Origin of the sequence: Lacinutrix sp. C3R15 (assembly GCF_018860825.1) — a bacterium.
Taxonomy (GTDB): domain Bacteria; phylum Bacteroidota; class Bacteroidia; order Flavobacteriales; family Flavobacteriaceae; genus Oceanihabitans.
Genome location: NZ_JAHKPZ010000030.1, coordinates 163,695 through 221,365 on the forward strand (window position 1 = coordinate 163,695; position 57,671 = coordinate 221,365).

At 32.6% G+C, this 57,671-nt stretch carries 47 protein-coding genes (1 of these 47 only partly in view); 27 read left to right on the plus strand and 20 right to left on the minus strand.

Annotation, left to right across the window (positions count from 1 at the left end; translation table 11 throughout):
- The 9 genes from KO494_RS09455 to KO494_RS09495 all read right to left on the minus strand — a co-directional run.
- Positions 1–1,731: hypothetical protein (locus KO494_RS09455; RefSeq protein WP_215967358.1), on the minus strand; the 1,731-nt coding region annotated here is incomplete at its 3' end.
- A 570-nt stretch (positions 1,732–2,301) separates the two neighbouring features.
- Complete coding sequence (locus KO494_RS09460) at positions 2,302–2,757, minus strand: hypothetical protein (protein ID WP_215967359.1); 456 nt, start codon at positions 2,755–2,757, stop codon at positions 2,302–2,304.
- Positions 2,758–2,823: 66 nt separating this feature from the next.
- Positions 2,824–3,273 (minus strand): Hsp20/alpha crystallin family protein, encoded by a 450-nt coding sequence (locus KO494_RS09465; protein WP_215967360.1) that lies wholly within the window; start codon positions 3,271–3,273, stop codon positions 2,824–2,826.
- 110 nt (positions 3,274–3,383) lie between these two features.
- Positions 3,384–4,757 (minus strand): MBL fold metallo-hydrolase RNA specificity domain-containing protein, encoded by a 1,374-nt coding sequence (locus KO494_RS09470; protein WP_215967361.1) that lies wholly within the window; start codon positions 4,755–4,757, stop codon positions 3,384–3,386.
- 12 nt (positions 4,758–4,769) lie between these two features.
- On the minus strand, positions 4,770–5,612 hold the full coding sequence (locus tag KO494_RS09475; RefSeq protein WP_215967362.1) for an ATP cone domain-containing protein: 843 nt from the start codon (positions 5,610–5,612) through the stop codon (positions 4,770–4,772).
- A 14-nt stretch (positions 5,613–5,626) separates the two neighbouring features.
- Positions 5,627–6,457 carry a universal stress protein gene (locus KO494_RS09480; protein WP_215967363.1) on the minus strand — a complete coding sequence of 277 codons (831 nt, stop codon included), beginning with the start codon at positions 6,455–6,457 and terminating at the stop codon, positions 5,627–5,629.
- 27 nt (positions 6,458–6,484) lie between these two features.
- Positions 6,485–7,318, minus strand: a complete 834-nt coding sequence (locus tag KO494_RS09485; protein WP_215967364.1) for a universal stress protein — start codon at positions 7,316–7,318, stop codon at positions 6,485–6,487.
- An 11-nt stretch (positions 7,319–7,329) separates the two neighbouring features.
- Positions 7,330–8,172, minus strand: a complete 843-nt coding sequence (locus KO494_RS09490; RefSeq protein WP_215967365.1) for a universal stress protein — start codon at positions 8,170–8,172, stop codon at positions 7,330–7,332.
- 18 nt (positions 8,173–8,190) lie between these two features.
- The gene (locus KO494_RS09495; protein WP_215967366.1) at positions 8,191–9,036 is read right to left on the minus strand and encodes a universal stress protein; all 846 of its coding nucleotides are present in this window, start codon (positions 9,034–9,036) and stop codon (positions 8,191–8,193) included.
- A 379-nt stretch (positions 9,037–9,415) separates the two neighbouring features.
- On the opposite strand from KO494_RS09495, the gene KO494_RS09500 reads away from it, so the two are divergent.
- From KO494_RS09500 to KO494_RS09540, 9 genes are all read left to right on the plus strand, one after another.
- Complete coding sequence (locus KO494_RS09500; RefSeq protein ID WP_215967367.1) at positions 9,416–9,814, plus strand: hypothetical protein; 399 nt, start codon at positions 9,416–9,418, stop codon at positions 9,812–9,814.
- Entirely contained in the window at positions 9,811–10,890 is a 1,080-nt protein-coding gene (locus KO494_RS09505) for an efflux RND transporter periplasmic adaptor subunit (RefSeq protein ID WP_215967368.1), read from the plus strand. The genes KO494_RS09500 and KO494_RS09505 overlap by 4 nt, the downstream gene beginning before the upstream one ends.
- The gene (locus KO494_RS09510) at positions 10,890–12,152 is read left to right on the plus strand and encodes an FtsX-like permease family protein (protein WP_215967369.1); all 1,263 of its coding nucleotides are present in this window, start codon (positions 10,890–10,892) and stop codon (positions 12,150–12,152) included. Before KO494_RS09505 ends, KO494_RS09510 begins: the two co-directional genes overlap by 1 nt.
- Positions 12,152–12,826 (plus strand): ABC transporter ATP-binding protein, encoded by a 675-nt coding sequence (locus KO494_RS09515; RefSeq protein ID WP_215967370.1) that lies wholly within the window; start codon positions 12,152–12,154, stop codon positions 12,824–12,826. Before KO494_RS09510 ends, KO494_RS09515 begins: the two co-directional genes overlap by 1 nt.
- 83 nt (positions 12,827–12,909) lie before the next feature.
- Positions 12,910–13,122, plus strand: coding sequence for a hypothetical protein (locus tag KO494_RS09520; RefSeq protein ID WP_215967371.1), 213 nt, complete (start codon positions 12,910–12,912; stop codon positions 13,120–13,122).
- Positions 13,123–14,010: a DnaJ C-terminal domain-containing protein gene (locus KO494_RS09525; RefSeq protein ID WP_215967372.1), complete on the plus strand. Its 888-nt coding sequence runs from the start codon at positions 13,123–13,125 to the stop codon at positions 14,008–14,010.
- A gap of 2 nt (positions 14,011–14,012) precedes the next feature.
- A complete protein-coding gene (locus tag KO494_RS09530) occupies positions 14,013–14,309 on the plus strand; it encodes a chaperone modulator CbpM (RefSeq protein WP_215967373.1) in 297 nt (98 codons plus the stop codon).
- Positions 14,310–14,319: 10 nt separating this feature from the next.
- Positions 14,320–15,228 (plus strand): mechanosensitive ion channel family protein, encoded by a 909-nt coding sequence (locus KO494_RS09535; protein WP_215967374.1) that lies wholly within the window; start codon positions 14,320–14,322, stop codon positions 15,226–15,228.
- Positions 15,229–15,537: 309 nt separating this feature from the next.
- Positions 15,538–16,002, plus strand: a complete 465-nt coding sequence (locus KO494_RS09540; RefSeq protein ID WP_215967375.1) for a pyridoxamine 5'-phosphate oxidase family protein — start codon at positions 15,538–15,540, stop codon at positions 16,000–16,002.
- Positions 16,003–16,058: 56 nt separating this feature from the next.
- Here KO494_RS09540 and KO494_RS09545 read toward each other — a convergent pair whose 3' ends face one another.
- The 4 genes from KO494_RS09545 to KO494_RS09560 form a co-directional block, all read right to left on the minus strand.
- Positions 16,059–16,826 (minus strand): RNA polymerase sigma factor, encoded by a 768-nt coding sequence (locus KO494_RS09545; RefSeq protein WP_215967376.1) that lies wholly within the window; start codon positions 16,824–16,826, stop codon positions 16,059–16,061.
- Positions 16,827–16,924: 98 nt separating this feature from the next.
- Positions 16,925–17,896 (minus strand): MlaD family protein, encoded by a 972-nt coding sequence (locus KO494_RS09550; RefSeq protein WP_215967377.1) that lies wholly within the window; start codon positions 17,894–17,896, stop codon positions 16,925–16,927.
- Between the two features lie 17 nt (positions 17,897–17,913).
- Positions 17,914–18,693, minus strand: a complete 780-nt coding sequence (locus KO494_RS09555; protein WP_215967378.1) for an ABC transporter ATP-binding protein — start codon at positions 18,691–18,693, stop codon at positions 17,914–17,916.
- A gap of 3 nt (positions 18,694–18,696) precedes the next feature.
- Positions 18,697–19,467 carry an ABC transporter permease gene (locus tag KO494_RS09560; RefSeq protein WP_215967379.1) on the minus strand — a complete coding sequence of 257 codons (771 nt, stop codon included), beginning with the start codon at positions 19,465–19,467 and terminating at the stop codon, positions 18,697–18,699.
- A gap of 421 nt (positions 19,468–19,888) precedes the next feature.
- Between KO494_RS09560 and KO494_RS09565 the strand changes: the two genes are divergently transcribed.
- Positions 19,889–20,992 (plus strand): formylglycine-generating enzyme family protein, encoded by a 1,104-nt coding sequence (locus tag KO494_RS09565; RefSeq protein WP_215967380.1) that lies wholly within the window; start codon positions 19,889–19,891, stop codon positions 20,990–20,992.
- A 155-nt stretch (positions 20,993–21,147) separates the two neighbouring features.
- On the opposite strand, the gene KO494_RS09570 is transcribed toward KO494_RS09565, so the two are convergent.
- The 7 genes from KO494_RS09570 to KO494_RS09600 all read right to left on the minus strand — a co-directional run bounded on the left by KO494_RS09570 (position 21,148) and on the right by KO494_RS09600 (position 33,505).
- Positions 21,148–22,308, minus strand: coding sequence for a carboxypeptidase-like regulatory domain-containing protein (locus KO494_RS09570; RefSeq protein ID WP_215967381.1), 1,161 nt, complete (start codon positions 22,306–22,308; stop codon positions 21,148–21,150).
- Positions 22,309–22,416: 108 nt separating this feature from the next.
- Positions 22,417–24,258, minus strand: coding sequence for an arylsulfatase (locus KO494_RS09575; RefSeq protein WP_252730363.1), 1,842 nt, complete (start codon positions 24,256–24,258; stop codon positions 22,417–22,419).
- Positions 24,259–24,317: 59 nt separating this feature from the next.
- On the minus strand, positions 24,318–25,706 hold the full coding sequence (locus KO494_RS09580; RefSeq protein ID WP_215967382.1) for a sulfatase: 1,389 nt from the start codon (positions 25,704–25,706) through the stop codon (positions 24,318–24,320).
- 7 nt (positions 25,707–25,713) lie between these two features.
- A complete protein-coding gene (locus KO494_RS09585; protein WP_215967383.1) occupies positions 25,714–27,264 on the minus strand; it encodes an arylsulfatase in 1,551 nt (516 codons plus the stop codon).
- Between the two features lie 22 nt (positions 27,265–27,286).
- Positions 27,287–28,435 carry a putative glycoside hydrolase gene (locus KO494_RS09590; protein ID WP_215967384.1) on the minus strand — a complete coding sequence of 383 codons (1,149 nt, stop codon included), beginning with the start codon at positions 28,433–28,435 and terminating at the stop codon, positions 27,287–27,289.
- Between the two features lie 11 nt (positions 28,436–28,446).
- Positions 28,447–30,216: an alpha-L-fucosidase gene (locus KO494_RS09595; RefSeq protein WP_215967385.1), complete on the minus strand. Its 1,770-nt coding sequence runs from the start codon at positions 30,214–30,216 to the stop codon at positions 28,447–28,449.
- Between the two features lie 163 nt (positions 30,217–30,379).
- On the minus strand, positions 30,380–33,505 hold the full coding sequence (locus KO494_RS09600) for a TonB-dependent receptor (protein WP_215967386.1): 3,126 nt from the start codon (positions 33,503–33,505) through the stop codon (positions 30,380–30,382).
- 216 nt (positions 33,506–33,721) lie between these two features.
- Here KO494_RS09600 and KO494_RS09605 point away from each other — a divergent pair, with 216 nt between their 5' ends.
- The 17 genes from KO494_RS09605 to KO494_RS09680 all read left to right on the plus strand — a co-directional run.
- Positions 33,722–35,245, plus strand: a complete 1,524-nt coding sequence (locus KO494_RS09605; RefSeq protein WP_256447836.1) for an alpha-L-fucosidase — start codon at positions 33,722–33,724, stop codon at positions 35,243–35,245.
- Between the two features lie 45 nt (positions 35,246–35,290).
- The gene (locus KO494_RS09610) at positions 35,291–36,475 is read left to right on the plus strand and encodes a putative glycoside hydrolase (protein WP_215967388.1); all 1,185 of its coding nucleotides are present in this window, start codon (positions 35,291–35,293) and stop codon (positions 36,473–36,475) included.
- A gap of 33 nt (positions 36,476–36,508) precedes the next feature.
- The gene (locus KO494_RS09615) at positions 36,509–38,401 is read left to right on the plus strand and encodes a sulfatase (RefSeq protein WP_215967389.1); all 1,893 of its coding nucleotides are present in this window, start codon (positions 36,509–36,511) and stop codon (positions 38,399–38,401) included.
- Between the two features lie 68 nt (positions 38,402–38,469).
- A complete protein-coding gene (locus KO494_RS09620) occupies positions 38,470–40,353 on the plus strand; it encodes a sulfatase (RefSeq protein ID WP_215967390.1) in 1,884 nt (627 codons plus the stop codon).
- A 27-nt stretch (positions 40,354–40,380) separates the two neighbouring features.
- Entirely contained in the window at positions 40,381–41,874 is a 1,494-nt protein-coding gene (locus tag KO494_RS09625; RefSeq protein WP_215967391.1) for an arylsulfatase, read from the plus strand.
- 192 nt (positions 41,875–42,066) lie between these two features.
- Entirely contained in the window at positions 42,067–43,251 is a 1,185-nt protein-coding gene (locus KO494_RS09630; protein WP_215967392.1) for a DUF6786 family protein, read from the plus strand.
- Between the two features lie 59 nt (positions 43,252–43,310).
- Entirely contained in the window at positions 43,311–44,849 is a 1,539-nt protein-coding gene (locus KO494_RS09635) for an arylsulfatase (RefSeq protein ID WP_215967393.1), read from the plus strand.
- Positions 44,850–44,877: 28 nt separating this feature from the next.
- Complete coding sequence (locus KO494_RS09640; protein WP_215967394.1) at positions 44,878–46,464, plus strand: arylsulfatase; 1,587 nt, start codon at positions 44,878–44,880, stop codon at positions 46,462–46,464.
- A gap of 91 nt (positions 46,465–46,555) precedes the next feature.
- On the plus strand, positions 46,556–46,762 hold the full coding sequence (locus tag KO494_RS09645; protein ID WP_215967395.1) for a hypothetical protein: 207 nt from the start codon (positions 46,556–46,558) through the stop codon (positions 46,760–46,762).
- 33 nt (positions 46,763–46,795) lie between these two features.
- Positions 46,796–47,929, plus strand: coding sequence for an alpha/beta hydrolase (locus tag KO494_RS09650; RefSeq protein ID WP_215967396.1), 1,134 nt, complete (start codon positions 46,796–46,798; stop codon positions 47,927–47,929).
- 61 nt (positions 47,930–47,990) lie between these two features.
- A complete protein-coding gene (locus KO494_RS09655; protein ID WP_215967397.1) occupies positions 47,991–49,496 on the plus strand; it encodes an arylsulfatase in 1,506 nt (501 codons plus the stop codon).
- 8 nt (positions 49,497–49,504) lie between these two features.
- Positions 49,505–50,368, plus strand: a complete 864-nt coding sequence (locus tag KO494_RS09660; protein WP_215967398.1) for an alpha/beta hydrolase — start codon at positions 49,505–49,507, stop codon at positions 50,366–50,368.
- Between the two features lie 109 nt (positions 50,369–50,477).
- On the plus strand, positions 50,478–52,850 hold the full coding sequence (locus tag KO494_RS09665) for a glycoside hydrolase family 95-like protein (RefSeq protein ID WP_215967399.1): 2,373 nt from the start codon (positions 50,478–50,480) through the stop codon (positions 52,848–52,850).
- Between the two features lie 10 nt (positions 52,851–52,860).
- The gene (locus KO494_RS09670) at positions 52,861–54,384 is read left to right on the plus strand and encodes a sulfatase-like hydrolase/transferase (RefSeq protein WP_215967400.1); all 1,524 of its coding nucleotides are present in this window, start codon (positions 52,861–52,863) and stop codon (positions 54,382–54,384) included.
- Positions 54,385–54,618: 234 nt separating this feature from the next.
- Positions 54,619–54,744 (plus strand): hypothetical protein, encoded by a 126-nt coding sequence (locus tag KO494_RS16055; protein ID WP_256447837.1) that lies wholly within the window; start codon positions 54,619–54,621, stop codon positions 54,742–54,744.
- A 271-nt stretch (positions 54,745–55,015) separates the two neighbouring features.
- Positions 55,016–56,695, plus strand: a complete 1,680-nt coding sequence (locus tag KO494_RS09675) for a hypothetical protein (protein WP_215967401.1) — start codon at positions 55,016–55,018, stop codon at positions 56,693–56,695.
- 429 nt (positions 56,696–57,124) lie between these two features.
- A protein-coding gene (locus tag KO494_RS09680) for a T9SS type A sorting domain-containing protein (RefSeq protein WP_215967402.1) crosses the window boundary here: on the plus strand, positions 57,125–57,671 show its start. 1,418 nt of this gene lie beyond the right edge of the window; only the first 547 of its 1,965 coding nucleotides appear in the window; it begins with the start codon at positions 57,125–57,127; its stop codon lies off the right edge, out of view.

Sequence of the window (57,671 nt, forward strand, 5' to 3'; positions counted from 1 at the left end):
AGATAGCTCTAAGTTTTTTTCTAGTTTATTACCATTATCATAAATAGTATAGGTACCATCACCATTATCTGTTACTGTGCCTGAATTTGATACTAAAGCTGCACCTGGTCCTCCACTATACGAGACAATTAATTGTTCTAATCCTCCTTTACATTCACAATCTCCAGGAACTTCAACAGAAGAACAACCTTCAACTAAATCGGAACTATTACCTTCTGTATCTGTATAGTGAACTACTTGCATTCCACCAGAAAAAGTAACACCTAGAATATTTTGAGAACAAGAAGTATGAATTTCTGCAGTTGTTGTTCCGTTAGATATATCTAAGTTGCTATCTAATTTTTCTCCATTATCGGTAATGGTATACGTCCCATCTCCATTATCTGTAATTATTCCAGAACTTGATGTTAAAATAGCTCCTGGTCCTCCACTGTAAGCAATGGTTATTTCTGTTAAACCACCTTTACATTCACATTCTTCCACATAAGGACATAAGGCTCCTCCATTTCTACTAGCTCCTGAAATTATTTCGAAATCTCCAATTTCTAATCCAGGACCAACAGGTTGTGAACAACTAACATGTAAATCATTTACTTCTACTTCATTAATAAAGAAATAAATAGTATTAGTCATTCTATTTTCATCTCCATTACCTACAAATGTAAATTGATCAGTAGCAGAATGCACCCCTTGGTACAATACTTCATCATCATTATTTAGCACCACAATGGTAGCATTTGACATACCATTGTATTGCATGGTTAATTCTACCAGTCCACCATCACATTCGTCGCAAGCGCCTTCTGGAGGTGTAACAGGGTCACATGGTAAAGTCACTAAATCTTGTGTCCAGGTAACATAACCTTCGCCTTTAATTTCTTTTGCCACAAAAATACCATTCATATTGGTTACCTCACCTCTTTCTCCTTTTACCTCAATTTTTTTATCTCTAACATAGATACGAGCGGTTAGGTTTGTACCCTCTTTAATTTTAACCTTATCATCTGCATAGATTGTAACATTTCTATGTCTTGGATTAAAAGTATTATTTTCACCTAACTCCATTCCTTTTTGCAAATACACATTACCACATTTATTAATAAAAATAATTGTTGCATTTTCTTCTGTTTTAATTTCTTCAATAAAAACATCAGGGCTTGTAAAAGATAAAGTACCCCCTTCTTTCACTTCAATTTTACCATAAACATCTCCTGGCAACACAAGGTCTTCTCCTTCTTCAACTACAACATCTACGCTATCATCATTTGTTGTATTGTTAGTTATAAAAGGAGGTAAGGTTATTACTGCTTGGGCAAAGATTGAAGCTCCTACAGAGCTATCTGCATCTACCTCAATTTCGGGAGATTTGACAAAACTATACACAATACTTTCGTCTTTTATTTTGGCCCTTCCATTAGATTGAGTAACACCTAAAGCTCCAGAAACTACTAAGTTATTGTCTTTAAGTTCTATTTTTTCTTTTGCAATCAATACAAATGATGCAATGTCATCTGCCGAACTAAATACATTATTGGCATTATCAGGACACTCGATACTTGGTGAATTTAACGAGCTTTGCTTTGTACTGGGTTTATTGTTTTTAGATTTATCTCCTGTTGGAGTGGTTTTAATAACTAAATCTAAATTAAGGTTCTTCTTTTTAAGGGTGGTTAAACCATTAGAAAAGACATTAGCTGTTAAGAAAAAAAATAGGATTGAAAATATTTTCATCCTATTTAATCCTTTGTTTACTATAGACACATACTTGCCTATACTTGAAAAAAAATTCGAATTGATTGGTTTCATGTTAAAAAGATTTAAATTAATAGCACATCTAACTTAAATGTAGAACTATTTAATTTATCATTTTAAAAAACTCGACATGCAGTAAAATAAAACGATTAAAAGGAAAAACCAAAACAACATAAGTGACTAATAAACAGATGTTTACTAGTATTTTTTTTTAAAATTTTAAATATACTAGGTATACTAATAAAATTAAAAAAAGGGATGCTTTGACAGAAGCTAATAATATTGTTTTAAGTGTTTTTTTTGCAGAAACTATAAAACCTTCTAAAAAAAATCTATTAGAGTTGTAAATGCAAATAGGTTGCATATTGCTATAGCCTATATTAAAACAATAATTACCTTTTAAGGTATTAATAAATTTTATTAATAGAAATGCCTCTGTACAAGATTATACTAATTAACCTATTTTCTAGTTATTTTTATATTTTAAAACGTTTTAAATGTATTTATATACTAATGAAACATAAAAAGATGTTGATTTTTTAATAAAACCTATTTTGAGTCTCTATCTAACAAACGTATTTGTTTTTCGTTTTTTAAAATGTCTTTAAAAATTTGAAACAATTGTGTTTTAAGGTTTTTATATTCTATAAAAAACTCACTAATTACTTTTACAAGTTCTTGGTGTTCTTTTTTATAACCTGCTTCTTCTTTTGGCTGTTTCATATTATCTACCAAAACCTCAAGATCATTAGTATGTGTTTTCACAATATTTAAAAGTTCGTCATTTCTTTTTTGTGATCTATTTAAGGCATCTACAATTTCTGTATTGTCATTAAATTCTTTTGTATTTATTAGTTGCATGGTATAGGTGGTTACTAAATCATCTAAAAACAACTGTTCGTCTTGTATAAAACTTAATTCGGAATACCATTTTTTTGAAGCTTGATGCATTTCTGTTGCATTCATTAATTCTAAGTATTTTTCTTGTGTTTTTGTAGTTATCATAGTATTTGTTTTAGAGTAAAAGCAGAATACAATCTGTACAATTATATTCTGCCTTTATTATGTTTACTAAAGAATTTCTATTTTCTTTTTTGCTCCTCCTTTTTCTGCTTCTTTTTTTAAAATATTAAGTTTTAATATTCCGTCATCATAGGTAGCTTTTACTTTTTCTTCTGTATTTACCGTTTTTGGCAATTGTAAAGATCTTTTAAAAGAACTATAACTAAACTCTTTACGTGTATAGTTTTCTTCTTTTTCTTCTTGTTTTGTGTTTTTTTCGGCACAAACATTAAGTACATCTCCATCAATGGTAACATCAAAATCTTTTTTATTAAATCCTGGTGCTGCAAATTCTATTTCAAAATCTTTGTCATGCTCTTTTACGTTCATTGCTGGCATAAGACTTTCATCATCTAAAAAATCATTATCAAAAAAATTTTCTGAGTTTAAAAATGATTTTAAATTATCATTATTCCATGGGAATAATCTGTTTCTGTTGTTAAATTTAATAAGTGACATAGTTTTATTTATTTATAAATTAAACAATTAATTATACTATGAAGGTACAAAACAACAAAAACACACAACATGATAAATATCAGTTAGTTATGTTAAATATTTATTAAATTTTAAAGGCTATTATTTTCTACATCTAAAAGTTTAGGAATAGTTGCATTCCAATTAAAAGTATCTTTTATTTTTACTCTAAAAGCATCTAATGCTGTAAGTTCTCCATGAATTAAATATACTTTTTCAGGTACATTTTTAATAGCACGCATCCAGTTTATCAGGTCGTTTTGGTCTGCATGGGCAGAAAGGCTATCTATATTTTTAATGGCTGCTTTTACAGGATAATATTTTCCGAAGAATTTAATTTCATGTGCTCCTTCTTGCAATTGTCTTCCTCTGGTACCTTCGGCCTGATAGCCAACCAATAAAACGGTTGTAGAAGGCACATCTATTAATTGTTGCAAATAGGTTAAAACGCGTCCGCCTGTAACCATACCACTTCCTGCAATAACAATTTTGGAGCGCTTATCATCAATGGTTTGCCAGGTTTCTTTGTAAGATTGAATAATATTTACATGGTTACACATAGCATTAAAATCTGAAGGAGATAGTTTGTGCCATTTAGGAAATCTATTAAAAACTTCTAATACATTATTTCCCATTGGGCTATCAACAAAAACTGGAATATTAGGTATTTTGTTTTCTTTGTAAAGTTTCCAGAGCATATACACAAGTGTTTGCAAGCGCTCTACCGCAAAACTTGGTATTATTAGGTTTCCTTTTTTATGTAAGGTTTGGTTTATTATGTCTGCTAATTTTTTTTCTACATCTTCTTCTGAATGCAATTTATTTCCGTAGGTACTTTCTATAAACAAAAAGTCTGCCCATTCTGGTTTTTTAGGATCATTGAGTAAATAATCATCTGTTCTACCAATATCACCTGAAAAAACAAATCTTTTTCCGTGAATATCTAACTCAATAAAAGTAGCGCCAATAATATGACCATTGTACTGAAAGCGATAGGAAATATTTTGTGTAAATAAAATCCATTTATCTTGTACCTCTACTTGAAAATGCAGGATGGTTTTTTCTGCATCTTTAACAGTGTAAAAAGGAAGCGCTGGGTGGTGTTTAGAAAATTGTTCTTTATTAGCTTTTTCTGCTTCTTCTTCATGAATTTTTGCGCTATCTTTTAATATAATTTCTGCAATAGCTAAGGTTGGTGCTGTGCCAATTATTTTTCCTTTAAAACCCTGTTGTATTAATCTAGGTAAATAACCAACATGATCTAGATGCCCATGAGTTAGCAAAACAATATCTATGTTTTCTACGGTAACTGGCAGATTATCCCAATTGCGTTCACGCAGCTCTTTTACCCCTTGAAACATACCACAATCTATAAGGATATTTTTACCAAAAGCCTCTAATAAAAATTTAGAACCTGTAACGGTTCCTGCTGCTCCTAAGAATCTTACTTTAGCATAATCTGACATCCTTTTCTGGTTTTAATTATTACATAAGGCTTTTATCTCTTTTAAAATTTTCACTTTTCTTACTTCAGACACACCTAAATGATCTAAAAAGAAAACATCGTTTATTAAATCTCTGCACAACACAACATCACGACTTAGCAAAAACTGTTTTTCTCTGTTTGTTAGCAAAGTAGACACTGTAACAGGATACAACCCTAAGCGATCTATTTTATCTTTTAAGGCTTCATTTTTTGGATAATCCCAACTTAACAAATGTAATCCTACACAGGTACCAAACTGTATTGCATCTTCTGTAAAACGTGTATTGGTAACTACCCAACCAGTAGTGAGTTGGGTGGTATTATTTTTATTTTTGTTCCAATGTGACTTAACATCTATGTATCTTGAATTTATATACAATGGCACTTTTACATTACATTTAAGTCCTTGCTCACCATGAAACTTGCACTCTACAATAGTGGTTGTATTATTTTTATGTGCTAACACATCTATTTCGTGTTTTACGCAATCGCCTTGCACAGTCTCTCCTATACTTGTTTTATACCCAGAATATGTTAAAATAGCACCTATAAATTTTTCAAAAGGATATCCTGTTGGACCAAGTTCATATATTGCTTTTTTAAGTTTGTATTTAGAAGCAAAGTGACCATGTTCTTTTTTTAACAATGCAAATGCTCTGTTATAAATTTCTTTGGTAGATATACCTTGGTATAATTCATCTCTAACTACATTTAAAATCTTATTTACCGAATTTTTACTTGCTCCTGTACGCTGTAAGGAGTTGCGTAATTTTTCTAAAGAGAACTTTACTTTTTCTCCCGAAGATTTTATAATATGTATATCTAAATCACCCATTGTATAGCTTTACATTATTCTGGTATTACTAAAAACGGAATTATAGGGCTGAAACCAATTTTCTTTACAACAGGTTCATTAATAATATTTTCAATAAAACTATGTTTATTATTTACCAGCACTAGAATATTAATTTCTAACTCTTTAATAAAGTCTACTATTACAGAAGTCTTTTGATCATAACCTGGCACCCAATGAAAACTGCAATCAAAACCTGATAAATCATTTTCTAACTTTTTAATGTTTGTGTTTTGTGTTTCAGATAATTCTTTTTCCTCTTCAATGTGTAATATTCTAATTTTAGAATGATACAACGCACTTAAAGCTTTTATAGGACTTAAAATTTTGTCTGTATATTGTTTGTTATAATCTGTTGGAAAAGCAATTTGACTAGGAGTAACAAAGCTATAACCATCTGGAACCGCTAAAACCGGACATGATTTAATTTTATTTAAGACATTTACGGTGTTGCTACCAAAAAATATTTCTTTAGTTTTTGAAGCTCCTTTTGTACCCATTACCACCATATCTATTTTATGAGTTGTGGTTACTGTATGAATAGCTTCTAATAAACTTTCTGAACTTAAAATAGTTTCAAAGTTGTGTTTTTCATTAGCATCTACAATTCTAGCTTTTCTTTTTAATTCTTGCATATCTTTATTAGCAGACTCTTTCATTACACGCGATAATTTGTTAGACAAACTAGACATAGATCCTGATCCTGACTTAAAAGAATTTATAAAATAAAAAGTACAGCTTTCATTTTCATAAAGTTTTAATGCATACGTAATTGCGCTCCATGCGTTATCTGAAAAATCTGTAGGAAGTAAAATATTTTTGCTCATAGTTTTTTTTATTTATAAGATATGAAATTATTCTGGTATTACTAAAAAAGGAATTATAGGATGATACCCTATTTTTTTAATTATTGGTTCTTTAATTATATTTTCTACAAAACTGTGTTTGTAATTTACAATTGCTAGTATATTAATATCTAACTCTTTAATAAAATCGTTTATTACTGTTGTTTTTTTAGCATAATTAGGCATCCAATGAAAGCTGTGTTCAACCTCTTGCAGGTATACATCAAGCTTACTAATATTATATTGCTGCACCTCACTTAATTCTTTTTTTTCTTCAATATGAACCACTTTAATAGAAGAATTATACAACTCTGCCAAATCTCTTAGTACTTCAAGCTCTTTATCTTTGTAAAAACGATTGTAATCTGTAGGAAAAGCCACGTGCTTTGGTTCTACAAAATCAAACTCATCTGGCACAACTAAAACAGGGCAAGAATGTATGTTTTTTAAAACAGATACGGTATTGCTACCAAAAAAAACATTATCTTTTTTAGAGTCTCCTCGTGTTCCCATTACTATAGTATGAACAGCAAATTCTGCAACACTTTTAGCTATAGCTTTGGTTAATTTTTCTGCACTAACAATTATTTCAAAATCATGATTAACATTAGCATTTGCCTCTAAAGCTTGTTCTTTTAAAGCTAGTAACTCTTTGGTTGCCTTGTTTTCTAGGTCTTCTAAAAAATGACCTGTAATATGTGTTCTTTTTTCTAATCTATTATTATCTGTGCTATTCAGAAAATAAAATGTACAAGAAGCATTAGTATATAATTTTAAAGCATATACTATAGCACTCCAAGAATTATCAGAAAAATCTGTAGGTAATAAAATGTTTAATTTCATTTATTTTTTAATTATAATTTTGAAGGAATGACCAAAAAAGGAATATTTAAATGAAACCCAATCTGGTTAATTTTAGATTGAAAAAATAAGTTTTCAAAAAAGGAATGTTTATTATTAATCATCACCAATAGATTAACATTCGTTTTTTTCTGAAAATCATTTATTGCATCTACTACATTATTGTTTTTTATATCATGAAACAAATGAGAAACATGCTTAAAATACGTTTCTAACTTTTGTTTATTCTTTTGTTGCTTTTCTGAAAGTGTTTCACCATAATTAACATGCAAAACATTTACACTTGCATGATAACTATCTGCTAATGCTACCAATGGCATTATTTGCTCATCTTGAAAATCTACCTCATAATCTGATGGAAATAAAATTTGATGTAGTGGTTCAAATTCAAATGCACTTGGTACTGCTAACACTGGCGATTTTACATTTTTAAATACATGTACTGTATTAGAACCAAACAATACACCTTGCACATTAGATGCTCCTTGGGTTCCCATAATTACCAGATCTATATTTTCTCGCTCTATAAGCGTTTTCATTTCTGGTATTAAATTATTAAAAACTGAAATAGTTTTAATAGTGTGCTTTGGGTTTGTAAACTTTTTATCAATAGTTTCTTTTACAGTAGATAGTCCTTTTAAAGAAATATCTTTTGCTGTATCTAACAAACCAAACTGTGCTGTACTAAGTTGCAAATATTCTGCTTGATATATCACTGGAGTATATGTATTTAAAATATAAAATGTACACTCCTCTTTTTTAAACAACCTTAATGCATATGTAATAGCATTCATTGCGTTCTCTGAAAAATCTGTGGGTAATAGTATTTTTTTCATGCTATATATTTTTATTTATTAACGTCTTAGATTTTGTAAAACCAATAATGGTATTGCTATTTTTAAACTAATTTTATCTATTGTAGATTGAAATATGATATTTTCTAAATAAGAGTGTTGTGTATTTACCATGATAAGAAAATCTACCTTATTATCAACAACATAAGTATTAATTGCACTATCAATTTTCTTATTGTTTGTAGTATAAAAACTTAATTTATTTTTACAAACGGTTTCTTCTATAAAGGCTTTATTATCTTCTTGTCTAAAGGATAAAGAATTACTTTTAGACACATATAACATGTCTATTTTTGTTCGGTAAGGCGTAAGTAAATCACATACTAGTTTTAATTCTCTTCTTTTGTAAGGTATTAAGTAATTGGTAGGAAACAATGCATGTTTGGGCTGTTGGTACTTGTAATTTTCTGGAATAGCCAACACAGGGCATTGCACATATTTTAAAACTTGTAAGGTATTACTACCAAAGGTTAAATGACTACTATTAGATTTTCCTTTGGTTCCCATAACCACAAGATCTATATTTTTACCATCTACTAATAAATCTGTTTCATCTAATAACGAGTTATATGCCGATACTGTAAAGTATTGAAAATTTGGATTTGGAGAAATTGCTTTAACACTAACTAATAGGCTTTCTAAATTTTCTTCAGATTGCTTTTTAACACGTTCTACAATATGTTTAAAATCTTTTCTATTTAATAAATCTTCATGATTATACACTTCTGCTTCATAAGCATGCATGAAATAAATTTCTGCTCTTTGATATTTAAAAAACTCTAATGCATATTTAATTGCATTCATTGCATTATCTGAAAAATCTGTTGGAATCAATATTTTAACCATAATTAAAGTTTTTATTTACATTTACACTAACTCACTTATTTTAAGCGAGTTAAAAATACAGCGGTTTCCTTTAAAAAAATATGACAAATATCATTAAAGCAAAAAACAGTATCTATTTTATGTATAAGAAAGCCAAACTTTCATTTGGCTTTCTATTGACTAATAGCACGTAATTTAATTAATGCCTTTCAACATATACTCCTTAAATTACATAATAAATATACCTGATTACAAAAGCATTAACTATGACATTTGTCAGTTTTTACTTATTAGCCCCAAAAACTTATTTTTTTTTAAACAAACATTTTAGAACTGATTTTTATCATGATTTATTAAACAACAAATCATTAACTTGTACTAAATAAACTAGAATGCAATTATGGAAAAGAATAAAAACTTTACTTCTTTATTTTTTAAAAACGTAGGAAGCCTATTTTATGCAATTGCTGCTGCTGATAAAAAAGTAGAAAAAAAGGAAATTCTAGTATTAAAAAATAGTATTAAATCACAATGGCAAGCGGTTTCCTTTTTAGATATAAATGCCTTACAAGAAATTATACTTACTTTTAATAGGCTACACAAAGAAAACAACCAAGACCCAGAAGTACTGTATCAAGATTTTGTTCGCTACAAAAACAAAGAAGCACATTTATTTACCAGTACCATTACAAACTTAATTTTACAAACAGCCAATGCTATTGCTAGTAGTTTTTCAGACAAAAACAAATCAGAATTAATTATGCTAGCAAAACTAGAAATAGAATTAAAAAAAGCATGAAAAAACACTATCTACTTATTCTTTTAACACTAGTCTTATCTTGTAATAAAACAAGTGACAAAATTTTACCTACCGAGCAAAACGTAACCGAGTCTGTATATTCTTCTGTAACCATACAACCAGATAGTTTGTATCAAGCTTATGCTACTGTTGCAGGTATTTTAGAAAAAAACTTTACTGAAGAAGGTGATGTCATTAAAAAGAATCAAGCCATCTCACAAATTATAAACAACACACCCATTTTAAATACCCAAAATGCAAAACTTGCTTTAGATTTGGCTAAAGAAAACTACAATGGTAGTGCAGCTATTTTAGCTGGAATAAAAGACGAAATTGAAGCTGCTAATTTAAAATACAAAAACGATTCCATTCATTTTTTTAGACAACAAAATCTTTGGAAACAAAACATAGGATCTAAAGCAGATTTTGACGCAAAAGAGTTAAACTACCAACTGTCACAAAACAATTTAACTTTACTTAAAAACAAATATAACCAAACAAAAAACCAATTAAAAACAAGCGTAAAACAAGCACAAAACAATTACCAAACCTCATTAATTAGCACTAAAGATTTTACAGTAAAAAGTGCTATAAATGGAAAAGTATATGCCCTTTACAAAGCATCTGGCGAGTTGGTTAACACCATGGAACCTGTTGCAGCTATTGGTAGCGCTTCTACTTTTATTATTGAAATGCTGGTAGACGAAGTAGATATTGTAAAAATAACAAAAAATCAAGAAGTGTTAATAACTCTTGATGCATATACAGGCAAAGTGTTGCAAGGCAAAGTGTCTAAAATTTACCCTAAAAAAGATGAGCGTAATCAAACTTTTAAAGTAGAAGCTGTTTTTGTAAATCCTCCAGAAGTATTATATCCAGGACTTTCTGGTGAAGCTAACATTATTATATCTAAAAAGGAAAAGGTTTTAACCATTCCGAAAAGCTATCTTATAAACAATAATCAAGTAAAAACAGAAAACGGTATAGTAAGCATTACCACAGGATTAGAAAATATGGAGTTTATTGAAGTTTTAAGTGGCATTACTAAAGACACCTATATATACAAACCAGAATAATGGTAAACTGGACCATCATATTAAACATTGCAAAAACACACTTGCTAACTAAATTTAAGCAAACAGCAATTGCTGCCTTAGGTGTTACTTTTGGTATTGGCGCCTACATTACTTTGGTGAGTTTCATGACAGGGTTAAACGCCATGTTAGATGATTTAATTTTAAATCAAACACCACATATACATATCTACAATGAAATAGAACCTTCTAAACAACAACCCATTTCTCTATATGATGATTTTAAAAACAGTTTTAATGTAGTACATTCTATCAAACCAAAATTAAGCCAAAAAAAAATACATAACGCCTTACCTATTATTCATTTTTTAAATAAAAAGGAAGAAGTAAAAGGCGCCATACCACAAATAAAAACACAAATTTTTTATATAGCAGGCTCCATTGAAATTGCAGGTAACTTAACAGGAATACAACCTATAGAAGAAGCCAGTTTATTTAACCTTAAAGATTATATAGTTGAAGGCTCTGCTGAGAAACTTAAAAATACAGAAAACGGTATTTTATTAGGTTCTGGAATTGCAAAAAAAATGGCATTAACATTAGGAGACAGAATACAGATTAGCACCATAAAAGGAGATGTATTCCCTTTAAAAATTGTTGGTATTTATCAAAGTGGCGTAGCAGATATTGATGCTATTCAAAGTTTTGTAAACCTAAAAACAGTACAGCGTATTTTAGGAGAAGCCGATAATTATATAACAGATATTAACGTTAAGCTTTTTAATATTGACAATGCATTCTTGTTATCTAAAAAAATAGAAAAACAATTTAATTTAACTGCTATAGATATTAATACCGCAAATGCGCAATTTGAAACAGGAACAACCATTAGAAACCTTATTACTTACGCAGTTTCTATAACCTTGTTAATAGTTGCTGGTTTTGGTATTTACAACATATTAAACATGCTTATTTATGAAAAAATGAATGACATAGCTATCTTAAAAGCCATCGGGTTTTCAGGCAAAGATGTACAATATATTTTTATGAGCCAAGCCATGATAATTGGTATAATTGGAGGTGTTCTAGGACTATTAATAGGATTAATTCTCACCAATATAATAAGCACAATTCCCTTTAAAACAGAAGCTTTACCAAACGTAGAAACCTACCCTATTAATTTTGATACCTGGTTTTATGTTATAGGAATTGTATTTGCCATAATCTCCACTTTTTTTGCTGGTTATTTACCATCGCAAAAAGCTAAAAAAATAGATCCCGTAAAAATAATAAGAGGCCAATAATGGAAATTGTTTTAGAAGCAAAAAATATAAACAAATACTTTAAAAAACCTGTACTTTTTCATGTACTTAAGGATATTAATTTTAAAATTAATAAAGGCGAATTTGTCTCTATAATGGGGAAATCTGGCTGTGGAAAATCTACACTCTTGTATATTTTATCAACCATGGATACAGACTATAAAGGCAATTTGTATTTAAATAACCAATTACTTTCTGGTGATAGCAGAGAAAAATTATCCTATACCCGAAACAAGCATATTGGCTTTGTATTTCAGTTTCATTATTTACTATCTGAATTTAGTGTTTTAGAAAACGTGATGCTTCCTGCTAAAAAATTAGGAGAAAAAAGCTTAAAAGAAATTGAAGAAAATGCACTTCAAAAACTTAAAATATTAAACATAGAACAGCTAGCACAAAAAAAAGCCTCACAAATTTCTGGTGGCGAAAAACAACGTGTTGCAATTGCTAGAGCACTAATAAATAACCCATCTATAATTATGGGTGATGAACCTACAGGAAATTTAGATAGCCATAACGCAGACAATGTCTTTAATATTTTTAAAAAACTAAGTGTAGAACAAAATTTATCCTTACTCATTGTAACACACGATGAAGATTTTGCAAAACGTACAGACCGAATTATCACCATGGAAGACGGCAGAATAATCAACTAACAATTAACCACTTAAAACTAACATTTATCATATCATTCCTGTATTTTTATTTGTAAATTTATAGATAACAAAAAAATTAAAGCATGAAAACAACGCAAGAGTTACTCACGCAAATTACGCAGCTAACTAGTAATATAGAAACAAATTATCCTGAACTATATACTTTTTTACAAGAAGAGCCCATAACTATTCCTTCTAAAAAACATCCTGAAATAAACCTTGCTGTTTTACAAGATTATTTAGAAACTTTAAAACAAGAATTACAGCATCATATAAAAACACATAAATCAAAATAAATGGCTTTTATAGATTATTATAAAGTGTTAGGCATTGCCAAAACGGCTTCAGAAAAAGACATTAAAAAGGCGTACAGAAAATTAGCGCGAAAGTACCATCCAGACTTAAACCCAAATGATAAAGTAGCCGAAAAAAAATTTAAAGAAATCAACGAGGCGAATGAGGTTTTAAGCAATGCTGAAAATCGTAAAAAATACGACACGTATGGAGAGCATTGGCAAAATTCCGAAGCTTACGAACAAGCAAAACACCAACAACAGCAACAACAAAGAACCTATCAAGGACAATCTGGAACCTATAGTGAAAAAGATTTTGAAGATATATTTGGAAACATGTTTGGTGGTCAAGATTTTAGTCGTGGCCAAAGAAGTGCAAGGTTTAAAGGACAGGATTTTAATGCAGAGCTACAACTAGAATTAAAAGATGTGTATGAAGACCATAAACGCACACTTACTGTTAATAATAAAAACATACGTATTACTATTCCTGCAGGCGTAGAAAACGGACAAACCATTAAAATTAAAGGCCATGGAGGAAAAGGCGTTAATGGTGGCCCAAATGGTGACCTGTACATACAGTTTGCTATTAAAAACCACTCTAAGTTTAAAAGAGACAAAGACAACTTGTATACCAATGTAGATTTAGATTTGTATACAGCAATGCTTGGTGGTGACTTAATGGTAGATACTTTTAATGGCAAAGTAAAACTAACTATTAAACCAGAAACACAAAACGGAACAAAAGTAAAGCTAAAAGGAAAAGGATTTCCTAAATATAAAAAAGAAGGCCAATTTGGCGATTTATACATAACCTATCAAATAAAAACACCTACAAAGCTTACAGATAAAGAGAAAGAATTATTTACGCAACTTCAAAAACTAAGATAATCATGGAAGTAACAGATTTAATTTCTATAAAAACTTTTTGTACTCATTACAACGTACCACCAACTTTTATTAATGAATTACAAGAGTACGAATTAATAGAAATTGTGGTTTCTAATAATGTAAATTATATAAAAACAACACAAATTACCGAAGTAGAAAAAATGATACGACTGCATTTTGATTTAAATATAAATTTAGAAGGTTTAGATGCTGTATATAATTTATTACAACGTGTTGAAAACCTGCAAAACGAAATAACAACACTTCATAATAAATTAAGGCTTTATGAAGATTTATAAATAAACAATAATGGACAAAATACTACAATGGCTTCAAGAATATCCGCTGATACAAAGTATTATTAAATACCTTGTTATAGTAGTTTTTATATTGTTATGTCTTCAGTTTATTAGAAAATTTTTAAAACGAAAAATAAACAATACTTCCATAAGATATAAGTCGCAAAAAGGAATTGAAATACTAGGCTATTTTACTATTGCAGCTATCACTATTTTGTATTTTACAGGTAGCATTAAAGACTTTACAATAACACTTGGCTTACTTTCTGCAGGATTAGCATTTACACTACAAGAGTTAATTTTAAGTATTGCTGGCTCTGTATATATTTTTATTGTTAAAGTCTATGAACCAGGAGACAGAATAGAAATTAACGGAATAAAAGGAGATGTTATTGATGTAGATAGTATTTACACCACCATGATGGAGATTGGTCAATGGGTAGAAACCGACAATTATACTGGTAGAATTGTAAAGCTTAGTAATGCATTTGTTTTTAAAGGCCCTGTTTACAATTACTCACAAGATTTCCCGTTTATTTGGGATGAGTTTAATTTACCAATAAGATATGGCTCAGACATAGAACTTGCCAAATCCATAATTATAAATGCTGCTAAAAATACGCTTGCAGATTACACTAAAAATTCTAAAGAGCAATGGGAATCTGTGGTAAATAAATATTATATTGAAGACGCAATAGTAGATCCTACCTTAGCAACCACACTAACCGATAATTGGATTAAATTTAATTTAAGATATATAGTAGATTATAAAAAAAGACGATATACTAAACACATATTAAACGATTTAATTAGAAAAGAAATTGAAGCTACAAATGGCAAAGTTATTTTAGCTTCTGAAACCATAGAGCTAATAAAAATACCTGAAATACAGATAAATACAAAAAACAAGACCACATAATTAGTTGATAATTATCATTGTTTTAATCATTAATTAGTACTACTTTAATATAAGTTATAAAGAAAGCTATTTTAATTTAAAGATATTGATTTACCAAAAGCTGTTGTAGATGCAGTTTCAAAAAAAATTCTGCAATGGAGTATTACAAAAGATTTATATTTAGTAAATTATCATGAAAGTGGAAACAGCACAAAAAAGCACAAACGTATCTTAACCAATGGAGACAAGTGTATTAAAGTGAGTTTAGATGATGCTGGTAATTTTTTATAAAATAAGAATAAACCCAACTAATAATTAACACAAAAGGCTATGTTTAAAAATTTAGAAAAAAAAGAAATCGATTACATTTTAGAGAATAACTACATAGGGCAACTTGGTTATATCTTTAACAACAAGCCTTTTGTAGTACCTATTACGTATTTTTTTGACAAAGAATCTAACACTATAATATGCTATTCTGGAGATGGACATAAAATGAATGCCATGCGCAAAAACCCAACTATTTCTTTACTTGTTTCTGATGTAGATAGTGTTACCAATTGGAAATCTATTTTAGTTCATGGTACTTTTGAACAACATTTTGCTAGTAATGCTAAAGCATACTTACATAAATTTTCTTTAGGTATTAAAGATATTATTATGGAGAAAGAGCAAAACAAAGCTAATTTTATAAGTGATTTTTCTAGTAAAATATATAAAGATGATATACCTGCTGTTTTTGTTATAAAAATTGAAGAAATAACAGGTAAAAAGCGATTAGATTTCAAAGCTTAAAAACAAAAAAAAGAGCTAAACCATTAGCTCCTTTTTTATTTTACTATCTCAATATGTTAATTGAGGTATCTATTAAACAAACTAACCTGTAAGGCTTGTTTTGCATCATGCAATAACTCTTTAACTTCTGTTAGTGAATATTTTTTAATGAATGCTATTTCTTGTAAAGACAAATGTTCATTAGTAAATAACTCAAAAACATGACGCATAGCGTAAGGTAAATTATGAAGCACTAATGCGGTATGTTTATTTACTATTTCTTGATTTAAGTTTTTATCTATAGCATTTATAAATGCTACTTCGTTATCTTCAATAAATACAGCATTTAAATCATAGTCGTTATGATTATAAGAAATATCATCTAATTCTTCTATTAACATTAAATCACCATCTCCATCTGTACTATACTTTTCTTGCATTTCATCCCATTCTGGTTTCGAATAAGCATCTATATTCTTAAAAAAGAAATCGTTAAATTCTTCTTCTACTTGAATATCATCCATTAATGCATCTATTTTTAAATATAACCAAGCATAAAATGCATCTGCTTTTTCTACCTCTTCAATGTGGTCAAAAATTTCAATAAAAAGCTGATCTATAATATCATCTGCTTTATACTTTCCTTTAGAAAAATTCCCTTTACTAATAAAAACACGTAAACCTCTATTTATGTAATTTCTTAAGGTTGGTAATATTTTTAAAACTAAATCATTAAAGGCTTTTTTATCTCCTTCATTTTTAAGTTTAATTAAACTGGAGTAAGATTGCTTTACTAATAAGCGATACTCATTTTTGTTTTGATAAAAGTTAATATCTGTTTTCATGATTTTTATATTTGCATTAAAATTAACAAACAGATATCACAATAAAAATGACATAAGTCATATTAAAACACTAATTATCAGTTTTTAACCTTCGTTTTTTATTTCTTTTTTTCTTGACGTTCTAATTTCCTGAAATACCCTCGCGTTAAAAAATTATGTTTTAATGCTTCCATATTTTGATTAAACTTATCTGTACCTTGATTTATATTTTTAATAGATTCTTTCAAACTTTCTACAAGCTCTTCATCTTTGGTTATATAATTTAATGCGCCTTCTCCTTCTTTAAAACCAGTTATTGTTTCGTTTAAATTATTTACAACCTTTTTTATATCTTCACTTGACTGATTTAAATTAGCAATCATTTCTGTTACTTTTTGAGCCTGAATAGAATCGTTAAGCAAAACACCTGCAACACTATTTTCTACATCTAAAGCACCAACAATACTGTTAATTTCCTGCATGGTTTTATTGGCTTCTAAACTTGTTAATTTTAAATAATGTATGGTTTGTTTTAACTCGTTAGAAGCAATAGTATCATTAATAAGCATACCCAATGTACCTTTACCACTTGTTATAGCATTGGTTATATTTAACAACTTAGAGGTAAGTAATGCTGCATTTTCATTAGTTGTACTTAAGGTATTCAGCATTTCATTAGTTCCTATTTTAGAGTAAGATTTAATAGTATCTCCTGAAGAAACAACAGCTGCATTGCCTGCTCCTGGAGTAATATTCACTATCATATTACCTACCAATCCATCAGATCCTATGGTTGCAATAGCATTCTTTTTTATATGACTCATCATTTTTTCTTCAATAAGCATACTTACATTTATGGTAGAATCATTAATCATTGAAATAGATTTAACTGTACCTACATTAATACCAGAATAACGCACGTTATTACCTTGCATTAAACCATTTACATTATTAAAGTCTGAATTAATAGTAAAGGTTTTTGCAAATAGATTTTTGCGTTCACCAATAAAATAAATGGCAGCAATAAAAAGCAGAGACCCTAGAATAACAAAGATTCCTAATCTTAATTTTTGATTTTTTGTTTTATCCATAATATGCTACATTTAAACTACTTAAAAAATGCTTTTACTTGTGCATCTTTTGATGTTGCTAATTCATTAAAGGTACCTTCGGCATAATTAATACCATCTACTAACAATATAATACGTTCTGAAACTACACGAGCGCAATCTACATCATGCGTAATAATTAACGAAGAGGTTTTGTATTGTTTTTGTACGTTTCGCATAAGCTCAATAATTTCTTTAGAGGTAATAGGATCTAAACCACTTGTTGGCTCATCATATAAAATTATTTTTGGTTTTAGTATTAAGGTTCTTGCTAATGCAATACGTCTTTTCATGCCGCCAGAAAGTTCTGCTGGCATTAGGTCTATGGCGTGTAACAAACCTACATTTTCTAGTGCCTCCTTTATTAACTCATCTATATTTGCTGCATTGCCTAATTTGCTTTTATGTCTTCGTAAAGGGAATTCTAAATTTTCTCTAACAGTCATAGAATCATACAAAGCACTACCTTGAAATAAAAAACCTATTTCTGTTCTTAGAGTATCTAAATCGGTTTGATTTAAAGTATTAATCTCATGATCCATTATTTTAATCGTTCCTGAGTCTGCTTGTAGTAAGCCTACCAAACATTTTATCATCACCGATTTACCAGAACCTGATTTACCCATAATCACCAGATTTTCTCCTTCAAACAATTCTAAATTAAATCCATTTAAAACATGATTATCTCCAAAGCTTTTTCTTAAGTCCTTAATTTCTAAGATTACCGACTTCTTGTTACTGGTACCCGAAAGTGTTTGTATGTTTTGTTTTGTGTGCATAACTTAAAGATCAAAAAATATATCGGTTACAAAAACTGCTATAAAATCTATTACAAACAATAACATAGAAGAAAACACCACTGCAGAATTAGCAGCAGCTCCTACGCCAACCGTTCCTTTTTTACAGGTATAGCCTTTAAAACAACCAACTAATGCAATTGCAAATCCGAAAAAAAAGGTTTTAATAGTTGCAGGTAAAAGATCACTAAACTCTAAAACTTTAATCACTTTATTAAAATAAAGCACAAAGGAAACTTCTCCTTTAATATTTTCTACAATATAAGAACCTAAAAGAGCAATAGCATCGCCAAGAAGTACTAAAAGTGGCAGCATAAGAGTGGCAGCAACAATTCTAGTAACTACTAAAAACTTAAACGGATTTGTACCAGAAACTTCCATAGCATCAATTTGCTCTGTTACACGCATAGAGCCTAGTTCTGCACCAATGCCTGAAGCGATTCTGCCTGCAAAAGTTAAAGCAATAATTACTGGTCCTATTTCTCTTATAATAGAAAGACTTACCATAGAAGGCATCCATGATTCTGCACCAAAACCTTCTAAGGTTGGTCTGGTTTGTATAGTCATTACTAAACCAATAATAAACCCTGTAACTGCAACTAACAAAATAGAACGATTACCTATATGATAACATTGCTTCAGGAGTTCTTTTACTTCAAAAGGTCTGGAAAATACTTCTTTAAAAAATCGGCTTGCAAATAGCGTGAGTTCTCCAATTTCTACAAAAAAAGACTTTAAACCACTTGAACTACTCATTATTAAATATTTAAATCTAAATATAGTAAGAAAATAGCACTTTAATAATGATTTAAATCATAGAATATTTTTTTATACAAAGATAATAAGGGAAGGAAGCATGATTTACTTGTAGATTTAAACACCTTAAATAAAGAGTTTTAAAACATAGCTTTTATCATACGTTCTTTTATTAGATACGTTATAAAAATCATCATTAAAAAGGATGCTTTTTGCATTTTTTAAACTTTTAAAAATTGGTTTAGAAAAGTTCATTTATTTCACAGTTTATTTTTTAAATTACATCCTAATTATTAAACAATAAAACTTTTGTTAAATAGATGTATTTACAAAGAAAACAATAGGGTCTTTAAAGAATTTATCTTCAACAAAATCATTATAAAACTAGCATAAGATTACAACTAATTATATTTAAAATAAAATGTATTATCAAAACATAAAAAAAAATTTAGCTTATTTCTCACTCGCTTTGGTACTGTTTTCATCAGTTTCTAGCTGTAAAAAGGAAGAACATAAAAAAGCACCTGAAGCTAAAGCGGATCTAACGTCAAAAATCGAAACCCCAGAAGGCATGGTTTGGGTAGAGGAGAAAACTTTTTTACAAGGCGCTAAAGAATCTGATAATTATGCCATGTCAAGAGAAAAGCCTGCACATTGGGTTACTGTGGATGGTTTTTTTATGGATATAACAGAAGTTACCAACAAACAATTCAAAGCATTTGTTGAAGCTACAAACTATATAACCATAGCAGAACGTGAGATTGATTGGGAAGAAATGAAAAAAGAATTACCTCCCAATACACCAAAACCTCATGATTCTATTTTACAACCTGGCAGTTTAATTTTCAATAAAAGTGTTAATGCTGTTGTAAACATGGAAAACTATGGCCAATGGTGGACATGGAGAACTGGTGCAGACTGGAAACACCCTGAAGGACCAGAATCTTCTATTGAAGGAAAAGACAATTACCCAGTAGTTCATGTGGCATATCAAGATGCTTTAGCATATTGTGAATGGGCTAATAGACGTTTACCAACTGAAGCAGAATGGGAATCTGCAGCCCAAGGTAAAAACACAAATACCATCTTTACTTGGGGCAATGATGCTGCAAAACTAGATGCGCATGCTAATACTTGGCAAGGGGTGTTTCCTACAAGAAATGAGCCTCAAGACGGTTTTGAATTTATTTCTCCGGTAAAATCCTATCCTGCAAATAGTATTGGTTTATACGATATGGCTGGAAATGTATGGGAAATCACTAGTGATTTCTTTAATGTAAAACATTATAGTGAATTAGACTCCTCTAAACCTATTGTAAATCCTAAAGGAGCTGAAACTCATTTTAACCCTAATAATCCGTATCAAGTAGAACACGTGATGAAAGGTGGTTCGTTTTTATGTCATGCGTCTTATTGTGCTAGTTTTAGAATTTCGGCAAAAATGGGTGTTTCTGTAGATTCAGGATCCGATCATATGGGCTTTAGAACAGTGGCTACACCACAAATGTTAGCTTCTAATGAATAACTAGTTTATTTCTTATACATAACTAAAAAAGCAGCAATATTTATTAAATATTGCTGCTTTTTTATATGGAACAATCGACAAATGCCCTTGCGTGAAATTATATTGTAAATGAAAAATTTGGCACTAGTATATGGTCAAAATTCAGGTCGTTTTAATTAGTTGTTAGCCAAATTAAATTGAGTTTCCAATGGCACACCGTCAATGGATTCCAAGTCTTTAACCTTTTGTTTGTAGAATTCTGTTGGCGGTGGAAAATTGAAGGTCTTCCAAAAAATCGAGTTGTATTCCACTTTAATATCTTCTATGTTTTTTTGGTAAACGTTAGAACTTTTAGTCTTAATTTTATTTTTATCAGTTTCTATACCTAAAACGACAACTTCATTTCTCACAGATATTTTAAATTTGTCATCTGTTGTTTTTAAAATTGACTGTTGCGCTTTGTTTAGTTCGTGATACTGTCTTGTAAAGTAATTATGATAGCTTAAATACATTTTTCCGTCCTTGTTCTTTTTATACAGATACACAAGTGTAGCAGATTCGTTGGTCGTTTTATATACCTTATAAGTATCCATCCCAATGTATAAAATTGGATCTTGGTAAGGGCGTCGTTTATTGCTATCCTTTTGGCCTTGAATGATAATAATATCTTCACCATCGTACGATGTGTCTCCTATTTTAGACCATTTATAATTTTTATAAGGAATACCATTTCTTAGTGGGTCCATTTGGGTCATAAGATGAATAGGATACGTGCGTTTTAATTTGACATTAGGAAAATACCTGTAATCTACCGATTTTCTTCCTTCTACAATTTCTATACGATTAACATCACCACTACTTGGACCTTTATCTTTCACTTTTATGTAATGCTCAATAAGAAATTTAGCCTTTTCTTTTTCAACAGTAAAAAAACGATTTAAAACCTTTAGTTCGTGCGTTGCGCTTACGGTATTATTTTTTAAGTTTTTAAAGGCCAACTGCACATAATGAGATGGGTTCATTATGTTAACTCCATCAAGCGATACAATATCTTCTTTTAAGGTTATTACTTTTTCGTTTAATGCCAAAAAGTCTTCAACTAAAATTTTAGAGGTTATATAACCTATGCTTGAAACCTCTAGAGTATCTAATAAGTTTTTTTTTGAGAGTTCTAATAAAAACTCCCCATCTTCATTACTTGACGTTCCAATCCATTTAGATGGAATACCTATGGCAGCATAGGAAACTCCAAGACTAGTTTCATCTAAAACAACACCTTCTATTTTCAATATGTCTTGCGAATAGAGTGTAGTTACAGATAAAGTTATAATGAACAATAAAATAGTTTTTTTTAATAAATACATATAATGTTTTTTTTTAATTCATATCCATTTTCAAAAATCAAAAAAGGATAAAATCAAGTATTTTTTCAATCTCTAAGCTTATTAATCTATTAAAGAGAACTCCTTAGATATTCGAGTCACTCTAATATAAAAAGCGCCCCAATCTTCATTTTCATCAGTTGTGAACCAAGCACTCATATCCGTTTTTCCTTTGGTGAAATTACCTTTAAAGCTTATTACTTTTGCGTCCTTTTCTACAGCTTTAGTTTGTTCCCAAGCTCCAATTTTTACACCACCAGATTTAAAATTCATTGTTCTACCTTCTGTAATAGCTTCCGTAGAAATGGTGCCTTCTTTTCCGGCAACAGCTGCATTTATTGCTAAATCAGCTTCAAAAGGCCATCTGCTCAATTCAATCGTATACGTTCCAGATTGTTCAAAGGCTACGGTAAATTCACCTCCAACCGGATTCTTTTGCGCTTCCCTAATATAATTCTGGTTCCATGGAATTTTAGAATCATGCACATGTGTATCATGACAGGTTAATTCTATTGGATTTTGTTGATCTGATCCTAAAACAATAATTGGAAACTGATTAAATTCCGTAGAAACAGAACTCCACCATTCGTTATAATAGCCTCGCATTTGTTCTACTTTTTCAGGAAACTGTGCTGCTAAGTCATGCTCTTGTCCTGGATCTTTAGAAATATCATACAATTCTGTACCATTAACCAATCGCATTTTGTCTGACATCACGGCACTTTTTCTCCATTTTATAGGACTTTGTACACGCTGAGAATCGGTAATGAGATAATCTCTACCTATGGTGTTTTCCGTTCCTAAAAGAAGGGTAGAAATATCGGAACCATCCATTTCCTTTTGTCTTTCTGGTAATTCTAATCCGCATAAAGTAGCTAAGGTTGGTAAAATATCTAAGTGTGCAGTTAAATCGGTAACATCTCTACCTCCTTCAATATTCTTATCTGGATACGATATAAAAAATGGTACTCTATGTCCACCTTCATATTCGCTATTTTTTGTTCCTTTCATTCCTGCATTAAATCCGTATAATTTACCACCTACTGTTTTATAACCCGAAGCAGTGCCGTTATCTGTCATAAAAATAACAATCGTATTCTCTGCTATATTTAAATCTTGCAATTTCTTTTGAAGTTTCGCAAAGTTGTCATCGACATTGGTAATCATTCCATAAAATATTTTTTGAAACTCCGGAATGTCTAAATCTTTATATTGATTATAATAGGCTTCTGGCACATTAAATGGAAGGTGTGGCGCATTAGCAGAAATATAAGCGAAAAATGGTGCATCCTTTTTATCTTCAATGTATTTTATGGCTTCATCAAACCAAACATCGGTACAATATCCTTCAAACTTTGTAGGTACACCATTTTTAAAATAGGTATCATCAAAATAATCATTATCCCAATAATCTGGTGTTTGTCCTACACCACCACCACCATGAGCAATCGTGTATTTAAAACCTTTATCCTGAGGTCTAGAGGGATACGTATCTCCTAAATGCCATTTACCAAACATTGCAGTTTCATAACCATTTTCTTTAAAAACATCGGCCATTGTTACCTCATCATTTCTTAAAATGGAAACACCACCTATGGTATGCCAAACCCCAACTCTATTGGCATATCTACCTGTCATTAAACCAGATCTTGAAGGTGCACAAGTTGGACCAACATGAAAGTCTGTTAATCGAACAGATTCGTCATGAAATTTATCTAAAGCAGGTGTTTTAACCAATGTATTTCCGTGAGCACCTAAATCGCCATACCCTTGATCATCTGTAATAATGACAATGACATTAGGTTGCTTTTCTTTGGAAGCTTTTGTTGTTGTTTTCTTAGCCTGAGAAGTACATGAAAATGTAATTCCGACAAGAACAATTAGTAATGCTATTTTTTTATTCATTTTGATTCTATTTTTAAAAGTAAATAATGCGTCTTTGTTTTTACTGAAAAATTTTCAATCTATTTAGGCAAGTCTTTTTTCCAGTCTTTCCACAAGCTTTTAAGTTCATGAACTATTACCTTGTTATTTTCTGCTAGGTTATTTTTCTCAAACGGATCGTTAGAAATATCATATAATTCTTCTTTATTAATATCTTCATTAAATAAGAGTTTCCAATCTCCTTTTCTAACAGCACCTTGCGCCCAATGATTTGTATGCTCTTTTGGAAAACGCCATTCCCAAAATAAAGGTTTTGCTCTATTAAAACTAGTATTCTCTAAAATAGAACTAATATTTTCACCATCAATGGCATAATCTTTTGGTAATTCTGTGTCTGCTAAACTTGCAAATGTTGGTAATAAATCAACAGTAGAAAGTACACTTGTAGAGTCTACTTTGTTTTCTTGTACGTGATTTTTCCATTTTACAATGAAAGGTACCACGACGCCTCCTTGAAGAATATCCACTTTTCTACCTCTTAAACCTGCTGTAGAACCCGCTTCTTTTGAAGGTCCCCATCCTGCAGGACCATTATCACTTGAAAAAATAATTAGGGTATTTTCATCTAATCCCATTTCGGATATCGATGCTAATAATCTTCCTATATGATAATCGGCATCTTTTAAAACCGCATAATAAGTTTCTTTACTAGGCGATAAACCTTTAAAGGATTTGCGTTGTTCTTCGGAAGGCCATAAAGGGGTATGTGGATCTTTTAACCAAAGGTTTACAAACATGGGTTGTTTGCCTTTATTTCTTTTGATAAAATCGATTGTTTCATCAACCGCAATTTTACTAGAACTTTGTACCCATAAGGTATCTTTATCCATAAATCGTGTGGTTGGCCATTTTTGATCGCCTTTCCAAGTTGGTCCATTTCCGTTCCAAACTCTAGTCTCATCATAACCATATGTTTTAGGTTCGGGAGCAGAAGGATCGCCATGCGGTTTACCACCACCTCCTAAATGCCATTTTCCAAAATGTGCTGTTTTATAGCCTGCTTTTTGCATGGTTTGTGGTAGATAAACAGGCAAGGAATCATTCAAATAATTTGGCATATTACGTCTAGCATTTACTTCATTTCCTGCAAAATGACCATGCACTTGATGTCTTGCTGGAAAATGACCTGTTAAGACCGAAGATCTACTAGGAGAACAAACACCACTTGTAACATGAAACTGTGTAAACCTGGTACCTTCAGAAGCCATTTTATCTAAGTTTGGTGTAGATACTTCGGTGTTTCCATAAACACCTAAATCTCCATATCCCCAATCATCAGCAAAAACAAAAATGATGTTTGGCCTAGTATCTTCTTTTACGGTTACAACTTCTTTTTTAGTGTTATTACAAGAAATCATAGTAATTAAAACTAATGCTAATGGCATATTCTTTAATAAACGTATTCTCATTTTCGAATTAATTTTTAAACGTTTCTGTTTTTTGTTCCTGAACTAATGCTGCTGCTAATTCACTCACCTTCTCTGGAAATTTACTGGCTAAATTAATCGTTTGTCCAATATCTTCTTTCAAGTTAAAGAGTTGTACACTATCTGTAGCCTTTTCAAAACGTTGTCCTTCTTCAAACCATTTTGGAATTCTAGCATGATAGCCATCTTTATTATTTATATACAACCAATCCCCTTTTCTAACGGCATATTTGGATGTAAATGTATTATGAATCATATTTTCTCTAACAACCTCATTGTTTTCTGTTAACCACAATTCTGAAAAATTATAACTATCGTGTTGAAAACCTTTTGGTAAATCACTATTGGTAATAGTAGCAAGCGTATTTAGAATATCTATTTGACTAAATAACTGATGACTTGTAGTTCCTGCTTTTATTTTATTTGGCCATTTTACAATAAAAGGCACATGGTGTCCACCTTCGTAAACATCTCTTTTCACACCTCTAAACGGATGCGAACTATCGTGATTGTAGTTTTTAATACGATCATAAGCATAACGCTCTGATCCGTTATCTGAAGTAAAAATTACAATGGTATTTTCGTCTGCACCAATCGATTGTAAAGCGATTAAAACTTGCCCCACAGCAGCATCTGTTTGATACACCCAATCGCCATAAGCGCCTGCTTCGCTTTTTCCTCTAAATGCTTTGTTAGGAATTATTGGTGCATGTGGAGAAGGAAAAGGAAGGTATAAAAAGAAAGGCTTTACTGCCTTTTCTTGATTTTTTATAAAAGTTACTGCAGTACTTGTAACCGTTGGTAAAACATTATAAAAATCCCAATCTTTAACTGCTGGACCAGGTCTTAATTCCCAATTACCTTCTAGAGGAAAATCGTTTCTTGGAAGTTGTAAGGTTATGGTTGGAGCTTCGGTAACCTTATCATTTTTAATCCAAGTATACGGTGGAAAATTAATAGTTCCATCTCCATAATAGGAATCAAAGCCGATAGATAACGGACCATTAGGAATACTTTTATTCCAGTCATACGCTTGTGCTGGCCAAATTTCCAATTCCTTTTTTCCGCGAATAACGGTTTCTTTTTGTGTAAAATCTTTCTTGCGGATGGCTTCCCAATTCCAACCTAAATGCCATTTACCAATTGCTGCTGTATGATACCCGTTTGCTTTAAGAATTTTAGGTAGAGTCACCTGGTTTTCTTTAAAAACAGATTCTCCCATGGCATGCACAATATCATTAAAGTCTCTCCAATGATAACGACCAGATAACAACGCATATCGACTTGGTGTACAAACACCAGAAGAACTGTGAGCATCTGTCATTAGCAGACCTTCTTCAGCTAGTTGATCTAAATTAGGTGTTGGTATTTTAGATTGCGGATTTTGAATTGCCAAATCGCCATAGCCCATATCATCGGCGTAAAAGATGATAATATTAGGTTTACTATCTGGTTGTGTTTTTTTTGTTGGTTTTGTTTGTTGTTGACAAGATGTGAAACACGCCAGCATGAAAACATAAAAGTAGGCACTTATTTTCATGGTTTTTGTTTTCTTTTTTGTTTTAATTTTTCCAGTCAATGGTTGCTTTCTTATTTTCTAAATCGACCCAAATACTTGCATGCTCATAATTTCTGGTTAAAATCCAATCCTTAACTTGCATCTCGTCTAAAGGTTTTCCTAAAGGTCTATCCAACTCTGGATACCATAAAAGCGACCCCATACTTAATCGATATCCCCAATTGTAAATTAGATACGAATGTTTTTGTGCACCAGCTAAAAAAGAAGCCAAAGCAAAAGTTATATGTTCTTTAGAAATTTCCTCCTTTTCTTTTTCCGATTTAGCCATAAACTTTTTGTTTACCCATGCATTTTCTGGCCAAGTCTTAAATACTACAATCTTACCAGACTTACCTGCCTGTTCCATTTCTTGAATATCTGCTAGCATACTTTCTTTCGTTTTGCTATTAAAATATCCAAAATGCTCAATCATGATGGCATCTGTATTTTCAGGAAAATTGTTTCCTACATTTCTAATTGGTGTAGAACGAATACCGTTATAAACGATTAATTTATCGTCACCAATTTTATCTCTAGTTTCTTTAATTAAATCTTTTAATCCTTGCTGAATGGCATCAAACTTTTCGGTTCCCCATAATCTTTTATTTCCGGGATTGGTTACCTGTACTAATGCATCAAAGAAAACACCATCGATATTTTCATTCTTTAGATTTTCTAAAGCAATATTAGACCACCAATCTCTAAGCTCTGGGTTCGATAAATCATAGCGTTTTAGTTTACCATCTTTTAAATCTAATTCTCCATTTTTTGTTTTAAGCCACCAATGGGATTTTGTTTGATAATCTTCATGCGCTTTATACATACTATAATCTAAAAAAGCATTCCAATAAAAAACCACTTTCATGTCTGGATTTAAATCTTTTAACAGTTTAGCATCTGCAGCAATAGCATCTTCTGAATATTTATATTTTGGAAAACCATGTGCTTTTTCTAAAACCGTAAAGTTGGAATGCGAAGCAACAAATTTGGCTTCCTTTTTGGTTAAAAGGCCTCCTTTTTTTCCGAAGTGAAAAGCTACAGGAACTTTATCCCAACTAAATTCTGGAAAATGTGCATCACTTTGAGAAAATGCCGTTTGACTTAAAAGCAAACCGACTAAAAATAAAGAGGTATGTAGAAAAGGGAACTTCATTATGCTTTTATTTATTTTATTGGTGAAATTTTAATCGATTTTAAGCTAGATGTTTTTACATCACCTTCTACCAAGCCTGCTTTAATAACGTGGTTTCCTGCAGTTTTAAACTCTAGGATACCCATTCTACGAAATGCATACTTATCGGTTGCAGCTTGTTGGTTTTGAACTTTAACACCTTCATCGGTAGTTGTATTCCAAACCAATCTTCCTTCACCCTTGTATTCTAAATCTAAATAATAATATCCTGGTTTTTGCACATTCACTTCCCAAGTAACCGTACCACCTTCTTGCCAATCGCTAACTTGATTTGCATGTTTCCATTCCCCAAATTTTTCCATCCAACGCACGTTTTTTTGCTCTGCGCCTTCAGCAACTCCAAACTCGGTTAATAATCTGGTAGGTACATTTGGATAGATTCCTAAGTTGGTTTCTACCTTTGCTTCTGCATCTTCTAGTTCTACTTGAATTACAGAAATTAATTCTTCTGGTGCTTTGTAAGGAACATCAATAATTAACCAATCGTTCTCTTTAGAAAATTGTAACGCGCTACTTTCTGCTCCATTTAAAAGTGAAATACTTTTCACTTGCGATTTTAAACCAGGAACGTATAACTTACCATCTGTTGGCCATTGTCCTACCGATAAATAAAGAGAGTTATTGTTTGTTGTAATATCACCCCAAGGTAATGCGTAACCCCAAGGAGAACTACCTGCGTCATAAACTACTTGTGGATATTTTTGTATCCAACGCCCAGATTCTTGTAAAAATTCTATTCCAATGTTTGGAATAGCACCAGTACTATCTGGACCTACATTAAATAAATAAGTACCTCCTCTAGCTACGGTTTCTATTACTCTTCCTAAAATTTTCTTAGGACTTTTAAAGTTGTTATCATACCAAGCATAAGACCAAGAATCATTATTGGTATCACAAGTTTCCCATAATCCTTCTACATTTCTAGTTGGCACTTCCATATCACCAATACTAGCATAATCTCCCATACCATAACCAACTCTACTACACATCATAGCATTTGGTTGTAATTCTCTAACCATATCTGCTAATTCTACCACATATTCTTCTGGCATATCACCTGGTGTATCAAACCAAACGAAATCTATTTGACCGTAATTAGTACAAATTTCTTTAACCTGAGGTTTACATTTATTATAGAAGTAATCTTTAAAATCTGCTTTATTTCCTTTTTCATCCACTTCTGGACCTCTAGTTCCTCCTGGAGCAGTCCAATCTTGATTATGCGAATAATAGAATCCGAAACCAAGACCTAATTCTTTACAAGCAGCAGATAACTCGTGCATTGGATCTCTACCAAAAGGTGTAGCATCTACAATATTAAAGTCACTAGCTTCCGAATCGAACATTGCAAAACCTTCATGATGTTTACTAGTAATGATAATATATTTCATACCAGCATCTTTTGCTAATTGTGCAATCAGTTTTGCATCAAATGCAGTAGGATTGAATGTTTTTGCGGTTTCCATATACTCTTTTGGAGCAATGTTGGCAACACGTTTACTCATTAACCATTCCCCAATTCCGTAATAGGTTTTATCTTCCCATACGCCACCAAGATTTGAAAATAAGCCCCAATGAATAAACATTCCGTAGTTTCCTTCATCAAACAACTTTGCTTTTCCACTTTTTAAGGCGTCTCCAGAAACTGTGGTTTCTCCCCACATTTCTTCCATCCCCTTTTTATCTTTCTCTTGTGCATCCAGGTTTGCAACACCCAAAAGGATTGCTAAAACGGAAAACATTAAACATCTTTTGCTAAACATATGTGTACTATTATTAAATTTATTTTTCTTTTAAAATTCGGACAAAAAGCATCTACTTTTTCATCCGTTATAATTCTCTGGAGAGGCATCACCTAATTTGATTTAATACCTCTCCAGAAAATTATAGTATTCGTATTGTATATTATAATCTATATCTTAAACCAACTTTCCAGGTAGGAGTTCTTTGGTAATAAGAAGTTAAGTTTTGCGTATCGTCTCCAATATATCTGCGCGTATCTTCACCGGTAAGGTTACTTACTCCAGCACTTGCTTGTAAACTTTTTGTAACCTTGTATTTTAAATTGATACCAAGCAAAGTAGTTCCTTCGGTATAATGCGCTTCGTCTGCACGTGTAGATCCAATACCCCCTAAATTACTAAGGTAATTACTTCTGTAGGCAGCTGTGAATCTAAAAGAGAAACCGTATTTCTCATAGTACATCACCGAATTAAAGTTATGTTTAGACGTACCAGGGAAACCATTCGTTGCATCACCAACAGCACCATCAAAATTACTTTCCACAAAAGAATAATTTGCACGTAAACCAAATCCGCTTGCAAAACCTGGTAAGAATGTAAAGTGTTGGTTAAAACCGATTTCAAATCCGTAAAGTTGTGCGTTGGTTATATTAATAGGTGTCGAAATATCAAATAATAAATCTTCCTGACCTGCAGGTAATGCTACACCTAACTCTTCTACACCTGGATATGCTTGATCATTTAATGTTTGTCTTCCTATATAATTCTTAATGTCTTTATAAAAAACACTACCAACAATAGCACCACCATTTCTACTGTAAAATTCTAGGGTAGTATCATACATCCATGCGGAATACGGCTTTAACTTTGGATTTCCAGATTGGATTGTTCCTCTATATAAACTAGTCCCTAAATTTGGTTCATAATCTGGTGAACTCGGATTGAATATTTCGGAGGTAGGATCTAAATATTCCACCTCATTACTTGGCATCATATCTCTATACTTTGGTCTTGATGTTCCTTTAGCAGCACTAAATCTCCAGTTGAAATTTCTTTTAATTTTAAAATTAGCATTAAAACTAGGTAATATATCCCATCTAGAATTTTCTACTTCATGATATATAGCCTCACTTACAACAGTACTAGTTTCTGCAATTGGATCAAATTGTTCTACTCCTGTAAATCCTCTAGACTCATTCACAGTATTAATAGCTCTCACTCCAAAGTTTAAAATCAATGGGATACCAAATACTTTTGTTTTCGCATCTACTTGCCCATAGGAAGAAAAACTTCTTTCTAATGCACCATAAGATTTTGCTGGATTAAATTGTAGATTATCATCTAAAGATATCAATTCATCTATTGGTGTATTAAAATTAAAAACACCACCACCATCTAAATCATTAAATCCTGGTGTTAAATCTAACACGGCATTTCCCGGCATATTAATCCATTGATCTAAACCTGTTTCACCGTATAGAAACTCCCCTGGGGTATAATAATTGTTATAAGATATAAGATCTGTAAATTCCTGTAATTGCGAGTCCGTATAATCGCCATAAATATCGTCTGCATTTGCCTGAGCTTCTCTTGCTTCAAAATCTGTTACTGCTGATCTTGCTCCAACAGTAAACATGATGTCTTTATTTAATTCATACTCTAAATCTAATCTAGAAGCATAATTATATCCCTTCGTTCTAATATGTCTTTTTGTTGAAGAAACTAATCCAAATGCAGTTGGATCCAATATTTCATCTGGTAATCCATATTGAGGAAGATTTCCTCTCAAATCCAAACTAAAAACACTATTATCATAATCTTGTCCTTTTAATCTAGAGGTAATTTGTGTTAAGTTTTGGAAAAAATCTAAATCAGAATACGATAAATCAAAACTAATATTAAACTTATCGGATTGCGTAAATTTTGTATTTAACCCAACAATATTATTAGTGGTATTATTATTATAAAATTGATTTTTATTTTGAATATTTACTCTGGATTGGTTAGCTCCAGCAGCGTCGATGTAAGCTAAATTATTTCCATTAAAGACTAGACTCTCTGGTGTAAAAAAGTTATCAGCACCTAACAATCCATTATTGTCTCCACCGGAAGCCATTGACATTTGTAACTGTTGTCTGTCTGAAGCAGCTCGTAATCTAGTTAAAGTATAATCTAATACAAACTCTAACTTCTCTACTGGTTTATATTGAATTGCCGCCGATACTGCTAGTTGTTCTCTATCATCTTTTCTTATTACGTTATTTATAGTTGCTGGCACTAAAATGTTTTCATACGCATTTTCTCCATCTTCATAAGAGCCATTGCTATTGGTATCTTCATAAAAATTTACATTTCTATACCCACGCATTCCCACTTCCTCACGTCGATTATAATCATCGGCATAAACTATAGAAATTGCAGCTCCTAGTTTTTCATGTATTTTACCACCAAATACTCCTGACATTCTTGGACTAAAATCTATATCTTCAAAATAAGAATCACTATCTCCTCTTAGATTAACACTAGCAAAATAATTTTTCTTCTTTTTGTATCTTTTATCTAATGGTCTTAAAGTTTGAAAATCTACAGTTCCACCAATAGCTGTTGAAACCTCTTTTGCTTGTGTTGTTTTATGGATTCTTGCACCATTAATAATTTCGGTAGGAATCACATTTAAGTTAAATTTTCGGTAATCTGATTTCCCTTCATTTCCTGCAGAAATTGGTGAACGACCATTCATAGTTACTTGAACAAACTGTGGCCCAATTCCTCTAATAGAAACTCTATCTCCAGAAACACCATCATCATTTCTCTCAATTTGAACTCCAGCAACTCTTTGTAAAGCATCGGTAACATTACTATCCGAAAAACTTCCAATATCTTCTGGTGTTATAGACTCTATAACCGTAGTAGCTTCTCGCTTTTCTTTAACAGATCGCAATTGCGAACTTCTAATTCCTGTTGTTACAACTACTTCATCTAAAGATTCTGGATCCACGTCCATGTGAACATTAATAATACTCTTTCCTGTAGCAAACTTTTCTACAGTCTTAAAACCTACATAAGAAAACACCAATACAGCATCTGCATTCTTTAACTTTAAAGTATAATCTCCATCCATATTTGACATTGTACCATTACTAGTTCCTTTTTCAATAATACTAGCCCCTGGTAACGGAGCTTTTTCTATATCAATAATTTTACCAGTAACAACTTGTTCTTGAGCAAAACCAATAAAGCATTGTAGCAATGCCAAAAACAGTAAACTTTTAGAAATATTTTTTTTCATGACTTGATGAGTTGGTTTGTTAGAATACAAATATGTGACAAATAAGAGAATTGAACTTGCTCAATTCCTTTTAAAGTTTTCTCATTTCACCCAAAACCCCCGATAGCTTAGCGTTATCAGTGCTTTTGAATTTTTACAGCAAGAAAATGACGGAATAGAGAATCGTTTCTTAAGAAGTAAATGGTTAATTTGTGTACCCCATAAAACATAAAGAATATGACCCTAAAGAAACGCACTGCAATCTTTTTATTACTATTCAGCACTTGCTTTGTTTTTAGTCAAACGAAGTTGTCCGAAAAAACAATAGCACCTAACTGGGAATCCATGGCGAAAAACTACCAGGTTCCAGAATGGTTTCAAGATGGTAAAATTGGGGTATGGATGCATTGGGGTATTCCTTCTTCTATTGATGAAAATAGAGTAGATGATGGATCGCATTATGGGAGAAGAATGTATGGCGATATAGATTATGATGCTAGAAACGAACCAGACAGAATGCGAACGGTTAGATTAACGAAATGGCACACGGAGAGATATGGTGCTCCTTCAGAATTTGGTTATGAAAAATTCATACCTAACTTTAAAGCAGAAAAATTTGATGCCGATGCTATTGTTCAGTTTGTAAAGGCATCTGGGGCACGCTTTATCATGCCAGTAGCAACACATCACGATAATTTTGACATGTATGATTCCTTCTTTCCATGGAATGCCGTAAAAATGGGTCCGAAAAAAGATATTCTTAGAGAATGGAAAGACGCTGCATACAAACACGATTTAAAATTTGGCGTATCTACACACTTATATTGGTCTCCTCGCTTTTTTAGAACGGCTAGAAAATTTCAAAAAGAAGACACTCCGGAATGGGAATTCTTCAACATGGATTATGATACCAAAGAATTTGCTAGCCAAGATAGTTGGAACGAACATTGGTACAAACGCTCTTGGGATTTAATAGAAAAATACGATCCTGATATGTTTAATAACGACTCGCCTTATCCGTCTATAAAAACAGGGAAAGGATTGGGTGTGAAACTATTCTCCGATTATTTAAATAGAGATTTAAAAGAGAATAACGGAAAACAAACCACTGTTTTATCGTTTAAAAACGCAAAAGAGAATAAAGCGGCATTTACCTACAACTTAGAAAGAGGGATGTTTGGCGAACAACAAGCGCATCCATGGATTTGGGCAACCGATTTATCTGGAAGCTGGTTTTATAGAAAAGATTCTTTTACCAAAATGTCTTTAGATGTTTTAATTGGTAATGCTATTGATGCCATTAGTAAAAACGGGGTAGTAATGATTAACATTGCTTTAAAAGGGGATGGTACTATTCCTGAGAATCAAGTTAAAATGCTTAGCGATTTTGGTGCTTTTGTAAAAACCAATCAAGATGGTATTTATAAAACCAGACCTTGGAAAACCTTTGGGGAAGGTCCTTTAGAAATCGTAACCAAAAGAGCTGGTGAAAACCTAAAAGAGTTCTCTGAAAAAGATATTCGTTTCACCACAAAAGACGGAAACATTTACGCTTTTCTTTTAGCACCACCTACAGAGGATATTTTGATTAAAACACTTAAAAAAGATGGTCTTTTACAAAAAAACATCCAAGAAATACAGTTGTTAGGTAGTGATGAAAAAATCAACTGGAGCCAAAGTAAAGATGGTTTGGCTATTGAACATGATTTTAAAGACATCCCAAATCCATCGGCAATTTGTTTTAAAATTATTACAGAATAGTCAAAGTCACAAAAAATATAATAATCAACTTAACAAGAGATAATAATGCATTTTAAACCTTCCTTTTTACTCGTTTTATTAGCAGTCTCTTTAAGTGCATGTGTCACGCAAAAGGTAGAAACTGCTGCAGTAAAACATAAATTACCAGAATTTTCTTGGGATAAAATGCCGTTGTATATGCATTTGCGTAAATCTACCGCGTTTACAAAGAAAGAGGTAGAATACATTGCCAAGCACCCTTTAATAACCTTCGAAAAAACAACAGGAAGCAAAACCTATGGATCCACAGAAAAAGGAACTATAAAAGCTGCCGAAGCAGTAAAAAAAATTAACCCGAATGCCACCATCTTATACTATAAAAATGTGGTTATCAATTGGGGAGGTTATGCTGAAGATGAAGCATTTTTAGATAAACATCCAGAGGCTTTATTAGTGGACGCTAAAGGAAACAAAGCAGTAATGCCGAATCGCAAAACAGGATTCTTTGATATTTCACAAGATTACGTTCGAAAGTATTGGTTAAATCACGTAAAAGAAGTTACCGAAAGCCCTGTTATTGATGGTGTATTTTTAGATGCTAACATTAAAGTTTTAGTGCCTACTTTCTTTAACAGTCGTGTTGGAAAAGAAAAACAAGAAGCTATTAAAACGGGCTACTTATCGATGATGGCAGATTTAGAATCGCAAATAGGAACCGATAACTTGCTCCTTGCAAATATCCTTCGTGTGCGTCCAGAGTTTGAAGATTCGGGTAGAGAATACTTGAAATTTTTTGATGGTTCTTACCTGGAAGGTTTTGAACGCGGAAATTCTGGCATGACTTATGAAGACTACCTAGTAAAAGGCATTGAGGCTGTTCAAAAATCAGCAAGAGAAGGCAACGTAATAGCTATGTCTCTAGGCATTGGAAAAGGACTAAAAAACGCAGAAGAAGGCATCGATGACGCTAGAAAAAAAATAAACATAAATGAAGATTTCACAGAACGCTTAGATTATCTCTTAGCTATTTTTTTAGTTTGTGCTGAAAAATACAGCTACGTATACCCACATGATGGTTATGCTGTTGGAAGTTCTGCCGTTTGGCTTAAAACGTTTCCTCAGTATGAGAAAAAACTGGGAGCACCAAAAGGTTATGCCAAACGTGAAGGATACATTTATACAAGATCTTTTGAACATCTAGATGTTTGGCTAGATATAGAAAACCAAACCGCCCAATTACATTGGAAATAAACAAACCCGTAATTATTTATACATCAAAAAAAAATGAAATCACTTTTAACAACGCTGACCATTTTATTGTTCTTTGCTAATGACGCTATTAGCCAAGAAAAGAAAGATTTAGTTAAACCAAATATTGTTGTCTTTTATGTAGATGATTTAGGTTGGCAAGACACAGAACTCAATGATTTAGATGAGCCCACACCTTGGGAGACTCCAAATATAATCGCACTTGCTAAAGAAGGTATCAATTTCACCAATGGTTATTCTCCTGCTCCAACTTGCGCGCCATCTAGAGCAGCACTGCTTTCTGGTTTACATCCTACTAAAACGGGTGTAACACATGTAAGCGGAGGAACTTTACCTAATACCTCTAAAAAATCTAATTATGTAACTCCATTTTATCCTGTAGGATTAATGCCTGAAAACTTTACAATAGCAGAAGCATTAAAAATGAATGGTTACAGAACAGGACATGTTGGAAAATGGCACGTAGGAGCGCTAGATATTCAAAAATCAACCAATCAAGGTTTCGATTTTGCTTACGAATCTAGAGGTGCACACCAAGGACCTAAACGAGAAAAAAACCGTATCAACAATTTTGCAACTCATGATAAAGGAGATGCTTACCGTTTAAGTGATGAAAAATATCCTCCGTTTACAAAATCATCTCCAAACGGTATTTCGTATCCGAAAGATATGGTTACCGAAAAAGCATTAGAGTTTATTACATCTAGTAAAGACGAGCCGTTCTTTTTATATTTAGCACATTGGTTAGTGCATGCACCTATTCACACTAAGAATAAGGAGTTATTACAATACTACAGTGATAAATTAGGAGTAAAAATGCCTACCAAAGATATTCCAATTAAAACAGGCGGACAAACCAACCCTTTTTACGGTGCTATGGTAACTACCTTAGATTGGAGCTTAGGACGTGTGGTAGATTTATTAAAATCAACAGACGACCCAAGAAATCCAGGTAAAAAATTAATTGAAACTACTTATATTATTTTCTCTTCCGATAACGGAGGAGTAGAAAAAGCAAATGGTGATATCGTTACAGATAATTTCCCATTAGATCAAGGTAAAAAGTATGCACAAGAAGGCGGTATTAGAGTACCTATGGTGATTACTGGCCCTCATATTCCAAAAGGAGAAACAAAAGATGTATTAATTAATCAGTTAGACTTTTTTCCAACAATATTAAACCTTACAAATAGTACTGTACCTAAAGAGTATAGTTCAAATTTAGACGGCTTAGATATTACTGGAGTGTTATTAAATAAGGATAAGACTGTTAAAGATAAAACAGGAAATGAAAGAGAAGATTTATGGTGGCATTTTCCTCACAATACAGATTCTCAAATGCAATCTGCACTTAGACATGGCGATTACAAATTATACAAAAATTTAATTCCTGATACTTATGAATTATACCGTTTGTATAATGATGGAAAACGTGAAGATTTAGAAGAAAAGCATAATATTGCTGCTCAAAACCCAGAAATTGTTAAGGACTTATCTGCAATATTAGAAAAATATTTAGAAGAATATAATGCGCAAATGCCTTATAAAGATCCTTCTAAATTCAAAAAAGATGGAACTAATAAAAATGTAGCTTCTATTCCAGTTATTTCTAGTGACTCTTTTGATACTGAATCACGTAACGTATCTATTAGCTTAGAGAAAGGGAAAAACAATGTCGTAGAAGCTTATGCTCTAGTAAGAATTGCAAACAAATCGATATTAAAAAAGAAGGGTAAAAAAGGAAAATACGGAAAACACGATACTACCTTTATTAAAATACCTTTAGATACAGAAAATAACAATTTAAACTACACCTTTACTGTTCCTGAAGGAGTTATAGAATATGGAGTTATTTTAATCGACGAAAACCGATTTATGGTACAAGGTGAATTTCATAACATCAACTAAAAAAAGCTTTTAATGGGATACTGCTTATCTTAAAAGAACAGTATCTCGTTTGCTTAATATATAATACAATGAAAAATAACAAAACATTCATAGCCCTAGTATTACTAGCTTTTTTTTCTTCAAACTATATAACTAGTCAAGAAAAAAACAACTTAATAAAACCTAATGTTATTATATTTTATGCCGATGATTTAGGTTGGCAAGACGTAGAATTAAACGATTTGGACGCGCCTTGTGCTTGGGATACACCAAACATTGCCGAATTAGCAAAAGATGCTATCAATTTCACCAATGCATATTCTCCTGCACCTACATGTGCGCCTTCTCGTTCTGCACTTTTAAGCGGATTGCATCCTGCTAAAACAGGGATAACCAATGTTAGTGGCGGAGGAATTCCTAAGGCTCAGAGATCTGAAAAATATATGAGTCCGTATTTCCCTGAAGGATTAATGCCTGAAAACTTCACGATTGCAGAAGCTTTAAAAATGAATGGCTACAGAACTGGACACGTTGGAAAATGGCATGCAGGAGCACTTCAGATTCAAAAATCAACCAATCAAGGTTTTGATTTTGCACATGAATCTAGAGGAGCACATCAAGGACCGAAAGGAGATAAAAATCGCTTAAATGCTTTTGCAACACATGATAAAAATGATGCGTATCGTTTAAGTGAAGAAAAATACTTTCCTTTCACAAAGGAAAACCCTAACGGCATTTCATATCCAACAGATGCCGTTACTGAAAACGCACTAGAATTCATAGAAAACAACAAAGAAGAACCTTTCTTTTTATATTTAGCACATTGGATGGTGCACTATCCTATTCACTCTAAAAACCGTGAATTATTAGACTATTATTGTGATAAATTAGGAGTAGAACTTCCAGAAGTAGATACAGAATGGACTAAAGAAGGTCAGAATAATCCTTATTTTGGCGCTATGGTAACTACCTTAGATTGGAGTTTAGGTCGTGTTGTAGATTTACTAAAGAAGACAGATGACCCCAGAAATCCTGGTAAAAAATTATACGAAACTACATACATCATCTTTTCATCTGATAATGGTGGAGCGGAAACTCGTAGAGCAGAAGTAATGTCTGATAATGCTCCTTTAGATAAGGGTAAAAAATATTCGGAAGAAGGCGGTATTAGAGTACCAATGCTTATTTCGGGACCAAACATACCTAAAGAAAAAACAAAAGATGTTTTAATCAATCAGTTAGATTATTTTCCAACAATCTTGAACCTTACCAATAGTAAAATACCGGAAAAGTATAGTGCAAACCTAGACGGATTAGATATTTCGAATGTCTTATTAAAAAATGAAAAGGAAGTCTTAAATAAAGACGGAAAACCTAGAGAAGATTTATGGTGGCACTACCCTTATGGTGACGAGACTAAAAACCAATCTGCTATACGATCTGGAGACTATAAATTATATAAAAACTTTATCACTGGTAACTACGTATTGCATCGTTTATATAAGGATGGAAAACGCTATGATTTAGAAGAACAGAATGATATTGCCAATGAAGCACCAGAAATCACTCAAGCCTTAGCTTCCAAATTGGAAAAATATCTAAAAGATTACGATGCTAAATTGCCTTATAAAGATCCTTCAAAATTTAAAAGTGATAAAGAGGCAACTGCTATCCCTGTAATTGTAACTGATGTTTTAGATGCTACATCACGTAAAGTTGCTATTCAATTAGAAAAAGGAAAATCTAATGTAGTTGAAAGTTATGCGCTTGTAAAAATATCTGACAAGGCGAAGGCCAAGAAAAAAGGTAAGAAAAGCAAAGTGAAATCCACGTATATCAGAATACCTGTAGACGCTGGGAAAAACAATTTAGAATACTCGTTTACGGTTCCTAAAGAAGCCATAGAATACGGTATCATTTTAATTGATGAAAACCGATTTATGGTAAAAGGTGCATTTCATAAAATCAAGTAATTAAACGTTGAATATAAAATAGGAATCATGAAAAATACAGTTGTCACCTATTTCTTGTGCTTCCTATTTATTATACAAATTGGTTATGCTCAAGAAAATGCTAAAGCATTAAAAAATAGCAGACCTAACATCATCTTTGTAATGACTGATGATCAAGGTATGGGAGATTTTTCTTGTATGGGAAACGAGGTTGTAAAAACGCCAAATATAGATGCGTTTTATCAAAAATCAACTCGTTTTACAGAATACCATGTAAGTCCGACTTGTGCACCAACGCGAGCGGCTATACTAAGTGGTCGTCATGAATTTAGAGCTGGTGTGACACATACTATTTTAGAGCGTGAACGCATGGCTTTAGATGTGTACACACTTCCACAAGCGTTGCAATCTGCAGGATACCAAACCGGACTTTTTGGTAAATGGCACCTGGGAGATGCAGAGGAATACCTACCACAAAACAGAGGTTTCCATGAAGTACTGATGCATGGTGGTGGTGGCATTGGTCAAGTCAGTTTAGGCGATTTCCCTCCTAATAAAGAGAACGTCTATTTTGATAATGTTTTACTACACAATGAAACCATTGTAAAAACAAAAGGCTTTTGTACGGATGTGTTTTTCGATGCAGCTTTAGCCTGGACAAAAGAACAGATTACAACAGAAACACCGTACTTCACCTATCTATCTCTTAACGCACCTCATGCACCACTAGTTGCACCTGAAGCATACAAAAAACGTTTTTTAGCTTTAGGCTATGATGAAGGTACTGCAAGTAGATATGGCATGATTGAAAACATCGATGACAATTTTGGAAGATTAATGCGTCAACTTGAAGCATGGGATGCCTTAGACAATACTTTGGTTATTTTCACCACAGATAATGGCGCAACGCATTTAGGCGGAACGTTAAATGGCGAGAAAATAAGACATTTTAATGCCGGTTTAAAAGGTGGTAAAAATTCACCTTATGAAGGTGGAAATCATGTACCACTGTTCTTGTATTGGAAAGGTGTTTTAACGGAAGGAAAAGACATTAATCAACTTACTGCACACCTCGATTTATATCCAACTTTTGCCGAATTAACAGGTGCTAAACTTCCTGAAACCATGCAACCATTAGAAGGTTTATCCTTATTACCTCTTTTAGAAAACACAGCGACAAATTGGGAAGATCGTTTGCTATTTGTGCATTGCGGACGTTGGAAAACAGGAATGGTAGACGAAGCCAAATACAAGAAAATGGCTATTAGAAGTCAGCAATGGCGTTTTGTAAATAATGAGGAATTATATGATGTAATGAACGATCCTGGTGAGCGTGAAAATGTAGCTTTAGAAAACCCTGAAGTGGTTGCCAAACTTCAACAGCCTTATAATGAATGGTGGTCTGCCTCTATTCCATTAATGGTAAACGAAAATAGAAAGCGAATAAAAGAGCAACCACTACATATCAAGTATTATGAGCAACTAGATGTCGAAGGTATTCCATATTGGAGTCCAAAGGATGAAATTATAGAAAAAAACTAAAAAGGAAAACACAATAATTTCGAATTCGTATCAAGCCACACAAATTATTTAAATAAGACATTTCTTAGGTTGAATTAGATATAACATTATCCTAAAAGAAAATGCAAATTAGTAACCTTAAAAACTATTATTTCGTAATAAAACGATTTGTATTTATTAAGAATTTATCCATTACACTACTATCTCATAACTATGACTGATACCATCAAAAAAGAAAACAGTTTTATAAAAGACCTCAACTTTCTAAAAAAACATACAGATATTATTGTTTTGCAAGAAGGAAATAGTGCATTGGCTATAGCACCACAATATCAAGGTCGAGTCATGACGAGTACAACAAATTTAGCTGGAGGTTCAGGTTTTGGTTGGATTAATAAAAAAGTAATTGAAACAGGTTTCTTAACGGAAGAAGAACGTAAAGGACGCTTAGAAAATCAAATTTATGTTTTTGGAGGTGAGGAGCGTTTTTGGTTAGGCCCAGAAGGTGGTCAGTTTTCTCTCTTTTTTAAAGAAGGAGATAATTTTGATTTTTCTAATTGGAAAACTCCTGCAGTTATAGATACAGATGCTTTTACATTAATTTCTAAAACAGAAAACGCAGCTAAGTTTGAACATAGTTGTGAGCTGATCAATAAGAGTGGTACTGTTTTTAAAATGGGTATTGGTCGTTCTGTAACTATTTTAAATAAAAACGCAATAAAAAAAATCATTAAAAAAGATATTTCTACAAAAATTGAATTTGTAGGTTACGAAACGAATAATCAAATCACAAATATTGGAGAGGCTGCATGGATTCCAGAAACTGGATTACCATCTATCTGGATGCTAGGAATGTACAACCCTTCACCAAAAACAACTGTAGTTATTCCTTTTAAAGAAGGAAGTGAAATTGAATTGGGAGAAAAGGTAAATGACGCATATTTTGGTAAGGTACCTAAGGACTATTTAGAAGTAAAAGAAGAAGTTTTGTTTTTTAAGGGAGATGGCACAAAACGCAGTAAGATTGGCATAAACTCAAAACGCACAAAAGGTATTGCAGGAAGCTATGATGCCCTAGGAAAAGTTTTGACTTTGGTAACTTATAATACACAAGAAGCACCTCATGGATATGTAAATTCAGCATGGGAGCACCAAGAAAAACCTTATGCGGGAGATGTCATAAATGCCTATAACGATGGTTCTCCAGAAGCAGGAGTACCACCAATGGGACCCTTTTATGAGTTAGAGACCTCATCACCAGCCGCAGCCCTAAATCCAAAGGAAACTATGGTTCATATTCAAACCACCATTCATTTACAAGGAAATGAAAATGAATTAAATGAAATTGCAATTGAAAATTTAGGTGTTGGTTTAGAAGAAATTATAAAGGCTCTATAAGCATGGTGCGATTCAAAAATAAATTTATAAAACATTTGATATTTGTATCTTATCTAGGTTTGATATGCCTATCAACAGCATGTTCCCAGCAATCTAATAGACCCAATATTATTGTAATCTACACGGATGATCAAGGATACGGAGATGTAAGTGCATTAAACGAAAATGCTAAATTTAAAACGCCAAATATAGACCGTTTAGCAAAAGAAGGGATTGTCTTTACCAATGGGCACAGTGCTTCTTCAGTATGTACACCGTCTAGATATTCCTTGTTAACAGGACGTTATAGTTGGAGAACAACACTTAAAAATGGTGTGATGCAATCGGAAGCTACCTGTTTGATAGAAGACGGAAGGGAAACATTGGCATCTCTTTTAAAAAAACAAGAATACCATACAGCAATGGTTGGTAAGTGGCATTTAGGAATGGATTTCCCAGGAACGCCACAAAATAGAGATTGGTCACAGCCTGTAAAAGATATGCCTTTAGACAAAGGCTTTGATTATTTTTATGGCGTACCAGCTTCCTTAAATTTTGGTATTCTTGCATGGTTTGAAGGAAGATTTGCTAAAGTCCCTCCAACACTTTTTACCAATAAAAAGAAAAATGATAGACATGTCGATTACCGAATCCTGCCTCCTTATGAAACAACTTCTCAGGAAACAAAAGAAAAATTAGGAAAACCTGGTTTTGAAGTTGCTCCAGATTTTGTAGACAATCAATGTTTAACGCGCTTTACAGAAAAAGCTATCGATTGGATGAAGACCGTGGAAAGTGATGCTAAGAACGACAAGCCTTTTTTCTTGTATTTACCGTATACCTCTCCACATTATCCAGTTGCTCCTCTACCAGAATTTCATGGAAAAGGAAACGCTGGTGCTTATGGTGAGTTTATGATTGAGACCGATTATCATATCGGGCAAATATTAAATTACCTTAAAGAATCTGGATTAAAAGACAATACGATGGTCGTTTTCACTAGTGATAATGGTCCTGAAAAATCTTGGGATAAACGTATCGAAGAATTTAATCATGACAGTAGAGGCGGATTTAAAGAAGGAAAACGTTCGGTGTATGAAGGAGGACATCGCGTACCATTTTTGGTGCGTTGGCCAAAGGGCATTAAAGAATCTGGTCGTACATGGAATAAACCTGTTGGACAAGTTGACTTATTAGCTACTTTTGCTGATCTATTAGGAGTTAATCTATCCGAAAATGCAGGAGAAGATAGTCAGAGTTTTGCTTCCGTTTTAACCACAACGAATAGTACCTATAACCGATTGCCTCTTATAAACAGAGGAGATAAAGGAAGAATTGGTAGATATGCGATTACCGAAGGAAATTGGAAATTGCTTTTACCTTCTAAAATAAAATCGGAAGGAATAGAATTATATGACTTAGATACAGATCCTTCGGAAGCAAAAAATGTAGCGACGCTATTTCCAGAAAAGGTAAAAGATCTAAAAACTAAAATCAATACAATTATCGCTAGCGGAAGCACTACTAAAGGAGCTAATCTAAATAATGATACTGGGTATTGGGAGGATTTAACTTGGATGACTGTAGAAGAATATAACACCATAGCTGCAGGGAATTAGAAAGAAGAATACAACAACAAAATTTAAGATGAAAACGAAACTAAGAATTATTTGTTTACTAATTGTACCCTTTTTTGCACAGAATGGATGTGCGCAAGAGAGAGAGCAAGATCAAAGAAAACCAAACATTATTTACATTTTAGCAGATGATCTGGGTATTGGCGATTTAAGCATCTATAATGAAAATAGCAAAATTCAGACCCCGCATTTAGATCAAATGGGTAAAGAAGGTATGATGTTCACAGACGCGCATACTTCTTCTGCGGTTTGTACGCCTACACGATACGGTATTTTAACCGGAAGATACAATTGGCGAACCCCTTTAAAAGAATTTGTGACTTGGGGAAATTCTCCTAGTTTAATTCAAAAAGGTAGATTAACGGTTGCGCAAATGCTAAAAGATAAGGGCTATACAACAGCAAGTATTGGAAAATGGCATTTGGGTTTAAATTGGACCATGAAAAACAATAGTACGGAGTTTGATCATTTCTCAAACAAATCCGATCGGTTGAATTTCAAGGATATCGATTATAGCCAACCTTTAAAATTCGGACCTAATGATATGGGATTCGATTATTCGTATTTGATTGCAGCATCCTTAAATATGCCACCTTTTGTATATATCGAAAATAATAAAGCAACCATGGTACCAACAGGTATTTCCGCACAAACTAAAAAACAATCCCCTTATGCCACTTGGATAAGAGGTGACATTGCTGCAGATTTTAAACACGAGGAAGTACTACCAAACGTTGTAAATAAATCGATTTCATTTATTAAAGAGAATGCCAATAAAGAGAAACCTTTTTTTATGTACATCCCCTTACCTTCTCCGCATAATCCTGTTTTACCAATTGCACCATGGAAAGGGCAAAGCGAAATTGGCAGTCCTTATGCAGATTTTGTAATCATGATTGATGATTTAATGGGTACTATTTTTGAAACATTAAAAGAACAGGGTATCGACGACAACACCATAGTCGTTTTTACAAGTGATAATGGATTCGCTACTACAAACGATTTAAAAACATTAAAAAAAGAAAAACACAGTCCAAGTTATATTTACAGCGGTTATAAAGGAAGTTATTTAGAAGGCGGACATAGAGTACCTTTTCTAGTAAAATGGCCTGGGACAATTAAACCAAATTCCGTTTCAAACGCAACCATTTGTACAACAGATTTTATGGCAACTTGCGCAGAAATCATTAATTATGATTTTAAGGATAATGAAGCTGAAGATAGCTTTAGCATGATGCCTTTACTAACCAATGAAGGAGATTACTTAAGAGACGCAACCATTCATCATGATAAGTATGGTGTTTTTGCTATTAGAAAAGGAGATTGGAAATTAATTGTATCTCCTAATTCTGGTATTATGGCATCTGGAGCAACAAAAAAACATAAAGATGTTACTGCGGAAGAGATTCTATACCATTTAAAAAAGGACGTGAAAGAGCGAAATAATGTTGCAGATCAATTCCCTGAAAAGGTTAAGGAATTGAAAGACATATTAAGCCAACAAATAAGGGATGGTAGAAGTACACCAGGGAAAACGCAAGAAAACGATGCTATAATGGGAGAGTGGCCACAAGCAAATTTTGCGTTTAAAGAATAATTATTCCAATAACAATTGAATTAAAAACACCAATTCGAGAAGCGGTTGTGCATCATTCACTTTACGGCATGTTTTCCATTAGAAAAGGCAAGTGGAAATTCACTCCAGAATTAGGTTCCGGTGGTTTTACAAAGCAAAAAATATAGAACCAAAACCTAACGAAGCTCCAGCAACTTTATATGATATGATTAATGATCCTACGGAAAAGAACAATTTGTATAACGAACATCCAGAAGTTGTTGAAGAATTAAACAACCTTTTAGAGACTTATAAAAGTCAAGGATATAGTAATAAATAATTAAAATAAAAAGGGATAACTCTTAACCGAATTATGACAGCATCAAAATTAAACACCTTATTAGTAATACTATGTATTACATTTCCTTTTTTAAATGGATTTGCACAAACCGAAGATCAATCCAACGGAGCGTATCGTGACCTATACCTTCAAAAATCTTGGCAAAAATTAGATAAAAATAAAGACGGGAAATTTCTTGAAAAAGAAAATAGCAGAAGTTGGAAACATTTAAAACAACTAGATCTTAACAAAGACAATGCTGTGAGTGAAGAAGAATTCTCAGCAACTAAAATTCCTTATTTAGATCAAGGCGGAGAAAGAAAATTGAATGTATTATATAAAGAAACTAAAGAAGAAAATTTATATCTCGATATCTATTATCCGAAAAACAGAATTGCAGGAGAAAAACTACCGGTAGTTATTTACACACATGGAGGTGGCTGGGCAAATGGTAGCAGACATGGAGCTGCAAATGCTTCTTTTAAAACCGTGCATACAGCACTTTTAGAAAAAGGGTTTTGTGTGGTATCTGTAAGTTATAGACTTTGGAAAAATGGAGGCGATACCAGCATGAGAGATTGCGTAATAGATAGTAAAGATGCTTTACGGTATTTATCTAAACATAACGAAGCTCTAGGCATTGATGCTAATCGGTTTTTCTCTTTTGGAGATTCTGCTGGTGGTCATATTTCCCAAATGTTATTATTAAGTGCGCCAGAAACTTTAAAAGGTGATCCTGATTTGGCTTCTTATAGGTATAATATGGTCGCTGGAGTATCTTGGTATGGTCCTTGCGATTTTGAGAATATAAGTTTATTCAATCATGATGACAACCCAAACTTTAAAGATCGGTTTAGTGCAAGAATAACAAAACCAGATACCAAACCGAAAGACAAATTATTACTGTATAAGGAAATGAGTCCGATTAATTATTTAGATAAAAACAGTGCTCCGTTATTAATGATCCAAGGAGACAAGGACACTACCATCCCAGTAAAACACGCTTATTATATGGCAGAAAAAGCGAATAAAGTTGGCGCACCTGTAACCACATTAATTGTAAAAAACGCAGGACATAATTGGAGAAAAGTAGGTGCAGCTATTAATCCAACACGAGAATCAATAATAGTAACAACAATAAATTACTTTGCTTCTCATTTAGAATAAATCGATTACTATTTAAAAACAATGCAATAAAAAAAGAGTACTAACAAATTAATAAAATATAATGAAGCTAAAAGTCAATACAATCCCCTTAATCCTAATCCTATTAAGCTTTTTCTCTTGGACTGCTAACGCGCAAGAAAATTCTAAAAAACCCAATATTGTTTTTATTGTATGTGATGATTTAGGCTACGGAGAAATTCAAAGTTTAGCACCAGAAACCAGTAAAATAAAAACACCTTTTACCGATCAATTAACAAAAGAAGGCATGGTCTTTACAGACGCGCATTCTGGTTCAGCGGTTTGTACACCTACGCGTTATGGCATTATGACTGGACGTTATAGCTGGAGAACAAAACTGCAAAGCGGTGTTGTTCAAGGCTTTGCGCCTAATCTAGTTAAAGAAGACCGACCAACCATTGCAAACTTCCTTAAAGATCAAGGATATCATACTGCTATTATTGGTAAGTGGCATCTTAATTTTCAGTATCTCGACCCAGATACTAAAAAACCAATCGAAAAAATTGCAAAAAAACAGTTACCTCCTGTTGGCGCTATTATTCCAGATGGACCTGTAAATCGTGGATTTGATTATTATCACGGATTTCATCATGCTCGAGATATGAAAGCAGTAATTGAAAATGATAAAGTAATCCTTTATGATGACGAAATTAACATGCTACCGCGATTGACAACTAAATCTGTAGAATACATTACACAACAAGCACAAAATAAAGATGGAAAACCATTTTTCTTATATGTGCCTTTAGGTTCACCGCATACACCAATTGTGCCTTCCAAAGAATGGCAAGGTAAAAGTGGCATGGGAGATTATGCAGATTTTGTGATGCAAACAGATGCCACTGTGGGAGCTATTACAGAAGCGCTTAAAGCAAATGGATTAACAGAAAACACATTGGTGATATTTACAAGCGACAACGGTACGTCTAAAGCAGCGGATATTGAAGGACTTGCGGCACAAGGGCATATGGTAAGCGCAGGATATCGTGGTTCTAAATCCGATTTATGGGATGGTGGACATCGTGTTCCTTTTATTGTAAAATGGCCAAATAACGTAAAACCGAACTCTACAAGTGATGCCTTAATTTGCTTAACCGATATTATGGCTACCTTTTCTGAGATCACAAATGTTGCTGCTCCAAGTAAAAGTGGTGAAGATAGTGTGAGTTTTTTACCTGCATTACACGGAGAAGAAATAAATAGCACTAGAGCTGGCATAATACACCATTCTATTAGTGGTCATTTTGCCTACAGATTAGGAAAATGGAAACTGTTATTAGCCAAAGGATCTGGAGGATGGTCTTCCCCAAGAGAAAGAGAAGCAGCAGATACGCCAATTGCACAATTATATGATATAGAAAAGGATCCAGCAGAAATAAATAATCTATATGAAACACGTCCAGAAATTGCTAAAAAACTTTTAAAGCAATTGGAACTAGACATAAATACAGGGAGAAGCACCAAAGGAGAATTCGCTGAAAATGATGTAGATAAAATCATTTTATGGAAATCGGAAAAGAATAAGAATAAGAATAAGTCTCATCATTAATTAGGAGTATGAAAACTACTAAAATATGTCTAACGTTATTATTAATCGCTTTTTCAATTGTAGCAAAAGGACAAGTTAATTTTGTTCCAGACTCTACTTTAACTTACAAGTCCACACAGGAAGGTGACTTAAAAATGGATGTTTTTAAACCTTCAAATTATAAAGCTTCCAACAAAAGACCAGTTATTATATTTTTTTTTGGAGGCGGTTGGGTTGCAGGGCATCCAAAACAATTCTATCAGCAAGCAAGATATTTTTCTGATAAGGGGTATGTAGCAATTTCGGCAGAATACCGAGTACATGGCAAACATAAAACCACTCCTTTTGAATCTGTAACCGATGGTAAATCTGCCATACGTTGGCTAAGAGAACATGCCGAGGAATTGGACATTGACCCCAATAAAATTATAGCTTCTGGCGCATCTGCTGGCGGACACGTAGCAGCTTGTACAGGAGTTATAAAAGGTTTTGAGGAAGATGAACAAAATCTAGATATTAGTTCGCTTCCTAATGCAATGATTCTTTTTAATCCGGTAATAGACACTACCGAAAAAGGCTATGGTTTGGAAAAAGTAGGCGAAAGTAGAAAAACAGAAATATCACCATGTGACCATGTAATTCCTGGCATCCCTCCTACCTTAATATTTCATGGAACTGCGGATAAAACCGTTCCTTTTGAAAATGTAGAACGCTTTACCAAACAAATGCATGCCGTAGGAAACATTTGTGAATTAGTTCCTTTTGAAGGGAAAGGCCATGGCTATTTTAATGGTTCTTTTTTTCGTAACAAAAAGACGGATGAAATTTTCAATAGTACCATGAATTTATCCATAGCATTTCTTAAAAAGCATCATTTTAACGCAATAGAATAGACAATGCCCATATTCAGCAATTATTTGAACGATTAGAGAAAACACCATATAAACTAATATTATACCTTTACATATAATATTATACACCTTACTAATAATCCTAGATAGAATGAAAAAAACAACGGTATCGTATTTATTATTTATATTTTGCTTTTCGCAGGTAATCAAAGCACAAAATGTCGATTTTAAAGTAGATTACGAATCTTTTTTATCGAAACACGATATGCTTTGGGATATTGTTCCAGACAAATGGCAAACCGCGCCTTATTCAGGAAATGGTAATGTGGGGTTTTTATTATATCAAGGTACCGAAGAAAAAGACAATGTAATCTCCCTTCATATAGGAAGACACGATTATTACGATCATAGAGAAGCCGAGACAAAGGCGGATGAAATGCTTTGGATTAAGCGAAGCCGTTTACCATTAGGTCATTTTAAACTGAAATCTAAAGGTAAGATTACTGGTGTGGATATGCGTTTAGATTTATGGAATGCTGAATTAACAGGTACCATAAAAACGTCTAAAGGAAGTTATACCATTAAAGGCTTTACCCATAGCACCACTGATATTATTTATTTTAAAACTGAGGCAAAAGATGAAAACATAGAGATTACTTGGCATGCCGAAGATCCTATCCCTCCTGTTTATGAAGTTTTAAAAAGTGGTGGTGGTCCAAAAGGTGGTACTTGGGATAAAATGAGGGCTGTTACTTTAGAAATGGCGCCTAAACCGACGTTTAGTGAGAAAGATGGTTATAATTTTTGTTACCAACCATTATTCGATAACAGAGGAGAAACTACTACAGGATATAAAATAACAGGCAATCCTTCCGGAAAACAACAATTAATAGCGAGTGTGCATCATTGTTTTCCAGATCATAACTCTCTAGAAATTGTTAGTGAAAATTTAAAAACTGCGGAAGCACTTTTAAAAGAAAACAACTTTATATCTACCCATAAAAAATGGTGGCATGACTATTATCCATTAAGTTTCTTAACCATTAATGATGCCGAAAAAGAGTCCTTCTATTGGATTCAAATGTATAAACTAGGCGCTGCTTCTAGAGGAAACGGCCCCATTTTAGATTTAATGGGACCTTGGTACAACAGAACGTTTTGGCCAATGGTTTGGGGCGATTTAAATGTGCAACTCATCTATTGGACGCATTTAACAGCCAATAGAATGTCTATTGGAGAATCGCTACCAAACAACATGGACAAATATGCTAAAAACCTAGAAAACAATGTACCTGCAAGTTGGAAAAATAGTGCTGCCGTTGCTGCTTTAATGCCGCAAGACCTCATCGCTTTCAACGGAGCAAAAGTGCCAGATATGCTAGCATGGATGTTAAACGATTATTGGTTGCATTGCCAATTTGCAGGCGATGATATTCGTATGCGAGACAAACTATTTCCTATCTTGAAAAAAACGGTAAATAGTTATTTAAATTATATAGAAGACAATCCTGTAGAAGCCGAAGATGGCAAAATTCATATTAAATACAGTTGGTCACCAGAATACAAACCAGGTCGTGGGCAAGATATTAATTTTACGTTGGCCTTAATTCGTTGGAGCTGTCAAACCCTAATCGATATTGATGAAAAGCATCAAATAAACGACCCGCTTAAAAAAGAATGGCAACATTTATTAGATAATTTAGTGGATTTTCAAATCGATGAAAATGGTCTTATGGTTGGAAAAGACAGACCTTTTGCAAATCCGCATAGACATTATTCCCATTTACTAGCTTTTTATCCTTTAATGGTAATTACACCAGAAAACGAGGAAGATAAAAAATTGTTACGTACATCTTTGGATCATTGGTTAGATGTTACTTTTAATAGCGGAAAGAAAATTAAAGCCATGCCAGTTACAGGTTATACAGCAACTGGAGCTTCTTCTATGTATGCCAATTTAGGCGATGCTGAAAAAGCGTATTATTATTTAGATTTTCTAATTAAGCATAAAAACATTTCATCTACTACGATGTATTCCGAAGGAAAAATTAATCCGGTTATTGAAAGTCCGCTGTCTTTTGCCACAAGTTTACACGATATGATGTTGCAAAGTTGGGGCGGAAAAATACGCGTATTTCCTGCAAGTCCGAAAAAATGGAAAGATGTTGCGTTTCATGATTTAAGAACACAAGGTGCCTTTTTAGTCAGTGCTAAAAAAGTAGAAGGAGTTACCGAATTTGTATCCATAAAAAGTTTAAAAGGAAATGCATGTGTCGTTCATGTAGATTTTGAAAATCCGCAATTTTATATCAACGGAAAATCAATCGCTATAAATAAAGCAGCAGATGATTCTTATAAAATCAATTTAAAGAAAGATGAAACCGTTATCATTACTTCCAAAGAAATAAATAAAACAGATTTAAGTATTCAAGAATTACCAAAATCGGAAGCAGAGCAAAATCTATTCGGTTATGGTGAAAAAACAAAACGACTACCAGGTCATGACTATTACAGTTCTTATTAAATATAAACACATGAAAAAAACGATTCTATACAGCATCTTTATATGCGCTTCTTTTATATCCTGCAAAGCACAAGAACAACAAAAAAAACCGAATGTCATTTTTATTTTTTCGGATGATCAAAGGTTTCATTCTCTGAGCATGACAGGCGACCCAATAGCGGAAACACCAAATATCGATGCGTTAGCAAAAGAAGGTGTCTTTTTTAACAACGCCTATATTACAAGTCCTATTTGCGGTCCAAGTAGAGCCAACATCTTTACGGCACAATGGGAACGAAAAAACAAAATTGGTTTTACCAATATTTCAAAACATGTGATTTCTGAAAAAACATACCAAGACAGTTGGCAAGCACAATTAAAGAATGCTGGATATTCCACTGCTTTTATTGGAAAACACCACACTAAAATTGGAGATAGAAAAGATACACCTTTAGTAGAAAACACCGATTTTAGTTATTTTGGAAATGGCCATTTAGGATTCTATCCAGAAAAAAAACACAAACAATTCAGCAATCTAAAAAACAAAACCCAAGTGGAAGGTTTATTAGAAGCTACAAAAGCCTACTTAACACAAGGTGATGATTATAAGTATTTTTACGAAAATGCAGACCCTTCCATTAAAAATCAACTTCAAAAAAGAGATCCTAACAAACCCTTTTCGGCATGGATTAATTTAAATCTTCCGCATGCCTCTAGTATTGGTGGTATGGGTTCCCGCGATACAGATCCTGAATATTACAAAACAAAGTATGACGATGTAAAGCATAAAATGGAATTTCCGGATAACTATCCTCAAGATATTAGCTTACCTGAAAATGTGTATGCAACATCCGATTTAATGAAATATTATGTTACTGCTAATAAAGGCAAATTATTAAATGAAAAGCTAAAAATGGATCGCGCTAATTATGCTATCGATTTGATGGTAGGTAATTTACGCACCTTTTTAAAGGAAATTGGAGAAGCGGATAATACCATTATTGTGTTTTGTTCTGACAATGGTTTATTTTTAGGCGAACACGGATTAGGAGGGAAAACCATTTTATATGATGAATCGGTGCATGTTCCTATGATTGTGTATTCGCCATTTTTCAAGGATAAAACAAAAGGAAAAGTGATTGAGGAATTGGTAGTCGGACAAGATATTCCTGCAACGATACTAGAAATGTGTGGTGTACAAACGCCGCAATCCTATCAAGGAAAAAGTATGCTTCCATTAATAGATGGTAAAAATGAAAACTGGAGAGAAGATATCTTTTTAGAAAACTTATTTACAGATCAAGGCTACCCAAGACAAGAAGGAGTACGCAGTAAACAGTTTAAATACATTCGTTCTTTTAGTAAAGCAAACGACCGAAATAAATATGTTCCTAATCAATCTACGGAAACGAATGAAGCTCCAATTTACGAAGAATTATTCGATATCATAAACGACCCAAAAGAGCAGAACAACTTAGTTGGAAACAAAGATTATATCGACGTTTTAAATGCATACAGAGAAAGATGTAAAACCCTTGTTTCCGAATTGAATTAACCTTAGAATTAAGGAGTTCACATTATAAAAGAAGCACTATAACGTTAAAACCTATAGCGCTTCTTTTGTTTTAAATAGTAACCAATTGATTAACTACATATACTCTAGAGATAATAAAAACACCAATGACCGATTTAAAAACTTTGTCTTCAATGAAAGCATAAAGAATTAATTTAAGAACCCAGTGCATCTCTTTTATCCGGACATGGAAGCAGCGGAAAAGCAGTTTTAAGAATGCTTACCAATGACCCCTTAAATGGTTTTCCACAAATTACAAATACAGGTATTTGGATGGTAGAACAACAAGAGGATGGTTCGTTTCAATTAAAGATGTTTAATGATGTTCCTTTATCGGAATAAGAAATTATAGTTATGGAGTTAGCAGGCTAAATTTAAATGACAAATGTTTACTGTTTTTGTGCTTAGATTCTTTTTATTAATAACTGGAATAGCCCAAGATTAAACTTTCAAGATATTGGACCAACTAAAGATTATAACCATAACTTAATGCCCTATTTAACGCCTAAACCATACTAATGCAAAAAAAGAGCAAGCATTTGATGGAATAAAGAAATGTTTTTTCGCCTAAGTTCAAGATATTTGATGAAATATTAATACTAAATTAAACTTTATGAAAACCGTCAAGTATATTTCCGTGATTTTATTATTGTTAAGTATATCCTGTTCAAATGATATTGAATTGGATCCTGTAGTGATACCAGAAGGCTCCATTGAAAGCACATTTGGTATGAACGAATATGGTACAATAGATTTCAAAACCGTAGAAGGTATAGAAATAGGAGTAGATACTTCTGTAGAATTAGAAGCATTACACGGAGAACCTGAAGAAATAACTCAAGCAGTAGATGGTATCGTAAGATGGCAATATTTATCTGAGGGAATAGGGTTTGGCGTAAACACAACAACAGACATTATTGATAAAATATATTTATATTCTGACTTATACGAAGATTATACTACTAGTTATCCACGCGCACTGGAGGAAAATTTACAATATGCATTTGGCGTATTAAAAGCGAAACATCCTACCCTTAGAATTACAGATACTAATGGAAATAACTGGCCTTACGAAGCAGAAACGCTGATAGCAGCAACTAATGGTGCAGTAAACGGAGTTTATTCTTATAATTTTGAAAACCTTGGAAGGTTCATCTTTATTTCTGATAGTATAGATAATATGGAAGGATTTGTAGTACAAATTATCTTAGAATCTGTTGAAGGTACAGGTGGTGGAACTGGTAGTGATAACCCAGAAATATCATTTGATGACGCAGGAGAAGATAGTCAAACATTTAATGTAGGACAGGAAGATGAAGATGATCTTAATCAGGATATTATTACCGTGGGAGGTACAGGTATACTTGTAGAAAACAATGGTTTTATAGGTGTTAGTACTGAAGATGCTAGTGATGATGGTGCTACTGCAGTTTTTACTTTTGACGTAACTACAAATGCAACTACTGCATTTGATGCTACTTTAAATTTAGAGTTAGCAAAAAGAGCAAAAGGTAGCGTTACCGGAATAGTTTCTGTAACAGGTTATCCAGATACACCTTTTTCTTATGCAGCTACTTCAACAGAGAATGGTGGTAGTGCTCCAGCTATCGATTTTGAATTCCCATCAACGATTTCATTGGTTTCAGGCTCACCGCTTACTGTGACTATTACACTAGATGAGATGTTAACGGAAGGTAATACAACAAATCCGATATTTAGATTATCAAAAGTAACTGTAGTGAAAGATGGTAATACACCTCAACCTACACAAAATACTTGGCTTGATATAGACAATTCCATTTCTAATGTAACATTATCAACTACTTGTACGGACTGTTCTATAGCAACAGTAGCAAATCCTGATGCTGCAGATGCAGAAGCTACGAATGTAACAAAATGGACTGTAGGTTCTACTTCTGGTAGTGGAAATAAAAGCCTTAGTTTTGATTTCAACCCAGGAGAGGGTGTTACACTTGCTGATTATGCTAATTTAACAGTAACCGTACGTATGTACTGGCCTAGCTTCAATGATATTACTAATTTTGATGCTAATAAACGTATTAGAATCTATTTAAGTGATGGAAATGCTGCACAACAAGTACAAGGTAATTTTGAGGAATCGAACGAAGCGAATTGGCATACTATGGTATTTGATTTTACAGGAACACCATCAGGTGCTGAACTAACATCAGATGTAATTAGTGGAGAAATTAGATTAATAGGTAATAACTTTACAAATATTGATAATGGTCTTGAATTTTATATTGACACGATCACTTATGATATAAATTAAGAGTAATTAGAACGTAAGGTTTTAAAATTATGATCTAAAATAGAGAATAGAACAAAAAAGACTTTACGCTTTATTAAAAAAGAATAGATTATTCGTTTAATTAGAATACATGACAATAAAAAGTCCTTAGATACATTTTTAACTAAGGGCTTTTTTATTTGTATAAAACAAATATCCCCACAGTTTACAATTACCACTTTATCGTATTGTTCATAAAAGCCACACTTAAGAATTAAATAATTTCAGGCAACAATACAAAGTATCCATAAAAAAGAGGAAATAATCACTTGCTCTTTTTAAAAGAATAATGAATTTCTTTTAGTTAATTACCAATGATGTTTTAGAGCAAGTATTTGACTATTTTCAGAAACGCGATTCCCTATTCACAATATATCTTTGATTTAATAATTAAACGTTAACTTATTAATAATGAATAAATTTCTACCAGCTTTCTTTTTTTCACTGTTTTTCGTTCAATTAACTAATGCCCAATTTTTATGGTACGAAAATGAAACAAATACCTTTAAAATTGAACAAGAAAGTACAAGTTCAGGCACATTTCTTAGAGATATCCCTAATCCAGATATTACCGGAATAAATACAAATAATTCCGTTTCTAAATTTAATAGAGCAGCTGGTCAAGAGGCTTTTTTACAATTCGATGTATATAATGCTGTAACCGATTTCTCAGGATATTCCGTAACATTTAAGGCTTATATCGATATTCCTACAGCTGCATTAACAGCAAATAACTCAAAAATAAGTGTACACTTTTCCAATGCAACTGTTAGTACAGAAAGTGCTATAGAACGCAACTTTACCGTTGGGCAACAATGGGAAACGTTCACCTTTAATTTTAATGGTACTTCAATTCCTAACGCGGTTATCAATGCCAATGGCTATCAACGTATTGCTTTAGGATTTGCTAATGGCACAGCAACAGTTCCTACAACCACCTATTATATAGATTCCATTA

Bases quoted from the DNA above. Each gene is read 5' to 3' on its own strand.
- KO494_RS09640 (WP_215967394.1), top strand. From the start codon at position 44,878: ATGAAAACGAAACTAAGAATTATTTGTTTACTAATTGTACCCTTTTTT.
- KO494_RS09460 (WP_215967359.1), bottom strand. From the start codon at position 2,757: ATGATAACTACAAAAACACAAGAAAAATACTTAGAATTAATGAATGCA.
- KO494_RS09530 (WP_215967373.1), top strand. From the start codon at position 14,013: ATGGAAGTAACAGATTTAATTTCTATAAAAACTTTTTGTACTCATTAC.
- KO494_RS09515 (WP_215967370.1), top strand. From the start codon at position 12,152: ATGGAAATTGTTTTAGAAGCAAAAAATATAAACAAATACTTTAAAAAA.
- KO494_RS09575 (WP_252730363.1), bottom strand. From the start codon at position 24,258: ATGAATAAAAAAATAGCATTACTAATTGTTCTTGTCGGAATTACATTT.
- KO494_RS09620 (WP_215967390.1), top strand. From the start codon at position 38,470: ATGAAAAATAACAAAACATTCATAGCCCTAGTATTACTAGCTTTTTTT.
- KO494_RS09600 (WP_215967386.1), bottom strand. From the start codon at position 33,505: ATGAAAAAAAATATTTCTAAAAGTTTACTGTTTTTGGCATTGCTACAA.
- KO494_RS09580 (WP_215967382.1), bottom strand. From the start codon at position 25,706: ATGAGAATACGTTTATTAAAGAATATGCCATTAGCATTAGTTTTAATT.
- KO494_RS09625 (WP_215967391.1), top strand. From the start codon at position 40,381: ATGAAAAATACAGTTGTCACCTATTTCTTGTGCTTCCTATTTATTATA.
- KO494_RS09505 (WP_215967368.1), top strand. From the start codon at position 9,811: ATGAAAAAACACTATCTACTTATTCTTTTAACACTAGTCTTATCTTGT.
- KO494_RS09630 (WP_215967392.1), top strand. From the start codon at position 42,067: ATGACTGATACCATCAAAAAAGAAAACAGTTTTATAAAAGACCTCAAC.
- KO494_RS09475 (WP_215967362.1), bottom strand. From the start codon at position 5,612: ATGGGTGATTTAGATATACATATTATAAAATCTTCGGGAGAAAAAGTA.
- KO494_RS09485 (WP_215967364.1), bottom strand. From the start codon at position 7,318: ATGAAATTAAACATTTTATTACCTACAGATTTTTCTGATAATTCTTGG.
- KO494_RS09465 (WP_215967360.1), bottom strand. From the start codon at position 3,273: ATGTCACTTATTAAATTTAACAACAGAAACAGATTATTCCCATGGAAT.
- KO494_RS09615 (WP_215967389.1), top strand. From the start codon at position 36,509: ATGAAATCACTTTTAACAACGCTGACCATTTTATTGTTCTTTGCTAAT.
- KO494_RS09495 (WP_215967366.1), bottom strand. From the start codon at position 9,036: ATGGTTAAAATATTGATTCCAACAGATTTTTCAGATAATGCAATGAAT.
- KO494_RS09480 (WP_215967363.1), bottom strand. From the start codon at position 6,457: ATGAGCAAAAATATTTTACTTCCTACAGATTTTTCAGATAACGCATGG.
- KO494_RS09470 (WP_215967361.1), bottom strand. From the start codon at position 4,757: ATGTCAGATTATGCTAAAGTAAGATTCTTAGGAGCAGCAGGAACCGTT.
- KO494_RS09660 (WP_215967398.1), top strand. From the start codon at position 49,505: ATGAAAACTACTAAAATATGTCTAACGTTATTATTAATCGCTTTTTCA.
- KO494_RS09585 (WP_215967383.1), bottom strand. From the start codon at position 27,264: ATGAAAATAAGTGCCTACTTTTATGTTTTCATGCTGGCGTGTTTCACA.
- KO494_RS09565 (WP_215967380.1), top strand. From the start codon at position 19,889: ATGTATTATCAAAACATAAAAAAAAATTTAGCTTATTTCTCACTCGCT.
- KO494_RS09670 (WP_215967400.1), top strand. From the start codon at position 52,861: ATGAAAAAAACGATTCTATACAGCATCTTTATATGCGCTTCTTTTATA.
- KO494_RS09555 (WP_215967378.1), bottom strand. From the start codon at position 18,693: ATGCACACAAAACAAAACATACAAACACTTTCGGGTACCAGTAACAAG.
- KO494_RS09535 (WP_215967374.1), top strand. From the start codon at position 14,320: ATGGACAAAATACTACAATGGCTTCAAGAATATCCGCTGATACAAAGT.
- KO494_RS09510 (WP_215967369.1), top strand. From the start codon at position 10,890: ATGGTAAACTGGACCATCATATTAAACATTGCAAAAACACACTTGCTA.
- KO494_RS09560 (WP_215967379.1), bottom strand. From the start codon at position 19,467: ATGAGTAGTTCAAGTGGTTTAAAGTCTTTTTTTGTAGAAATTGGAGAA.
- KO494_RS09490 (WP_215967365.1), bottom strand. From the start codon at position 8,172: ATGAAAAAAATACTATTACCCACAGATTTTTCAGAGAACGCAATGAAT.
- KO494_RS09520 (WP_215967371.1), top strand. From the start codon at position 12,910: ATGAAAACAACGCAAGAGTTACTCACGCAAATTACGCAGCTAACTAGT.
- KO494_RS16055 (WP_256447837.1), top strand. From the start codon at position 54,619: ATGCTTACCAATGACCCCTTAAATGGTTTTCCACAAATTACAAATACA.
- KO494_RS09650 (WP_215967396.1), top strand. From the start codon at position 46,796: ATGACAGCATCAAAATTAAACACCTTATTAGTAATACTATGTATTACA.
- KO494_RS09540 (WP_215967375.1), top strand. From the start codon at position 15,538: ATGTTTAAAAATTTAGAAAAAAAAGAAATCGATTACATTTTAGAGAAT.
- KO494_RS09545 (WP_215967376.1), bottom strand. From the start codon at position 16,826: ATGAAAACAGATATTAACTTTTATCAAAACAAAAATGAGTATCGCTTA.
- KO494_RS09605 (WP_256447836.1), top strand. From the start codon at position 33,722: ATGACCCTAAAGAAACGCACTGCAATCTTTTTATTACTATTCAGCACT.
- KO494_RS09610 (WP_215967388.1), top strand. From the start codon at position 35,291: ATGCATTTTAAACCTTCCTTTTTACTCGTTTTATTAGCAGTCTCTTTA.
- KO494_RS09550 (WP_215967377.1), bottom strand. From the start codon at position 17,896: ATGGATAAAACAAAAAATCAAAAATTAAGATTAGGAATCTTTGTTATT.
- KO494_RS09500 (WP_215967367.1), top strand. From the start codon at position 9,416: ATGGAAAAGAATAAAAACTTTACTTCTTTATTTTTTAAAAACGTAGGA.
- KO494_RS09655 (WP_215967397.1), top strand. From the start codon at position 47,991: ATGAAGCTAAAAGTCAATACAATCCCCTTAATCCTAATCCTATTAAGC.
- KO494_RS09525 (WP_215967372.1), top strand. From the start codon at position 13,123: ATGGCTTTTATAGATTATTATAAAGTGTTAGGCATTGCCAAAACGGCT.
- KO494_RS09590 (WP_215967384.1), bottom strand. From the start codon at position 28,435: ATGAAGTTCCCTTTTCTACATACCTCTTTATTTTTAGTCGGTTTGCTT.
- KO494_RS09595 (WP_215967385.1), bottom strand. From the start codon at position 30,216: ATGTTTTCCGTTTTAGCAATCCTTTTGGGTGTTGCAAACCTGGATGCA.
- KO494_RS09675 (WP_215967401.1), top strand. From the start codon at position 55,016: ATGAAAACCGTCAAGTATATTTCCGTGATTTTATTATTGTTAAGTATA.
- KO494_RS09665 (WP_215967399.1), top strand. From the start codon at position 50,478: ATGAAAAAAACAACGGTATCGTATTTATTATTTATATTTTGCTTTTCG.